At 40.1% G+C, this 57,671-nt stretch carries 54 protein-coding genes (1 of these 54 running past the window's edge); 35 read left to right on the top strand and 19 right to left on the bottom strand.

The window, feature by feature from the left end:
* Together G5B00_RS09995 and G5B00_RS09990 are read right to left on the bottom strand one after the other, a co-directional pair.
* Positions 1-236, bottom strand: the 5' end (the start) of a protein-coding gene (locus G5B00_RS09995; RefSeq protein WP_163874376.1) for an alpha/beta hydrolase. The gene continues 691 nt to the left of window position 1, outside the view; 236 of the gene's 927 nt are visible here — the first part of the coding sequence; it begins with the start codon at positions 234-236; its stop codon lies off the left edge, out of view.
* Between the two features lie 31 nt (positions 237-267).
* The gene (locus tag G5B00_RS09990) at positions 268-1,869 is read right to left on the bottom strand and encodes a hypothetical protein (protein ID WP_163874371.1); all 1,602 of its coding nucleotides are present in this window, start codon (positions 1,867-1,869) and stop codon (positions 268-270) included.
* A gap of 447 nt (positions 1,870-2,316) precedes the next feature.
* Between G5B00_RS09990 and G5B00_RS09985 the strand changes: the two genes are divergently transcribed.
* From G5B00_RS09985 to G5B00_RS09945, 9 genes are all read left to right on the top strand, one after another.
* Positions 2,317-2,550, top strand: a complete 234-nt coding sequence (locus G5B00_RS09985; RefSeq protein WP_163874368.1) for a glutaredoxin family protein — start codon at positions 2,317-2,319, stop codon at positions 2,548-2,550.
* A 30-nt stretch (positions 2,551-2,580) separates the two neighbouring features.
* Positions 2,581-2,988: a class Ib ribonucleoside-diphosphate reductase assembly flavoprotein NrdI gene (nrdI, locus tag G5B00_RS09980; protein ID WP_163874365.1), complete on the top strand. Its 408-nt coding sequence runs from the start codon at positions 2,581-2,583 to the stop codon at positions 2,986-2,988.
* Entirely contained in the window at positions 2,948-5,053 is a 2,106-nt protein-coding gene (gene nrdE, locus G5B00_RS09975) for a class 1b ribonucleoside-diphosphate reductase subunit alpha (RefSeq protein ID WP_163874362.1), read from the top strand. The genes nrdI and nrdE overlap by 41 nt, the downstream gene beginning before the upstream one ends.
* 114 nt (positions 5,054-5,167) lie before the next feature.
* Positions 5,168-6,151, top strand: a complete 984-nt coding sequence (nrdF, locus tag G5B00_RS09970; RefSeq protein ID WP_163874320.1) for a class 1b ribonucleoside-diphosphate reductase subunit beta — start codon at positions 5,168-5,170, stop codon at positions 6,149-6,151.
* Positions 6,152-6,308: 157 nt separating this feature from the next.
* Positions 6,309-7,613 (top strand): ribosome biogenesis GTPase Der, encoded by a 1,305-nt coding sequence (gene der, locus G5B00_RS09965; protein ID WP_163874317.1) that lies wholly within the window; start codon positions 6,309-6,311, stop codon positions 7,611-7,613.
* Between the two features lie 102 nt (positions 7,614-7,715).
* On the top strand, positions 7,716-9,188 hold the full coding sequence (cysS, locus tag G5B00_RS09960; RefSeq protein WP_163874314.1) for a cysteine--tRNA ligase: 1,473 nt from the start codon (positions 7,716-7,718) through the stop codon (positions 9,186-9,188).
* A 24-nt stretch (positions 9,189-9,212) separates the two neighbouring features.
* Entirely contained in the window at positions 9,213-10,082 is an 870-nt protein-coding gene (locus tag G5B00_RS09955) for a DUF4440 domain-containing protein (protein WP_163874311.1), read from the top strand.
* 395 nt (positions 10,083-10,477) lie between these two features.
* On the top strand, positions 10,478-16,246 hold the full coding sequence (locus G5B00_RS09950) for a choice-of-anchor Q domain-containing protein (protein WP_163874308.1): 5,769 nt from the start codon (positions 10,478-10,480) through the stop codon (positions 16,244-16,246).
* A 50-nt stretch (positions 16,247-16,296) separates the two neighbouring features.
* Complete coding sequence (locus G5B00_RS09945; RefSeq protein ID WP_163874306.1) at positions 16,297-17,190, top strand: PorP/SprF family type IX secretion system membrane protein; 894 nt, start codon at positions 16,297-16,299, stop codon at positions 17,188-17,190.
* 77 nt (positions 17,191-17,267) lie between these two features.
* Here G5B00_RS09945 and G5B00_RS09940 read toward each other — a convergent pair whose 3' ends face one another.
* Entirely contained in the window at positions 17,268-18,641 is a 1,374-nt protein-coding gene (locus tag G5B00_RS09940) for a peptidylprolyl isomerase (protein ID WP_163874303.1), read from the bottom strand.
* A gap of 317 nt (positions 18,642-18,958) precedes the next feature.
* Between G5B00_RS09940 and G5B00_RS09935 the strand changes: the two genes are divergently transcribed.
* The 3 genes from G5B00_RS09935 to G5B00_RS09925 all read left to right on the top strand — a co-directional run bounded on the left by G5B00_RS09935 (position 18,959) and on the right by G5B00_RS09925 (position 21,874).
* Entirely contained in the window at positions 18,959-19,498 is a 540-nt protein-coding gene (locus G5B00_RS09935) for an RNA polymerase sigma-70 factor (RefSeq protein WP_163874301.1), read from the top strand.
* Positions 19,499-19,670: 172 nt separating this feature from the next.
* Positions 19,671-20,840 (top strand): FecR family protein, encoded by a 1,170-nt coding sequence (locus tag G5B00_RS09930; protein WP_163874297.1) that lies wholly within the window; start codon positions 19,671-19,673, stop codon positions 20,838-20,840.
* A 179-nt stretch (positions 20,841-21,019) separates the two neighbouring features.
* The gene (locus G5B00_RS09925) at positions 21,020-21,874 is read left to right on the top strand and encodes an STN domain-containing protein (protein WP_163874294.1); all 855 of its coding nucleotides are present in this window, start codon (positions 21,020-21,022) and stop codon (positions 21,872-21,874) included.
* Here G5B00_RS09925 and mtgA read toward each other — a convergent pair.
* From mtgA to G5B00_RS09910, 3 genes are read right to left on the bottom strand one after another with little or no spacing between them, the layout of a single operon-like run.
* The gene (gene mtgA / locus G5B00_RS09920) at positions 21,819-22,511 is read right to left on the bottom strand and encodes a monofunctional biosynthetic peptidoglycan transglycosylase (RefSeq protein WP_240894448.1); all 693 of its coding nucleotides are present in this window, start codon (positions 22,509-22,511) and stop codon (positions 21,819-21,821) included. The genes G5B00_RS09925 and mtgA overlap by 56 nt on opposite strands.
* A 36-nt stretch (positions 22,512-22,547) precedes the next feature.
* Complete coding sequence (locus tag G5B00_RS09915) at positions 22,548-22,946, bottom strand: type II toxin-antitoxin system VapC family toxin (protein WP_163874288.1); 399 nt, start codon at positions 22,944-22,946, stop codon at positions 22,548-22,550.
* Positions 22,943-23,176 carry a type II toxin-antitoxin system Phd/YefM family antitoxin gene (locus G5B00_RS09910; RefSeq protein WP_240894447.1) on the bottom strand — a complete coding sequence of 78 codons (234 nt, stop codon included), beginning with the start codon at positions 23,174-23,176 and terminating at the stop codon, positions 22,943-22,945. Before G5B00_RS09910 ends, G5B00_RS09915 begins: the two co-directional genes overlap by 4 nt.
* Before the next feature lie 117 nt (positions 23,177-23,293).
* Here G5B00_RS09910 and mutS point away from each other — a divergent pair, with 117 nt between their 5' ends.
* Complete coding sequence (gene mutS / locus G5B00_RS09905; protein ID WP_163874285.1) at positions 23,294-25,900, top strand: DNA mismatch repair protein MutS; 2,607 nt, start codon at positions 23,294-23,296, stop codon at positions 25,898-25,900.
* A gap of 142 nt (positions 25,901-26,042) precedes the next feature.
* Here the strand turns inward: mutS and G5B00_RS09900 are convergent, their stop codons facing one another.
* From G5B00_RS09900 to G5B00_RS09890, 3 genes are all read right to left on the bottom strand, one after another.
* Positions 26,043-26,495: an RrF2 family transcriptional regulator gene (locus G5B00_RS09900; protein ID WP_163874282.1), complete on the bottom strand. Its 453-nt coding sequence runs from the start codon at positions 26,493-26,495 to the stop codon at positions 26,043-26,045.
* A 148-nt stretch (positions 26,496-26,643) separates the two neighbouring features.
* Positions 26,644-26,832, bottom strand: a complete 189-nt coding sequence (locus G5B00_RS09895) for a hypothetical protein (RefSeq protein ID WP_163874279.1) — start codon at positions 26,830-26,832, stop codon at positions 26,644-26,646.
* A gap of 105 nt (positions 26,833-26,937) precedes the next feature.
* The gene (locus G5B00_RS09890) at positions 26,938-28,317 is read right to left on the bottom strand and encodes an MBL fold metallo-hydrolase (protein WP_163874276.1); all 1,380 of its coding nucleotides are present in this window, start codon (positions 28,315-28,317) and stop codon (positions 26,938-26,940) included.
* A 303-nt stretch (positions 28,318-28,620) separates the two neighbouring features.
* On the opposite strand from G5B00_RS09890, the gene G5B00_RS09885 reads away from it, so the two are divergent.
* Positions 28,621-30,132, top strand: coding sequence for a catalase (locus G5B00_RS09885; RefSeq protein ID WP_163874273.1), 1,512 nt, complete (start codon positions 28,621-28,623; stop codon positions 30,130-30,132).
* Between the two features lie 408 nt (positions 30,133-30,540).
* Here the strand turns inward: G5B00_RS09885 and G5B00_RS09880 are convergent, their stop codons facing one another.
* From G5B00_RS09880 to G5B00_RS09870, 3 genes are read right to left on the bottom strand one after another with little or no spacing between them, the layout of a single operon-like run.
* Positions 30,541-31,290, bottom strand: coding sequence for a DUF6273 domain-containing protein (locus tag G5B00_RS09880; protein WP_205966385.1), 750 nt, complete (start codon positions 31,288-31,290; stop codon positions 30,541-30,543).
* Positions 31,287-31,664 (bottom strand): hypothetical protein, encoded by a 378-nt coding sequence (locus G5B00_RS09875; protein WP_090975234.1) that lies wholly within the window; start codon positions 31,662-31,664, stop codon positions 31,287-31,289. The genes G5B00_RS09880 and G5B00_RS09875 overlap by 4 nt, the downstream gene beginning before the upstream one ends.
* A gap of 13 nt (positions 31,665-31,677) precedes the next feature.
* Positions 31,678-32,586: a GyrI-like domain-containing protein gene (locus G5B00_RS09870; RefSeq protein ID WP_090975233.1), complete on the bottom strand. Its 909-nt coding sequence runs from the start codon at positions 32,584-32,586 to the stop codon at positions 31,678-31,680.
* A 452-nt stretch (positions 32,587-33,038) separates the two neighbouring features.
* Between G5B00_RS09870 and G5B00_RS09865 the strand changes: the two genes are divergently transcribed.
* From G5B00_RS09865 to G5B00_RS09770, 20 genes are all read left to right on the top strand, one after another.
* Complete coding sequence (locus G5B00_RS09865; RefSeq protein WP_163874271.1) at positions 33,039-34,256, top strand: site-specific integrase; 1,218 nt, start codon at positions 33,039-33,041, stop codon at positions 34,254-34,256.
* Between the two features lie 81 nt (positions 34,257-34,337).
* On the top strand, positions 34,338-34,928 hold the full coding sequence (locus G5B00_RS09860; RefSeq protein ID WP_163874268.1) for a TetR/AcrR family transcriptional regulator: 591 nt from the start codon (positions 34,338-34,340) through the stop codon (positions 34,926-34,928).
* Between the two features lie 154 nt (positions 34,929-35,082).
* A complete protein-coding gene (locus G5B00_RS09855; RefSeq protein ID WP_163874265.1) occupies positions 35,083-36,060 on the top strand; it encodes a GNAT family N-acetyltransferase in 978 nt (325 codons plus the stop codon).
* 16 nt (positions 36,061-36,076) lie between these two features.
* Positions 36,077-37,006 carry an EamA family transporter gene (locus tag G5B00_RS09850; protein WP_163874263.1) on the top strand — a complete coding sequence of 310 codons (930 nt, stop codon included), beginning with the start codon at positions 36,077-36,079 and terminating at the stop codon, positions 37,004-37,006.
* Between the two features lie 28 nt (positions 37,007-37,034).
* A complete protein-coding gene (locus tag G5B00_RS09845; RefSeq protein ID WP_163874261.1) occupies positions 37,035-37,478 on the top strand; it encodes a PaaI family thioesterase in 444 nt (147 codons plus the stop codon).
* A 19-nt stretch (positions 37,479-37,497) separates the two neighbouring features.
* Entirely contained in the window at positions 37,498-38,004 is a 507-nt protein-coding gene (locus G5B00_RS09840; RefSeq protein WP_163874258.1) for a DinB family protein, read from the top strand.
* Between the two features lie 11 nt (positions 38,005-38,015).
* A complete protein-coding gene (locus tag G5B00_RS09835; protein WP_163874255.1) occupies positions 38,016-38,567 on the top strand; it encodes a DUF1572 family protein in 552 nt (183 codons plus the stop codon).
* Positions 38,568-38,583: 16 nt separating this feature from the next.
* Positions 38,584-39,111: a YfiT family bacillithiol transferase gene (locus G5B00_RS09830; protein ID WP_163874252.1), complete on the top strand. Its 528-nt coding sequence runs from the start codon at positions 38,584-38,586 to the stop codon at positions 39,109-39,111.
* An 11-nt stretch (positions 39,112-39,122) separates the two neighbouring features.
* Complete coding sequence (locus G5B00_RS09825) at positions 39,123-39,515, top strand: glyoxalase (protein ID WP_163874249.1); 393 nt, start codon at positions 39,123-39,125, stop codon at positions 39,513-39,515.
* A complete protein-coding gene (locus G5B00_RS09820) occupies positions 39,512-40,255 on the top strand; it encodes an SDR family oxidoreductase (protein WP_163874246.1) in 744 nt (247 codons plus the stop codon). Before G5B00_RS09825 ends, G5B00_RS09820 begins: the two co-directional genes overlap by 4 nt.
* Positions 40,256-40,294: 39 nt before the next feature.
* On the top strand, positions 40,295-40,861 hold the full coding sequence (locus G5B00_RS09815; RefSeq protein ID WP_163874243.1) for a hypothetical protein: 567 nt from the start codon (positions 40,295-40,297) through the stop codon (positions 40,859-40,861).
* A gap of 81 nt (positions 40,862-40,942) precedes the next feature.
* A complete protein-coding gene (locus tag G5B00_RS09810; protein WP_163874240.1) occupies positions 40,943-41,851 on the top strand; it encodes a hypothetical protein in 909 nt (302 codons plus the stop codon).
* Positions 41,852-41,870: 19 nt separating this feature from the next.
* Positions 41,871-42,515, top strand: coding sequence for a hexitol phosphatase HxpB (hxpB, locus tag G5B00_RS09805; protein ID WP_163874239.1), 645 nt, complete (start codon positions 41,871-41,873; stop codon positions 42,513-42,515).
* Positions 42,516-42,731: 216 nt separating this feature from the next.
* The gene (locus tag G5B00_RS09800) at positions 42,732-43,013 is read left to right on the top strand and encodes a helix-turn-helix domain-containing protein (RefSeq protein ID WP_163874237.1); all 282 of its coding nucleotides are present in this window, start codon (positions 42,732-42,734) and stop codon (positions 43,011-43,013) included.
* A 39-nt stretch (positions 43,014-43,052) separates the two neighbouring features.
* Positions 43,053-45,227 (top strand): VapE domain-containing protein, encoded by a 2,175-nt coding sequence (locus G5B00_RS09795; protein ID WP_163874235.1) that lies wholly within the window; start codon positions 43,053-43,055, stop codon positions 45,225-45,227.
* Between the two features lie 433 nt (positions 45,228-45,660).
* On the top strand, positions 45,661-45,870 hold the full coding sequence (locus G5B00_RS09790; RefSeq protein ID WP_163874232.1) for a helix-turn-helix transcriptional regulator: 210 nt from the start codon (positions 45,661-45,663) through the stop codon (positions 45,868-45,870).
* Positions 45,871-45,872: 2 nt separating this feature from the next.
* A complete protein-coding gene (locus G5B00_RS09785) occupies positions 45,873-48,179 on the top strand; it encodes an ATP-binding protein (protein ID WP_163874229.1) in 2,307 nt (768 codons plus the stop codon).
* A 12-nt stretch (positions 48,180-48,191) separates the two neighbouring features.
* Positions 48,192-49,298, top strand: a complete 1,107-nt coding sequence (locus tag G5B00_RS09780; RefSeq protein WP_163874226.1) for a hypothetical protein — start codon at positions 48,192-48,194, stop codon at positions 49,296-49,298.
* Between the two features lies 1 nt (position 49,299).
* On the top strand, positions 49,300-50,058 hold the full coding sequence (locus G5B00_RS09775) for a hypothetical protein (protein ID WP_163874224.1): 759 nt from the start codon (positions 49,300-49,302) through the stop codon (positions 50,056-50,058).
* Positions 50,055-51,911, top strand: a complete 1,857-nt coding sequence (locus G5B00_RS09770) for a class I SAM-dependent DNA methyltransferase (RefSeq protein ID WP_163874221.1) — start codon at positions 50,055-50,057, stop codon at positions 51,909-51,911. Before G5B00_RS09775 ends, G5B00_RS09770 begins: the two co-directional genes overlap by 4 nt.
* Here G5B00_RS09770 and G5B00_RS09765 read toward each other — a convergent pair.
* The 3 genes from G5B00_RS09765 to G5B00_RS09755 form a co-directional block, all read right to left on the bottom strand.
* The gene (locus G5B00_RS09765; protein WP_163874217.1) at positions 51,908-53,713 is read right to left on the bottom strand and encodes a restriction endonuclease; all 1,806 of its coding nucleotides are present in this window, start codon (positions 53,711-53,713) and stop codon (positions 51,908-51,910) included. The genes G5B00_RS09770 and G5B00_RS09765 overlap by 4 nt on opposite strands.
* A 396-nt stretch (positions 53,714-54,109) precedes the next feature.
* Entirely contained in the window at positions 54,110-54,286 is a 177-nt protein-coding gene (locus G5B00_RS09760; protein WP_163874215.1) for a hypothetical protein, read from the bottom strand.
* Between the two features lie 362 nt (positions 54,287-54,648).
* Positions 54,649-54,819, bottom strand: a complete 171-nt coding sequence (locus G5B00_RS09755) for a hypothetical protein (protein ID WP_163874212.1) — start codon at positions 54,817-54,819, stop codon at positions 54,649-54,651.
* 41 nt (positions 54,820-54,860) lie between these two features.
* Between G5B00_RS09755 and G5B00_RS09750 the strand changes: the two genes are divergently transcribed.
* Positions 54,861-55,283: a DUF6943 family protein gene (locus G5B00_RS09750; RefSeq protein WP_163874209.1), complete on the top strand. Its 423-nt coding sequence runs from the start codon at positions 54,861-54,863 to the stop codon at positions 55,281-55,283.
* A gap of 187 nt (positions 55,284-55,470) precedes the next feature.
* Here the strand turns inward: G5B00_RS09750 and G5B00_RS09745 are convergent, their stop codons facing one another.
* The 4 genes from G5B00_RS09745 to G5B00_RS09730 form a co-directional block, all read right to left on the bottom strand.
* A complete protein-coding gene (locus G5B00_RS09745; RefSeq protein WP_163874205.1) occupies positions 55,471-55,743 on the bottom strand; it encodes a hypothetical protein in 273 nt (90 codons plus the stop codon).
* Complete coding sequence (locus G5B00_RS09740) at positions 55,730-55,996, bottom strand: hypothetical protein (protein WP_163874202.1); 267 nt, start codon at positions 55,994-55,996, stop codon at positions 55,730-55,732. The genes G5B00_RS09745 and G5B00_RS09740 overlap by 14 nt, the downstream gene beginning before the upstream one ends.
* 12 nt (positions 55,997-56,008) lie before the next feature.
* Positions 56,009-56,461 carry a DUF5675 family protein gene (locus G5B00_RS09735; protein WP_163874198.1) on the bottom strand — a complete coding sequence of 151 codons (453 nt, stop codon included), beginning with the start codon at positions 56,459-56,461 and terminating at the stop codon, positions 56,009-56,011.
* 64 nt (positions 56,462-56,525) lie between these two features.
* Positions 56,526-57,329 (bottom strand): hypothetical protein, encoded by an 804-nt coding sequence (locus tag G5B00_RS09730; protein WP_163874196.1) that lies wholly within the window; start codon positions 57,327-57,329, stop codon positions 56,526-56,528.
* Positions 57,330-57,671 lie beyond the last annotated feature (342 nt).

Genomic DNA, 57,671 nt, shown 5'->3' with positions numbered 1-57,671 from the left:
ATAATAAACAGGATAGGTACATCCTTGGGGGCATCCCGTGGTGTGTAAAACCATACTTTGATTGGGCGGGAATTTAAGGGTTCATATACGTAGGTAAACGAACCGCCCCCTGCATCGTTAAGGTCATTGGTGGCCAATATACCCAGATCCGGTAAGATTGTGCGATCTTTTTGACAAGCAGTAAACATCCAAGTGCCTACTACGGCGATAATCAATAAATATATTCTTTTGTACATTATCTCTTTTCTAAAATTTGTGCTATTTAATTTAATTCCACCAACCTGTCCAGTCATTTCCAGGATCTACCGCACCAATATAGGGTGCAGGGCTAAACCAAGAATCTAATGTGACAGGATCTAGCGCACCATTCGTGTCTACACCCTTATAGCCTTCCGTAATAGTGACAGGAGTAGTATTATTAAAATAAGGTGATGCGGATGAATTATAGCTGGAAGCGCTGCTATGGAAGTTCTGATTACCACTACCGTTGCCCCAAATCCGACTATGAGCAACGAGGACATCATTGGTAGCATCGGTACGCAATCCGGGATTACCTGTACCGTTTATCCAACAGTTGTAGATACGCACCTTTGCTCCTCCTGTATAAACACCGCTACTCTCATCACGAATACGTATACCCCGTGTATTTGTCTGACCTCCTCCTTGGATGCTTACATTACTAAACACAGGGAAACCCAAAGCCCCTACATTTCCATATCCGTCGATAGCTGTGTAAGCACCTCCAGGATCATCACTATAGGTAGCTACAAAAAACTGGATCAACCCACTATAACCGGCCTTCCACAACAAGGCTCGGCCTTGAGGGCTGTCCACAAACAAATACTTAATCTTAACAGTACCTCCTGAGATTGAAACCCCTGTTCTACTTGTTCCAGACCTGTTCACATAAATATGTTCAAGTTGGGTACCACTACCCACCGCATTCAAGTTGAGCGCACCATTCACAAGAGCAGCTGCAGTGCTCGTTCCCGAGGTCACTTGTGCTCCGGCATAGGCGATCTCTACATACTTCAAACTGCCTGAATCATCAGCCTCATCTGCCCCTCCATATTGACCATAATCGGAAATAATAGTAGGATGAGTAGTGGTGACTGGAGCCAACCCATGAATAAAAAGGCCAAGCCACTGTCCTCCCGCGCCGCTTCCGGTTCGAGCCGCTAAGCTAGTGAATACAATAGGCTCTGCTGCTGTTCCTTCGGCCATGATTTTTGTACCTGTAGTAATCAGCAGTGCCGCGTCAGCTCCATCAGCATAAATAGTTGTCCCTTCCTCAATAGTCAGGACAGCTCCCTGAATAACAGCAACTTTGCCACGTAGCAAGTAATCGTGATCGTTAGATAAGGTCACATCTCTGTTGATATCGAGATTGATCAGTTTATAGTTATTACCACCAATCGTGATATCCTCAAACTCAAAATCGGGAATTGGCGGTGCATCAATAATCTGTATCGTAAGACTCTGCTCCGTACGCCTGCCCTGTTTGTCTTCCAATACAAACAGATAGACAATTTTATCTCCGCTGATCGCTCCCTCTGGAACAAGATACTGAATGGCGTATATTCTTCCTACCTGCCCGGAGGTACCTTCGATGGTTTCTAAAAGCTGTCCACCTCTGCTCACCCGGATAGCGGCAATACCAGCTTGCGCTTCCAGCGAAATCGTCACATTGACCATCTGACCTTCGTAAGCCTCTACCACATTACTTTCCGTAGACAACATGATCCCAGGTGCAGGACGCTCATTGTTTGTTGTGTTGAACGTATCTTTTTTACAACCCGTAAAAAAAGAGAGAATAAAAAAACAAAAAGCATAATAATAGCATGCCTTGGGTTTTGTTAAATTCATCATATCATTTATCTCTAATGTTAATATTTAGTAGCTGTATTGATGAGAATTATAGCCGGCAACGGTCGTGTGCCCAACACATCATAATAGATCTACGTCAGTTATTTAAAGACATAGAGCACAAACATACCGTTTGATACTCATCGGATTAAAATTTTCCACAAAAAAAAGTTATCTTTGTAATAGAGGAGATCGTTCATAAAAAACTCTTTTTCAAAGTTATCCACATACGTTAATTGCTGTTACACAGATTTTTATTGAAAAACACAAGCTACCAGACGGCTTTTCTCCTCAGCCTTGTGGACAATGTGGAAAAGTATGGCTACCGCTCCCCCGTAAAATATAGGATATTTGTTCTTGTTGAGATTGACACTATCTCAGTTCAGCGTTATTTTATAATCACAGACGATTACCCTGTAGAGGGTAGCCGGTTCAAAAACATAACAAGACATGGCTAGAATCATTAAATTTGAAAAAAACGATTGTGCGCCTTGCGCACAGGTGTCCGCCTACTTGGACAACAAAGGTATTTCTTATGAGACGGTAAATCCATTCGATGCACCGGAGCTTGCCGTCAGATTTAAGGTTCGTACAGTGCCTACTGTCATTGTGTTGGAGAATGATGAAATAAAGCACCGTGTCATCGGTTTCAAACCCGAAGAATTGGAAGCTATTGCAAAATAAATCGTTGGTCTGTAAAAATTGGAGGGAAAAATGATCCATCTATATTACGATAGTAAAACCGGTAATGTTCGACGCTTTGTCGAAAAGGTGATACAGGTTACCGGTTGGTCTGCTCAATGTATCCAAGAGGATATGGAGGTAGACACGCCTGGCCATTTGGTTACGTTCACGACAAACTTTGGCAAGGTTCCCCCTTTGACCGAAGAGTTTATGAAAAACCACAATGACAAGATCTTTTCGGTAAGTTCCAGTGGAAACCGCAATTGGGGAAGAAATTTTGCGATCGCAGCAGACAAGATCTCAGCCATATACGACACATCATTGGCATTCAAATTCGAGCTTTCGGGCACCATGGAGGATATTAATCAATTTATCGATATAATAAAGAATCAATACTATGATAGCAAACGAGGTAGCAAAAAACTGGATATTGCTTAATAACGAAATCATGATCAAACATGATGACGAGTACAGCCTCCACAAAGATAAGGAGGCTGTTCGTGCCTATTTCTTAGAGTATGTCAACAAGAACACAGTGTTCTTTTACACGCTCAAAGAAAAAGTCGATTATCTGATTGAGCATGACTATTACATCAATTTCTACGAATGGTTCACATTTGAGGAAATGGAGGAGGTGTATAATTTTGTCTTCGCCAAAAAGTTCCGTTTCCAGTCATTTATGGCTGCCTTCAAGTTTTTCCAAAGCTATGCCCTGCGTGATGACTCCGGGGAGAAATTTTTGGAAAGATACGAAGACCGTGTCGTAGCTGTGGCCTTGTTTCTCGCTCGTGAGGAAGGGGTACAGAAAGCTATCGAATACGCCGAGATCATGATCAATCAAGAATATCAACCTGCTACCCCGACATTCTTGAACGCCGGAAAAAAACGTTCGGGAGAATTGGTCTCCTGTTTTCTGGATGAGATCGGTGACAATCTCAACGGTATCGGTTATGCCGTCGATTCGGCAATGAAATTATCTTCCATTGGCGGAGGTGTATCCTTCAATATCTCCAAGATCCGTGCCCGTGGCGAAGCTATCAAGGGCGTAGACGGCCGTGCCGGAGGAGTCCTTCCCATTATGAAAATCATGGAAGACACATTCTCCTATGCCAATCAGCTCGGTCAGCGTCCCGGAGCAGGAGCGGTGTATCTGAATATCTTCCACTCGGATATCGAAGAGTTTTTGGATTGTAAAAAGATCAACGTAGACGAGAAAGTCCGTATCAAGTCTCTATCGATCGGTATCATCATCCCGGACAAATTCATGGAACTGGCCGAAAAAGACGAGCCTTGTTATCTGATCTATCCACATACGGTCATGCAAGAATATGGTCAGTTTTTGGATGAAATGGATATGGATGTGATGTACGATGAGCTGATCACCAATCCAAACGTCAAGAAAAAGAAAATCAATGCCCGCCACCTCTTGGTCAAGATTGCACAGACACAGAAAGAGTCTGGCTATCCATACATCTTCTTCAAAGAGAACACCAATCGTGCGCACGCATTGAACGGTATAGGAAAAGTCAAGTTTTCCAATCTTTGTACCGAGATCATGCAGGTTTCCGAAGTATCTGATATCGAGATATATGGCAAGGAAGACACGATCCGCTACGGCATATCCTGCAACCTTGGCTCACTGAATATCGCCACCGTCATGGACAACAAACGTATCAGAGAAACTGTCAAAACGGCGATGCGTGCGTTGACTGTCGTGACCGACGTGACCAATATCGAAATGGTCCCTTCCATTGCCAAAGCCAACAGAGAATTGCACTCGGTAGGTTTGGGTGCGATGAATCTCCACGGCTATCTGGCCAAAAGCTTCATCATGTACGAATCACATGAGGCCCTGGATTTTGCCAATACCTTCTTCATGATGATGAATTATTATTCTTTGGAGGCTTCTATGGAAATCGCCAAAGAAAGAGGACGGACATTCGTTGGTTTCGAAAAATCTGCTTATGCGGATGGTACATATTTCGACAAATACTTAAACCGAGACTATCTCCCACAAACGGACAAAGTCAAAGAACTGTTCGAAGGTATCCATGTACCGACTATCGAAGATTGGGCCAATCTAAAGGCTCAGGTACAGGAGCACGGTATCTACCATGCTTACCGTTTGGCGATTGCACCGAATCAATCTACTTCATACATCATGAATGCCACAGCTTCGGTCATGCCTATCGTGGACATCATCGAGGTGCGTGAATACGGAGACAGTACGACGTATTACCCTATGCCGTACCTGACCAATGACAATTATTTCTACTTCAAATCGGCCTACGATATGGATCAGATGAAAGTATTGAAACTGATATCTGTCATCCAACGTCATATTGATCAAGGGGTATCGACCATCCTGCATACCAATTCAAAAGATTCCACACGTGATCTGGCGAAGTATTATATCTATGCGCATAAACTTGGCCTGAAATCCCTGTACTATACACGTACACGCAAGTCGACTATTGAAGAGTGTATCTCTTGCTCAGCTTAATAATAGATTTGGAAATGAGCTAATTTGAAGATTTGGAAATGAGATAGTCTAACGACAAGACATTTCCAAATCGTCTCATTTTCAAATTATCTCATTATATTTTTTAATTTTTCAATGAAACAATTCACTGCCGTAAACTGGAATACCCCGGACAACGATTATGCGTTGATGTTCTGGGAGCAAAATATCAGACAATTCTGGATCGATACAGAATATATCCCTTCGAAAGATATCGACAGCTGGAAAGGGCTAAGCTGGGATATGAAAGAGTGCTATAAAAAAGCCTTGGGTGGCTTGACATTGCTGGATACATTGCAAAGCCATACGGGCATGCCCAAAATCATCGATCACATCGACTCGCTTCAAAACAAAGCGGTACTGTCTTACATGTGTATGATGGAAGCTATCCATGCCAAATCCTACTCGACGATCTTCACCACCGTATCTACGACCAATGAGATCAACGATGTATTTGGCTGGGTCGCACAAAACAAATTCCTACAATTCAAAGCAGCCACTATTGATCAGTATTATCGTGCCATAGACAAAGAAAACCCGACAGACGAAGAATTGTTCATGGCTTTGGGCGCATCCGTATTGTTAGAATCTTTCTTATTCTATTCAGGCTTTTTCTTGCCTTTGTGGTTGTGTGGTCAGGGACAGATGGTCGCCTCGGCAGATATCATCAAGAAAATCGTTGCTGACGAGTCTATCCATGGTGTTTTTGTCGGTTTGATCGCACAGGAAGTTTTTGCCAAACTTCCTAACAAAGAAGAAGTCAAACAACGTTTCTTGGCACTATTGAACGAGCTTTACGAAAACGAAATCAAGTATACCGAAGAACTGTACACCGTAGTAGGACTTACTGCTGAGGTAAAAGAATACGTACGCTACAACGGCAACAAAGCCTTGATGAACCTGGGTTTTGATCCTATTTTCGAAGTGAAGCAGGTCAACCCTATCGTGTTGAACGGTCTGAACACCGAGACTACACAACACGATTTCTTCTCCAAGAAATCGACCAACTACGAAAAAGCAACCGAGATCGTGCATCTGATGCATGAGGATTTTGCCATGGATGCCACGGTAGAGATTTAATACAAATGCCAAAGGAGGTTAAAGACACCTCCTTTGGCATTTGTAGCTTGCCCTATCCCAGTTAAAAATTTTCCAACTTTATTCCGTAACTTTGTAGGCTTTAACAAGCAGGGGTGCCGTGAGGTGATCCTTCGCAAAACTAATAGAGAAAGAAAACATGGCAAATATTGTAGCGATTGTAGGTCGTCCAAACGTAGGAAAATCCACCTTGTTCAACAGGTTGACAGAAAGCCGGAAGGCCATCGTAGACAATTTCAGTGGAGTAACACGGGATCGCCATTACGAGATCGCAGATTGGATCGGAAAGAAATTTACGGTCATCGATACAGGTGGTTTTGTCCATGGTTCGGATGATGTCTTTGAAGAGGCTATCCGGGATCAGGTACATATTGCCATTGAAGAAGCTTCCGTGATCCTATTTATGGTAGATGTGACTACAGGTATCACTGATCTGGACGACGATATTGCCGATATTTTGCGGCGCAGTTCCAAACCTGTATATGTCGTGGCCAACAAGGTAGACCATGCGAAATTGCACCACGCTTCGGCCGAATTTTATGCCTTCGGGTTAGGAGAAGTCTTCAATATATCTTCCGCATCCGGATCCGGTACAGGCGAGCTTTTGGATGCAGTAGTATCCCATTTTCCCGAACCGGAAGAAGAGGAAGAAACCCCTTTGCCCAAGATTGCTATTGTGGGACGCCCCAACGTTGGTAAATCTTCCCTGACAAACGCTTTGCTTGGTGTGGATCGAAATATCGTCACTTCTATTGCCGGCACCACGCGGGATTCCATACGTATCCATTACAACCAATTCGGACATGAATTTTTGCTGATCGACACAGCTGGTCTAAGGCGCAAAGCCAAAGTCAATGAGGATATCGAATTTTATTCTGTCTTGCGAACCATCAAGGCTCTGGAAGACTCGGATGTGGTGGTCTTGATGTTGGATGCCAACGACGGTATCGAAGCACAGGATATCAACATCTTCCATTTGGCAGAGAAAAACAAGAAAGGTATCGTGATCGTAGTCAATAAATGGGATACTATCGAGAAAGACCATAAGACCATGAAAGAGTTTACGGCACGCATACACGAGAAGATAGCTCCTTTTACGGATGTGCCTATCATCTTCACCTCCGTGACGGAAAAGCAACGTATTTTCAAGGTCGTCGAAACAGCGATGGAGGTCTACCAAAACAAAACCAAACGCGTTCCTACTTCCCAATTGAATGACGTCATGCTTGAAATCATCGAAAACTATCCTCCCCCAGCCATTAAAGGAAAGTATGTCAAGATCAAATATATTACCCAATTACCAGGAAGATCACCGATGTTTGCTTTTTTCTGTAACCTTCCACAGTACATTAAGGATCCATACAAACGTTTTGTCGAGAACAAATTGCGTGAAAACTTTGATTTCAACGGAGTACCTATCCAGATATTCTTCAGACAAAAGTAGATTTGTAGTGGTCAGTGATCAGCAGTCAGTGTTCAGTGATAGTTACTGATAACCGACAACTGATAACTGACAACTGATAACTGACAACTGATAACTAAAAAAATGCAGCACAATCTGACCATTTACAACACACTAACACGAACAAAAGAAAAATTCGAGCCCATACATCCCAATCTCGTCGGAATGTATGTATGTGGGCCTACCGTTTATAGTGATGTACATCTTGGCAATTGCAGGACGTTTGTGTCTTTCGATCTGATATTCCGCTACTTGTTGCATTTGGGTTATAAGGTTCGTTATGTACGTAACATCACCGATGCAGGACATTTGGAAGGTGACAACGATGAAGGTGATGACAAATTTGCCAAAAAAGCAAAGCTTGAGCAATTAGAGCCGATGGAAATCGTGCAAAAATACACATTGGGTTTCCATGAAGTGCTTCGATTGTTCAACACCCTGCCTCCAAGCATAGAGCCTACCGCCACTGGCCACATCTCGGAGCAGATCGAGATGATCAAGAAAATCCTTGACAACGGTTACGCATACGAGGTCAACGGTACCGTATATTTTGACGTGGACAAATATGTGAAAGAACACAACTATACAATCCTGACCAACAGAAAACTGGAAGATTTGCTGAACAATACCCGTGAACTCGGTGGTCAGGATGAAAAAAGGGGACGTTTAGACTTTGCCCTATGGATCAAAGCCAAACCGGAGCACATCATGCGTTGGCCTTCCCCTTGGGGCATAGGATTTCCCGGCTGGCATATCGAATGTTCGGCCATGAGCCGCAAATATCTAGGAGATCAGTTTGATATCCACGGGGGTGGAATGGACCTGGCAGCCACGCACCACACCAACGAAATCGCACAATCCGAAGCTTGCAACCATGTACAACCTGCCAAGTATTGGATGCACACGAATATGCTTACCGTCAATGGTGCCCGCATGTCCAAATCCGCGGGCAATGGTTTTTTGCCCTACGAATTGTTTACCGGCAGTCATCCGCTTCTGAAGCGTGGCTACTCCCCTATGGCTGTCCGTTTCTTTATGTTGCAGGCGCATTACAGAAGTACCTTGGATTTTTCCAACGAGGCTTTGGATGCTGCGGAGAAAGGGTATAAGCGACTAATGACAGCCATCGGACTACTGGACAAAATCGTGCCTGCTTCTCAGAACAAGTTCGATCTCGACATCCAAGCCTTGCGTCAGCGATGCTATGCCGCTATGGACGATGATTTCAACAGTCCGGTGTTGATTGCCGAACTATTCGAATTGGTACGTCTGATCAATTCCGTCTACGACGGGATCCAGCGGATAGATGAGGCTACTCTCATGGAGATCAAAGAAACCATACAGTATTTTATATTCGACATCCTCGGATTGAAAGATGAACAATCGGACGGAGATAACGGCACCACCGAAAAATTGATGGAACTCATTATCCAAATCCGCAACGAAGCAAAGAAAAACAAAGATTTTGCGACATCGGACAGTATCCGCAACGAACTTGCTACTATGGGTATCCAACTCAAGGATAGCAAGGATGGAACACTTTGGAATAAGATTTGATCATGCAAGGACAAAATAGATAAAATGAACTTGAAAAAATCCAGCTATATTTTATTTCTTATCTTTTACATAGCATGCGTTTATCCCGCTTATGCACAGTTGCCCAATAAGGTGGGTGGACTGATATCTGCGGACCGTAATGCAGCTGTGTTGTCCAAAAAAGAAAGTCCACACGCAGCCTTCATGTCGATCGTCGACAAACAATCCGTGTTTTATGTACCTTCACCTGTAAATGCCCTTAATTATCTGAACAATAGGCCTAATATCGCCGATGTCATGTCTTGGGATCCCAATTTTGCCGTAGTTTCCAAAAGCTTGGATTGGGGGGTGACATCTGGAAAGATGGAATTCCAAAAAGTAGGAGCTATCAAACGATACGGGCAGTACCTCACGGTCTGGAAACGTGGAAAAAAAGGCGTCTGGACGGTGGTCTTGCGAGCAGAAGTAGAAAATTTTGGCAAAAAAAAACCTGCCGATCTTGTCTATTTCGAACCGGACGATTCCTGGTATCTTAAGCATCGCTCGCAAGTACGCCTAAAGCAACGTGAGGATGTGGTCTTTTCGACGGACGAACTCTTTTCCACTATTCTAAAAGCAGATAACGCAGCCGGTTATAGAGAATTTTTGACAGACGATTCTCGCTTTTATTACCCTTGGCAAGAGGAAATCATAGGCAAGAACAATGTATTGGCGTTTATCAAGAAACAACGGATCGATATCATCACCGAACCTGCCTCCGTGGGTAGGGCATATAGTGGTGAATTCGCTTATACCCAAGGTACAGCAACGGTACATACCAAAGAAAAAGCCATCAAATTCAATTATATTCGTATTTGGCAACTCACCGAGGAGTATAAATGGAAAGTAATGTTGGAAATGCTATTTGAAAGATAATCCCCCCCCTTTATGGACCATTATCAACAATAAACAGGGCCAAACCAAACCTACCTCTCCCCCCTAAAAACCCCTTTCTTAAAAAATCTATTTTTTTTGAGTACTTTTTACGATCGGTGTCGTTTTTACTAATGAACTGACAAATTATGCCTTTTTTAGACTAATCAGTTTTTATTAACATACCTAAAAACCAAATACCGTATGAATGGATACCTGGTAATCTATAAACGAACGGGCACAAAATCTTGTGTGCACTACGGCTACATAGCTGATCTGATGTATTATCCGAGAAAATTCCATAGGAGACGCAAGGTAATATTGATAAATATTTAAACAGTTTTTTTAAACTTTACCCCAAATCAGCAATACGAACCAAATACTGAAGAATACAAACCATGACTAACTTTTACAAGCTATCTCTATTGTTTGTCCTGACCCTGATAAGTATGGGTACATGGGCGCAGAATCCTGTGTATGTCAATCATGCAGCCACCGGAAACAACGACGGCAGCACTTGGGCAGATGCCTATACCGACCTGCAAGCGGCCATCAATGCCACTACGACAGGAGAAATCTGGGTGGCGACAGGGAAATATCTCCCTACGAACAACCCGGCTGACCGTGATGCTACTTTTCAGCTAAAAAATGATGTAGCCATCTATGGCGGTTTTGCAGGAGGGGAGAATGACCGCTCTCAGCGAAACTGGGAAACCAATGTCACTGTTCTCTCCGGAGATATAGACGGCGATGACCTTGTAGACATCATTACCGACCCGATAAATCAGATTAATGGCAACAATAGCCATGCCGTAGTAACCGTTTCGGGTGTAAACAATACCGCTATACTCGATGGCGTTACCATCACGGCAGGCCGGTCAGGCAGCACCCTCGGTGGTGCCGGCATCTTCAGCGACGGCGGCAGCCCCACATTGACCAACTTGGACATTACCGGCAATTGGGCCGATGCCAATGGCGGAGCAATGCACAACCGTGGAGCATCAAGCCCCATCATCAGCAACACAAAGATCCGGCACAACAGAGCTGATGGAACCTACGCTGGCGGAATATATAATTTTGGTAGCGGGGTAAAACCAACGCTTACCAATGTGGAGATTTATAATAACCAGGGTGGTAACGGTGGAGGGATGCATAACCGTTCCAGCGCGAGTCCTACACTCACCAACGTCCGGATTATTGGTAATACGGCTACTTCCGGAGGGGGAATAGGTAATACTACCGGAGCAAGCCCTATCCTGACAAACGTAACGATCAGTGGCAATAACGCTACTACTGGTAGTGGTGGTGGTATACACAATAACTCCAGCTTACCCACACTGACCAATGTAGCCATCACCGGAAATGTATCCGGAGCCAGTGGAGGCGGCATATATACTATTGCCGGAGACCTTAACCCTGTCTTAACCAATTGTATTATTAGTGGAAACTATGCCGCTACCAATGCAGGGGCAGTATTCCAGGGGAATACAAGTGGTGTCTGGTCCAGAGTCATTCTACGCAACACTATCGTATGGGGGAACAGTTCCCCTATAGACCCCTCTGTACGTAATGATATAGCATCTGGTAGCAACAACCTGATCGAGGCTCCATCAAATCCAGAGTGGACAACTCAGATAAACAGCAATATTCCCGGTGATCATTCCAGTCTTGCTGTGACAGATATTTTTGTAAATCCTATTGCAGCCACCGCAACTACGCCTACCTTCGATGGTGATTACAAATTGAAAGAAAATAGCCCTGCCATCAATGCAGGCGACAATGTCTTATACACCGATGCCGGTGGAAACCTGGCAGACGACCTCGACCTGGCAGGCGGAAACCGCTTAGTCGGGGATGACATCGACCTCGGTGCGTACGAATACCAAGGCACAACAACACCTGCCGGAGATATTATCTTCGTCAACCATGCCGCTACCGGAAGCAACAACGGAAGCTCCTGGACAGATGCCTATACCGATCTGCAGACAGCACTAAGTACAGCTATCGCAGGTAAGCAGATCTGGGTAGCCAGAGGAGTGTACAAACCTGTATCTCCTGTAAATCCTACAAGTGTCACCGATACCGAACGGGAGGCGACTTTCACACTGATCAATGGTGTAGAAATATACGGAGGGTTTGCAGGAAACGAAGACCCGGCAACCTTTGATCTCAAAGATCGTGATTTCGAAACAAATGAAACTATTCTAAGTGGAGATATCGATTCGGCAGATCCGAACGGTAAGGATGACGTGACGGTCATCACCGCGCCTGCTACACAGATTAAGGGACGCAACAGCTACAACGTAGTGACCGCTTCGAGCGTGGACAATACCGCGGTGCTTGACGGCTTTACCGTCACAGGTGGCTTAGCGGATCGTACGACTGCTGATCTTAGCGACCGGTTTGGGAGCGGAGGAGGTATCTTCAACAGTGGTGGAAGTCCTGTATTAGCTAACCTGAATATTACCGGAAATAAAACCAATCGTCGTGGTGGAGGTATGTTTAATACTGGTGGAGGAGCAACACCGGCTATGACCCATATCCGGATCACCAACAACGAGACCGGGCATCGGGGCGGTGGTATGGCCAACCAAAATAATTCCTCCCCTAAGCTAAACTATGCTGTCATCAGCGGCAACAAAGTAACCGGTTGGGGCGGCGGTATATTTAATTGGAACAGCACTACCCATCTGACCAATGCGCAGATCACCGGGAATGTCGCGGTAGACGGCACTAGCACCGGTCAAGGCGGAGCATTGAACAACAATAATAGCGGCCGTCCTGTCCTGACCAATGTGGTCATCAGTGGCAACTATGCGCAAAGTGACGGTGGAGCCATATACACCAGCCACGCAAACGCCAGACCAATATTGATCAATAGTATTGTATGGGGGAATGGTACAGAAGGAAATAACCCTTCGATATTTGACGATATACATGAAAGCAGCAACAACCTGATCTATATCGCGACACAGACCATTGCCAACAACAATCCCCAACAAGTCGGCAGCAATATTATCGCGGTGCCTAATCCGTACCCATCTACTATTCTTGCAGAGGAGATCTTTGAGGCACCTGTAGCCCCTTCGACTACACCTACCACAGATGGTGATTACAGCCTCAAAGCAGGAAGTGTCGCTATCAACGGGGGCGACAATGCGAAGTACACCGCGGCAGACAAAGACCCGGCCGATGCCCTTGACCTAGCAGGCCTGCCACGTCTTGTCAGCACCAACATAGACCTTGGGCCGTACGAATACCAAGGCATAACGACACCTGCCGGAGATATTATCTACGTAAACCATGCCGCTACCGGTAGCAACAACGGTACTTCATGGACAGATGCCTTCACCAGCTTACAAGCGGCAATTAATTCCGCTTCGGCCGGAGATGAAATTTGGGTAGCCAAAGGAACTTATCTCCCGACAGACAATCTTCAGGGAACAACAACGGACAGGGATAAAACCTTTACTCTGCGTGAAGGTGTCAAGGTTTACGGAGGCTTTGCAGGTTCCGAGCTGGCAGACTTTGATCGGAGCACCCGCAATTTCGAAACAAACGAAACCATCCTCAGCGGTGACTTTGACGGCAATGATGCGGTATTTACAGATGTGAACAGTACTGTCGAAAGTATTAACGGCAATGAGGAAAATGCTTACCACGTGGTCATGTCTTGGAACAATTCACCAGCGACCGTACTGGACGGATTTACCATCAAAGGAGGTAATGCAAACCAAACAGGAGCAGCCCATACACCGGAAGCGGGGTTCTCATTCAATAGAAGCCAGGGAGGCGGAATCTACACCAATAGCAGTAGTCCTACCTTGCACAACCTGGTCGTTGAGCACAACTATGCCACTGCCACAGGCTCGAATCCGGGCGCTGCAGGCATCTACCTAAATGGGGGAAAAGACAATTACGACATCAGCCTTTTCAATGTGAGCGTGAAGGAGAATTTGGCTGTTGCTCGCGGAGCAGGTCTCTATATTACCGGAGCAGGAACTAGCATAGTGGTTGAAGACAGCCGTTTTATCGGGAATAAGAGTACAACACAACTTGGAGGCGGGCTATATGTAGCAAACGGTACGGTTTCCATCGCCCGAAGCGAGTTTATAAGCAACATGGCGGAAACTAGCGGCGGTGCTGTATACAAAGCAGCAGCCGGTGCCGTAGCTTCTATCACGCACTCTACCTTTAGGAATAATGTTGCCGGTGGTCTCGGGGCAGCACTCTATCTGAATAATGATAATAACGGCGGAACAGGAGGTCCCGGCCCTGAAATCAACCAGTCTTTGTTCAGTGGTAACAGTACTATCGGTGGTGCCGCTGGTAATGGCAATGGCGGAGCGGTTGTTCTAGCCAATTCTGCCACTGCCACCTTCAGAGGAACCACTTTCTACAACAATACAGCTGGAGGTACCGGATTGGGTGGAGCTATTCGGACAGCAGGAAACAGCGCAAGGATAGATCTATACAACTCCATTTTGTTCGGAAATAGTGCATCTACTACTGCCACGGCCGATATATCCTACCAGGGTACACTAAATATAAACCACTCCATCACCCAAGTGGCAGGAACGCCTGGAGTCGATGGCGTACTGGTCGGTGCAGATCCGCTGTTTGTGAGTGTGGTCGATACGGATCCGGACTTCTTACGGCTTTCTGCAGGCAGTCCCGCAGTCAATAGCGGAAATAACGATAGCAATACAGACACCGAAGATCTGGCGGGCAATACCCGTGTACAAGGTGGCCGCGTGGATATGGGGGCTTATGAATCGTCTTACGAGAACATTGCGGCGATAAGCAGTGTCCCGGGGATCAGTGTACCCGGTGGCACGGAATTGGCAGATCTTACCCTGCCCGCAAACAGCACTACGGTGACGCTGAGCAATGGCAGCACCGTGACACTGCCCTTGGAAGGCGATCCGTCCAACTGGGAACTGTCTGACGGGGGCACCTACAATCCGGCGGCAGGTGGGACCTATACCTTCCTGGTACCGGTCGAGTTGTTGTCTACATCCGATCCCGATTGGTTCTCCAATGGTGATGACCTCAAAGCAACCTTTGCGGTCATTGTACAAGGAGCTCCAACTTTGGAAGTACTATGGAACGGCCAGGCTATTCCAACAAGTGGGCTCCGGCTTGCCCCTAACGAAGTGGGCGAATTGACCGTCACCACGAGCAGCGATGCTGTGCCGGAGATCACGGCAAATCCGGGTGCACCGGTAAGCCTGTCATCAACAAGCAGCCCGACCACGGTCACCGCCACAGCGATCGGCAACGGACAAATTACGGTGACATTGCCGGCAACTGCTAATTTTGAGAGTATGTCGTTGACCGTAGACGTAGAAGTTGACCGTATTGTGCCTACTGTACAGGTACGTTGGAACGGGGCTGCTATCCCGACAAGTGGATTGCAACTGACTTTGGGCGATCCGCAGGGCGTATTGACTGTCGTCACCAATAGTGATGCCATAGCAAATATCGCAGCCGATGCCTTGTTGAGCTTGTCGTCAAGCACCAGTCCGAGCAACGTAACCCCAGTCTCTGCCGGAAGTGGCCAAATGACTATCACTTTGGTCCAGACCACTCGTTTTGAAGCACTTACCATGACAGTAGAGGTACAGGTCAATAAAATGGCACAGCAGATCCGCTTGTACGCACCACAAGGTGTATTGCTCAGTGCCGGGACAGCCTCACTAATGGAAGTTTCTTCCACCAGCGGCCTTCCGGTCACATTATCCATAGATGACCCATCTGTAGCCAGCCTTTCGGGTACTGACCTGATCCTGCATAAACGAGGCAAGGTATCTGTGACTGCGACACAAGAGGGCAACGATGAGTACATGCCGGCCGAACCGGTCACAGTAGAGATATACGTGATCGGTGATGGTGATGGATTGCGCGTACACCCGGCTTTATCTCCGAATGGCGATGGCATCAACGAGTACCTACGTATAGACGGTATTCACAATTATCCGGACAATACCTTGATCATCTTTGATAGAAGCGGTACCGTGATTACAAAAATAGACGGTTATGACAACGATACCAAGATATTTACCGGAGAAAATGTACATGATGGTACATACTTCTATAGACTGAACTATACGACCCAAAATGGGGAACGCAAACATTTGCAGGGATATTTTGAGATCAAGAGATAACACTTAAAGGATGGCCCTCCAATTGGAGGGCCAAAAAAAGAAGATAAACAATGAAAAACACGACAATAAAATCCTATCTATCGGCAATAGTATTTCTGCTACTGACTGTCAGCGTACAGGCACAACACGGTCTAAGCTACAACCAGTTCGGTCAGATACGCAATGCATTCAACGGATCACTCAGCATCATGGATCCCGATGGAGGGGCGACCATGTTGGGGCGCCTGCAATGGATCGGCATGGATGGTGCACCACGGGCTTACTGGGCGAGTGGCCACCTAGGTCTCGGTGGGCTCGTGACGATGGGTGTAGATCTCAAACATGCCAGCCTAGGCGCATCCAGGGATCAGGAAATGAGCGCTTATCTGGCGAGTGGCATCCGGTTGTCCGAAGACGAATACCTGGCGCTCTCCTTAGGTGGCGGCTTATTGCACTACAACGGTAAATTCTCACAATTGGATCCACTGGATCCCTCATTTCGAGAGGATACCCGTCGTACCCAAGGAATGATGAACATCGGGACATCCTACTTTCGGGAAAACAAGTTTTATTTTGGTGTGTCAATTCCCCGACTGATTCTATCCAAACCAGATCCTAATCAGGATTACAATTTCAGACGTGTGTATTACATCACAGCCGGTGCTCTGTTGCGAGTAGATGACGCCTTTCATATCCGTCCGTCCTTTATCGTGAGCCACATGGCTGATATGCCAGCCCGGTACGATGTAAATGCATTGGCTTTCTTTGCGCAGAAATTTGGGCTAGGCCTAGGTGTACAGAACCAAGGTGACCTGTCTGGCCTCATGCAATTTAATATCGGAAGCTTTGGAATCGGCTACAGCTATCAATTTAATACAAGTAGCAGTACATCGAACAAACATATTTCGAACAATACACACGAGATCGGCCTGCGGTACAGGGTTGGGGGAATGAAGATGTTATAATTTGGAATCCAGATGATTTGATTTAAAAAACAAAAAAACCACCTGATCAGGTGGTTTTTTTGTTAAAATAATTTGCATTAATCTGCTGCTATATCCTTTTGCGAAGTCCAGATCTTAAGCTCACCGCAGGATAAGAAATCCGGATTGATATCGATATACGTGCTCTCTCTCCTACTTTCGAACCATTCGCTCAAAGTTCTATTTATTTTATCCTGACGAGCCGCCTCTTTGATCTTGGCAAAGTCCTGATCCAAATTGGCTTTATGTGGCGGTATACGTGATTTGAGATAATAAATCCTATAGGTGACATCTCCACTCCCCTTTTCGGTATACAATATAGGTTTAGAAACCTCGCCCGGCTGCAAAGGGTCTATAGCGTTGAATACAGATACATCCTCCAATTGACTAACAGGTATCAAGGTCGAACGGTCCTCCATATTGGTCACTACACCTCCGTTGTACTTGGTATTGTTATCGTCCGAATAGAGAGAAGCTGCCGTATTGAAATTGATTTTCTTTTCTGCAATTCTATTGGCTATGCTGTCTATCCTTAACTTAGTACGTTCTAGCGAAGCCTGTGTCGGTTTTATTCGGACCAAAATATGCCTTACCTTCACCTCTTCACCCCTTCTGTCCAATACCTGTAAAAAATGATATCCAAATTGTGTTTCGAATACTGGAGAAATTTCACCTTCTTTCAATTTGAATGCCTGGGCAGAGAATTCCTTCACCCAAGTATCGCGTGTAGCGTAATCCATTTCACCTCCGAATGGGGCGGAGCCATCTTCGGAATAAAGACGGGCAATGGTTCCAAAATCCGACCCATTCATGACTTGCTTACGGTAGCCTTCCGCTTTCTGGCGAAACTGCTCTTTCTCTTCTTTGGTCAGAATAGGCTTTAAGACCAATTGTGAATATTCGATTTCCGTATCAAAATAAGGTAAAGAATCTGCATTGAGACCTTCAAAATAATTCTTCACTTCCTGTGGTGTCACATCTATATTAGACACAAGCTGTTGCTGCATTTTATTTCCCTTCAGCTGTTCTGCAACCATAGGACGCATTTCTTCCTTGTGCTGTAGGATAGATCTATTCAGGAATTCTTCCAAACGTTCTCTACCACCGGCCCGTTGTATCATGACTCGAATACGTTGGTTCAGGTTGTCGTCTATTTCATTTTCGGACACCTCGATGGAGTCAATGGCCGCTTGCTGCGAAAGAAGCTTGGACGTCAGCAATTGTTGAACGATATAGCATTTTACCTGCTCACTGGGGGCATTTCCGCTGGCGAGATACTGGGTATATTCCATCTCCAGGTCTGACTGCAGGATAAAGCTTGTTCCTACGGTGGCAATAATCCGATCAACCAGTTGAGGTGATGAAGATGATTGACCAAAGGAAAAGGTAAAGGCACCCAATACCAAAAATACAACCGTAATATATCTTTTCATGAAAATGCTGTTCAAAAAATTTGTTACAAAAATATCAGAATAATTTGTAAATACTTGAATTTTTATGTAAATATCCTCGTTTTACGAAGATAGGATTTTATCCACGAGGCATCGTGCTGTTTAACGATTTTTAACGGATAGAACAGAGAAATCGAGGGAAGGCTTCATATTCGGATACTCGGCACAAATTTTGCGACAAACAATCATCAACCGGACTCTCAACGAAAGTGTACTATTGATACTTTGCTAATTTTTAATGATTTTTGTCTTATTCAGTTTATGTGTGCGAAAAAACGTACTACCTAAATTATAGCTAAATGGATGTGGTATATGGGTTAGCGGAAAAAGGTCTTTTTGACAAATACTATAAAGGTATGTGTTACTTTGCATACACACTCATTAGAGATTATAGCCTAGCCGAAGACTTCGTACAGGATGCTTTCATCGCTTATTTTGGGAAAAAAGAACAAATCCCATCTCAAGAGTCTGTCGTTAAATCTTATTTATACACATCTGTAAAAAACAGTATCCTGAACTGGCAACGACGAAACAAAGTACAGGAAAAATATTGGGAAAAGACTAATTTTACCGAATTCGATGATGTAGATATTGATAATGCCATCATTGAAACCGAAGTGATGGAAGAAATCAATAGAATCATCAAGGAATTACCCGATGCATGTAGGACAATCTTCCAACTGAGTTATTTAGAAGGATTAAGCAACCAAGAAATTGCAGATGAACTGAATTTAAGCATCAATACCATTAAAACACAAAAAAGACGAGGACTCAATCATGTAAGATCCCGATTGAATCCTGAATATTTTTTGATATTAATTTCTTTTTTCCGCTTTTAGGAAAGCGTCTAAAAGTAGACTATACGGTTATTTTGATCCGATGAATCGTATTTAGCAAACCTTACCGCCATTGCAACGGAGAACGATTTGTCATACCTTTATAGACAGATGCTAAAAAAAATTTAAAAAACTTGTCACCCCATTTCTATATTTAGGTTTCTTAGGTTTAAGTATGAGCCTAAAGACTAACAACATTGCCGAAATAATCGTCAAACACATTCAAGGAAAGTGCACGGCCTCAGAGAACGAAATACTGCGTCGTTGGTCAGAAATTGATCCAAGGAATATGGATTTGCTCCATAAAATGATGCAAACAAAAAGTGTGGAGCAAAGCTTAAGTATATTCAACAAATTTGATACAGACACAGCTTGGCTGAATATTGTCTCAAAAAGTCCGGTGAAACACTTCATGTCATATAGGCTATGGGCAACCATAGCGGCCAGTATAATATTGGTACTGGGAGCAAGTATATTCGTGTACAAAAATTTTCGGTCCGGCCAGCAAGATCCGCTCTCGTCAAGGATAGTGGCTTCGGCCAATCCTAAATACAAAAACGATATACTGCCCGCTATAGAAGGAGCTACCCTCCTATTGGCAAATGGAGAAAAAGTAGCTTTGTCTGGAGAAGTGACAATAGAGGAAAATGGACATATACTCAACGCAGACAACAACACAATAGTCGAATTGTCAGAATCCACAGAAGTGATCTACCATGAGCTTATCGTGCCCCAGACCCATTTCTTTTCTTTCAAACTGGCAGATGGTTCCAAGGTATGGGTCAATGCAAACTCTAAATTGAGATTTCCATCCCGCTTCATAGGCGATTCTCGACATGTGTATCTAATCGAAGGCGAAGCCTATTTCGAAGTCGAAAAGAATGAAAACCAACCCTTCATTGTCGAAACAGCCAAAGCCAACATCAAAGTATTAGGAACACGATTCAATGTCAGAAATTACCAAGACGACTTCACCACGACCCTAGCAGAAGGTAAAGTTCAAGTCTACAACGACGACAACAGCTTAGATCTGAAGCCTCGACAGAAGTCTATCAACAGAGATGGCAAGCTACTCATCAGGGATGCCGATCTGACAAAAGATCTCGCATGGAAAAACAATATTTTTTACTTCAGGAATGATAATCTGAAAAACGTCATGCAACAGATCGAAAACTGGTACGGTGTACAGGTTGTCGTAGACAGAAGCTTGCAAAACAACGCTACATACTCCGGAGAAATAGGCAGAGACGTTCCGTTGTCCGAAATCCTCAACATGTTAGAGTTTACGTCCGGATTGAACTTTTCCTTGGAAGGAACAAAACTATATATTAACTCTAAAAGATGAAAGACAGTATGACATAAAAGACAAGAAAGAAAAAAACAGGAGTGTTGCAGCACCCCTGTATAATCCGATTAATCTAGTTACTAATTTAATTAACCCAATTACTCAAATGTATGAATAACTTTTTAGTTGTAAAAGAATTTCGTGCCCGATATTCTTTGTTGCTTAGATGCATCCGAATTATGAAAGTATCTATTTTTATTCTGTTCGTGAGTATGTCTGTAGCCCTTGCAGAAAGTAAAGCACAACATATTTCGCTCAATTTGACAAATGCCAAGCTGGAAGACATTTTTTCTTCTATATCATCACAGAGTCCCTACAAGTTTTTTTACAATGATGATATCCTAAAAGGAGCACCCAAGGTTTCTGTCAAAGTCAAAAATGCACCTATCAAAGAGGTGATGGATAAAGTACTGAGTGGCCAGAAGCTGACTTATAAGGTATTGTCCGAGACGGTCACGGTCACTATCAATAGCTCTTCGACAGCTGAAGAGACAAAAGTACTTCAGCACCAAGTTTCCGGAACTGTGCGTGATGCTCAAGGCAAGCCTGTTGCCGGTGCATCGATTGTCGTGAAAGGCTCATCAACAGGCACGACAACCGACGGTATGGGTAGATTCCGGATCACGGTAGAACCTAACTCTACTTTGGAGATACGGTACATAGGATATAAAGAGCAGGAAGTAAATGTCAACTCTCGCAAAGAGATTACGGTCATTCTTACAGAGGACGAAACCTCTATCGAAGCTGTCGATGTCGTAGCTACCGGATACCAGAATATTGATAGAAAACTTTTTACAGGATCCACTGCTAAAATAGATGCTAAAGACGCCGAACGAGCTGGTGTACCCGATATTTCCAGAATGCTTGAAGGGCAGGCGGCAGGAGTATCTGTACAAAATGTATCAGGTACATTTGGAGCAGCTCCAAAAATCAGAGTAAGGGGGGCAACTGTAGAGACATCAAATCTGATATCTCTGCCTATGGTATACTATAATGCCCCATATACCGCACGATGTTATTCGCCCGACTATTGACATAGACTGACGGTCTGCGGGCGTCCCATTTTCGGGGATTGGGCAAGATCGCGATGATGAGTGCTGCCTGTTTTTTAGATAGGCTTCTGGCCGACTTCTCAAAGTAGTATTGGGCTGCAGCCTCGGCTCCATATACCCCCTGCCCCATTTCGATGACATTGAGATAAATCTCCAAGATGCGTTTTTTGCTCCAAAAAGTCTCGATCAGAAAAGTAAAGTATGTTTCCAGTCCTTTTCTGATCCAGGAACGTTCGGGCCATAGAAATACATTTTTAGCGACCTGCTGGCTGATCGTGCTTCCTCCACGCAACCTTTTGCCCTCCCTGTTTTTTTCGATGGCTTCCATAATCGCTTTGGTATCAAAACCACTGTGAGACAAAAAATGGGCATCTTCGCCAGCTATTGCTGCCTTTTTCAAATTGTCCGAGAGCTCGTCATAGCTCAGCCATTCTTTTTCTATCTTGAATCCTTTACCAACAGCTTTCCACTCAAAGCCCCGCTTGATCATCAGATAGGTTATGGGGGGATTGATAAATTTCAATGTCAATACCCAAAATAAGGTTACGGCGAAAAAACCTACAACTATTGCAAGGAAGAATCTTTTCAATACAGACTTCCAAGGTGCAACTTTTTTCATCTTTCGTTTATTTGCCTTTCTGCGAATAGCCATTTCTTACCACAATAGTTTTAAGCCTAAAGACTGATATTGACGGATCGTTTTGTCTTTGCTCAACAGGGTCAGATCATGCATAATAGCTTGTCCTATCAGCATTCGGTCAAAAGGATCCCGATGCCAGTCAGCGTCCAATAAATGATATCCCGCAGCTTCTGATGCTACAAGCGGAAGAAGATCGAACCCACTTTCTTGTGCCAAAGCCGGCAGTTGTTCGGGAGAAACACCTGCTAAATCAAGCTTGCCCAAACGAAATTTTAACGAAATCTCCCAAAAACTAACAGCGCTAACAAATACATCGTGGCTAGCATCCTGCAATAGGCCCAAAACCTTGGGAGATAGCTTTTTTCGGTCCAACAATGCCCAAAGAAATGTATGCGTATCCAGCAAATACCTCATCCCAAAAGTTCTTCTTCAGTCATTTTAAAATCAGGTTTGAACGTAACTTTTGCTTTGCCTTCCAATAAGCCGAGCTTACGCACAGGTTTGTTCACCTGGGCCTCCGGCAAAAAGTACCCCACAATTTCCTTTTTGCGACCGTATGTCACCGCAAAGCCAATACCGGCTTTTACTTGTTCCAGCACTTCGGAAAATCGTGTTTTAAACTCACCTACAGTCATTGTTTTCATAAATATAAAGATAGAATATTCTTGTCAAGTTGTCAAGTAAAACATAAAAAATATATAACCTTGTCAAATCCTTTCAATTATCTTATTTTTACCGCTTAACTAAAAAATTGATTTCCATTGGCTAAAGCGAAGAAAGAAACTCCGTTAATGCAGCAATACAACAGCATCAAAGCGAAATATCCGGGTGCATTATTGCTGTTTCGTGTAGGTGATTTTTACGAGACATTCGGTGAAGATGCGATCAAAGCTGCGAGTATCTTGGGAATCGTACAGACCAAACGTGGAAACGGTTCTGAGTCAGAGACCGCACTGGCCGGCTTTCCACATCACTCTTTAGAGACATACCTGCCGAAGCTGGTACGTGCCGGACAGCGTGTCGCGATCTGTGACCAATTGGAGGATCCAAAGCAAACGAAGACCATCGTCAAGAGAGGCGTGACCGAACTGGTCACACCCGGTGTCTCGTACAATGACAATATCGTACAGCAAAAGTCCAACAACTATCTGGCATCCTTGTTTTTTGACAAGAGCACAGTGGGTATTTCTTTTCTGGACATCTCCACCGGAGAATTCTTAGTCGCACAAGGTAGCATCAGCTATATCGATAAGCTGTTGCAAGGTTTCAAACCTACGGAAATCATTATGCCCCGCAAACAGGCCAAGGAATTCAACGAACATTTTGGAAGTCAATATTATACCTATTCTCTGGACGAATGGCCATATACAGGCGACTATGCCGAAGAAACACTGTTGAAACATTTTGAAGTCAATTCGTTAAAAGGCTTCGGTATCGACCGTATGCCTATAGGCATTGTGGCGGCAGGTGTCGCATTGCATTACCTCAACGAAACCGAACATCGCAATCTACAGCACATATCCCACATTGCCCGGATAGAAGAAGACCGCTATATGTGGTTGGATCGCTTCACTATCCGCAATCTGGAATTGATCGGCTCAGCCAATGAGAATGCCATCACCCTCGCGGACGTGCTGGACGAAACCTCCTCCCCTATGGGCGCACGATTGCTGAAACGCTGGATCGTGATGCCGTTGAAAGACAAAAAACTGATCGAAGAGCGTCTCAATGTCGTGGATTACTTCTATCAGCACAAGGATCTGAGGGATGAGCTCATCCGGGAAATTAAGCATGTAGGCGACCTGGAACGCCTTATCAGTAAAATAGGCCTACAAAAAGCCAACCCTCGTGAAATCACGCAGCTCAAGCGCTCACTGTACGCGATAGAAAAGCTCAAAGAGTTGACGAATGCGGTAGATTCCGAATCGCTTCGCATGATTGCTGAACAACTCAATCCCTGCACGATCATTCGGGACAAGATAGAAAAAACAGTGCAGGCCGAACCTCCGGTAGCCCTCAACAAAGGAAACGTCATCGCCGAGGGCGTAGACGAAGAGCTGGACAAGTTGCGAAAGGTCGCTTTTGGCGGAAAGGATTACCTCTTGGAAATCCAACGCCGTGAGTCCGAAACCACAGGAATTCCATCACTGAAAATAGCCTTCAACAACGTATTTGGCTATTATCTTGAGGTCACCAATACCCACCGGGACAAAGTGCCGGAGGGTTGGATCCGCAAGCAGACCCTGGTCAATGCCGAACGCTACATTACCGAAGAGCTAAAGGAATACGAAGACCAGATATTGGGAGCCGAGGAAAAGATACAGGTTATCGAGAATCGTATCTATGCCGAACTCCTATTGGCGATTGCAGAATATATCAAGCCCATACAGCTCAATGCACAACTCATTGCCAAACTGGACGTTCTGCTCAATTTTGCCGTCATTGCCGAGAAAAACTACTATGTCAAACCAGAAGTTTCGGACAGCAAAACACTGGATATCAAGGGTGGACGCCACCCCGTGATCGAAAAGAACCTGCCCATCGGCGAAGACTATATCACCAACGACACATTTCTCGATCCCGAAAACCAACAGATCATCATCATCACAGGTCCCAATATGGCGGGTAAATCGGCCTTATTGAGACAAACCGGGTTGATCGTGCTCATGGCACAGATCGGGTCATTTGTCCCGGCCAAGGAGGCTTACATCGGATTGGTCGACAAAATATTCACACGTGTAGGCGCTTCGGACAATCTGTCTTCGGGCGAATCGACGTTTATGGTGGAAATGAATGAAACGGCCAGCATCATGAACAACCTGTCTGACCGTAGCCTAATCCTATTGGATGAGATTGGCCGTGGTACGAGCACCTACGATGGTATTTCCATCGCTTGGGCCATTGCAGAGTTTTTACACAACCACCCTACCGCTCGGGCTAAGACGCTGTTTGCGACGCATTACCATGAGTTGAACGAATTGAGCAATTCCATGTCAAGGATCAAGAACTTCAACGTAACCGTGAAAGAGGTCAACAATAAGGTCATCTTCCTGCGTAAACTAATGCCGGGAGGTTCTGAACACAGCTTCGGTATCCACGTTGCCAAATTGGCCGGGATGCCTCCTAAATTGATCGGACGAGCTTCGGAGATCTTGAAACGTCTGGAACAGGAACGCACAGGTGGGGAAAAAATCAAGGATAGCATGCGTAAGATACAAAAACAAGCCTATCAATTGCAAATGTTTGCCATCGACGATCCTATTCTGGAAAAAATACGGGATATGCTAAATAATCTGGATGTCAACACTTTGACTCCTGTAGAGGCACTGATGAAACTGGATGAGATTCAGCGGCTGTTGAAAAATTGAAACTCTCTATAAAACACAGTAACTGTCCGTAGACTTCCGCAGGGTGTCCACGGATTTTATAAATATTTAGGGAGTCTGAGACACCCTCCTTATTACTGATCCTTAGTGTGCTACATTGAACACTAAGGATAGCGAGAGAAGTCTATTCCAAAGAAGTCCGCTTGTAAAGTGACAGCTTTCCCAACAAGAGTTCCTGATTAAACTGCCCAATACTGGTTTCTTTGAGCATAACCGAAATCTTATTACGTATCAACTTGAATTCATGATGCAAAGGACAAGGTTCCTTTTCCGAACAATGATCCAATCCCAGTCCACACCCAATAAAGATATCCTTGCCATCTATGGCTTCTACGACATCTGCTAAAGGACGCTTAAGTCCTACTCCATCCATAAAAAAGCCACCATTCGGCCCCTTAGCAGACAAGATAATCCCCTCCCGACTAAGTTGTTGAAGTATCTTTCCCAAAAATGCCTGGGGTGACTTGATCTTCTCCGCAATCTCTATAATGCCTACGCGCCTACCCTCGTGCGAACTTTGGGCAATATAAAATACAGCCCGCAATGCATACTCACAAGTCTTGGAAAATATTCCCATACCGAAGATTATTTGCAATCAAACCATAAAGATAGCGGTTGCTTTATTTTATGGGAATTATTTTTCGAAAATAATTTTGGTTGCCTGCTTACTTTCAAAAATTTGGATGAAGGGTGCCCCCTCGATACGCAAATTATATTATACGGTCTTATGTCTTCTGACCCGGCAAATAAAAAAAGACGACGTAAATAATCAACAAGATGAGCACCGCAATAAATATTGTCCAACGTAATGTCTTTGCAGCGGGCTTATCATCCGGTTCCTTTTTTACAATTTCCGGAGCTTTCTCCTCCTGTACTTCCTGTTGCCAACCTTCTTTTTTATTTTCCTCTTCCATAATGTCCTCCATTTTATATGAGCTTGGATTTGATCAAACAGCCAAGAGGACTGCATACTTTTTCAAACCAAGCTATATCATAAACAAATAAAGAGGGCATTTGGTTTAGGATTTGTTTTTACCCCACTCCGCATATCCACCCGAATAGTTTTTTACATTGGTGAATCCGTGTCTTCTCAAGACGGAATAAGCAATGGCCGAACGGTCTCCAGACTGACAGTGGATGACTACTTGCTTATCCTTACTGATCTTATCCAGATTGTCGGGAAGTGTCCCCACAAACACATTATCCGCCCCCTCTACGTGCCCGGCTTTATATTCGCTTGCACCACGCACATCGACAACCTGTACTCCCTCTTGACCAATATACGCTTTGAACTCGTCCAGCGAGATAACATCCGCTATTTGCAGCTCGGTGCCCAGCTCCTCGATATTCGAAATGTAGCCATACACATTGTCCAGGCCGATACGCATCAGCTTACGGGTCAGGTCTTCTATTTGATCATCCTTAGCCACCAACATAAACTGTTCTTCATAATTCAACAACCAACCGCACCATGTAGAAAAAGAGTTATTGCCTTGGATATTCAAACTTCCCGGAAGAAATCCCCGGGCAAAATCTGCCTTCTTTCGGGTATCAATGACTTTTACACCCTTCTTGTGAGCGGCAAGGAATTGTTCGTTGGACAATTTCGGGTGTTTCGGAATTTCGATCAGCAACGGACGATTTACCTTGTTCAAGTGCTTCATCATCGCGAAATATCGGGGTGGTTCGGGCTGATCTGTAAAAAGATAATCGGTAAAACCTTTTTCGTCCTCTCCGTATTGAAATGCCCAATTACGGATTTTCTCATACCCTACAGTAGAGCTAGGGACTGCTCCCAAAGCTTTTCCGCAGGCAGAACCCGCTCCGTGCGCTGACCACACTTGAATGTACTCAGGCAATGCCGCAAATTTCTTCAAGGATTGAAACATCTGTTGCGCCCCGATTTCTTTGGCCCCCTGTATTCCTGCCGCCTTTTCCAACAAATCTGGACGACCGATATCTCCCACAAACACAAAATCCCCGGTAAATATCATGACGGGCTTGTCTGTAGCAGGATGATCCGTCAACAAGAAACAGATACTTTCGGGTGTGTGTCCAGGCGTATGCAACACCTCCAACGATAGGTTGCCCACCCTGATCACATATCCGTCTTTGAGGCCAACATGTGGAAATGCATACTGCCAATCTTCACCCCCTTCGTCAGAGAGGTACATGCTGGCACCGGTCACTGCCGCAAGCTCTCTCGACCCACAAAGAAAATCCGCATGGATATGTGTCTCTGCAATGTGCGTGATACGAAGATTGTTTTGCCGGGCAATGTCAAGATAGGTGTCAATATCCCGTTTGGCATCGATGACGATAGCTTCACCTGTGGCTTGACAGCCCACTATATAGCTTCCTTGTGCAAGACTGGTATCATAAACGTGTTGGAAAAACATGATTCTATTATTTTAATGGTCCACTATTCAACAGAACAAATTTCCGTTGATTATTTTCACCATACAGTGACTTTGGTTACATCTGTTCAAAAAAAATCTGATCGAACTCCCTCGTATTATAAAGTTTATTACAATATAAAAATAATAATTGACAATGTAAGATAGAACATCCCAGATTATGGGATGTAAACTCTAGCAGTTAATGTATATAATCTATTAACCATAGAAAACATCTATATGAAATTGCTACATAAACACATTTTATCTATGTATATTTAACAAAACATTTTAAAATATATAGACATGGAAGAGAAAAAAGAAAAACTAACACGTCAAACAGGGGCACCTGTCCCCGATAATCAGAATGTACAAACTGCCGGTCCCCGAGGTCCATTGCTTATGCAGGATTATTGGTTTCTGGAAAAAATGGCCAATTTTGACAGAGAGGTCATTCCCGAACGTAGAATGCATGCCAAAGGTTCTGGGGCATTCGGGACATTTACCGTCACACACGATATCACGCCTTATACCAAAGCGGAAATATTCAGCGAAATCGGGAAGCAGACAGAGATGTTTGCCCGGTTTTCTACGGTAGCAGGAGAAAGAGGAGCTGCTGATGCGGAAAGGGACATTCGGGGTTTTGCCTTGAAGTTTTACACCAACGAAGGGATTTGGGACCTGGTCGGAAACAACACACCTGTTTTCTTTTTCCGGGATCCGATGAAGTTTCCAGATCTGAACCATGCCGTAAAACGTGACCCACGGACCAATATGCGGAGCGCCAACAACAACTGGGATTTTTGGACACTTTTGCCCGAAGCATTGCATCAGGTCACCATCGTGATGAGCGACCGGGGAATTCCGAAAGGATACAGACACATGCATGGCTTCGGAAGCCATACCTACAGTTTTATCAATAGCCAAAACGTACGGCATTGGGTAAAATTCCATTTTGTAAGTCAACAGGGCATTGAAAATCTTTCGGATGAAGAGGCGGCAAAGGTAGTGGGAATGGACAGAGAGTCTTCGCAACGTGACCTGTACGAAGCTATAGAAAGAGGAGAATTTCCAAAATGGAAAATGTTTGTACAGATTATGTCCGAGGAAGAGGCCAAAACTTACCGCTTCCATCCGTTTGATCTGACAAAAGTCTGGTCAAAAAAAGATTTCCCATTAATTCCGGTAGGCGAATTTGAACTGAACAGGAACCCAGACAATTATTTTCAGGATGTAGAGCAAGCAGCATTCAATCCGACCAATATCGTACCCGGAATCGGTTTTTCACCGGACAAAATGCTACAGGGAAGACTCTTCTCTTATGGCGATGCACAGCGTTACAGATTAGGGGTCAACCATTACCAGATTCCGGTCAATAAACCACGCTGTCCTTACCATGCATATCATAGAGATGGCGCTATGCGGGTAGACGGCAATTATGGTTCTACCATCCATTACGAACCCAATAGTTTTGGGGAATGGCAAGAGGATCCTTCGGCAAAGGAACCACCTTTGGAATTGGAGGGAACAGCTTATGCGCACAATTTCCGGGATTATGATGAGGATTATTATACACAGCCGGGAGATTTATTCCGCATTATCAAAGCCGATGGTAAGGCTGAACTATTGTTCAAAAACACCGCAGCTCAAGTAGGGGGAGCGAAAAAGTTTATTCAGATACGACACATAAAGAATTGTTATAAAGCTGATCCCGAATATGGAGAAGGTGTCGCCAGAGCATTGGGAATGACCATGGATGAGGTGAATAATTTTGATATGGCACCTTTTGATCGGTGGGCACCGAGGGCAGGTAGATAGTGGATCTAAAAATTTAAGCACACGCGTGGTCGCGGGCGCTAGCATAAATCTGGCGCACGCGTACCGCGTGTACAAGTTTGTCGTATAATTCTGTTCCTGATAATTTCATTCGTTCAAGTTCGTTAAAATAACTGCAAATTTATTAAAAAAATCCGAAGTCTTATTTTGTTGTTGCGTTTTTCTAAAATATCGCCTAACGTTTTGGCGCTTGGCGCAGTGGCGGATTTCGGAGCACAAAACTGTCAATACACCACAGAAGTTGATGCGAGGTAGAATGTTCAATTAACCACTTCACCCGCCATTGAGCCAAATATGCTGAATTTCAACCGTTCAGCCCGCATTACGCTTATACAATGTTGGCGGGTCGTTGTTTTCTTTTGATTTTATTCATCTATCCCTTTGAGCTTACTATTCTAGTTTCAACCATAAAGCTGGTCGGACACCACCACCGTCTTTTGGTCTGCCATATACTCCATTCCCACGGACATAGACGTTGCCCCTGGAATTAATGCTGGCAGAAGTCCGTCCGTAGTAACCTGGAGAACGAAGTCGCCACCAATGGTATTCTCCATTATATCTTGCTTGTCTTTTTTGGTTGTTTTCATCATCTATCAACCATTTTTGATTTCCTTTATTCAGCAAAGTTTCAATGCTGTCTCCAAAATATTTGCAAACCTCTTCAAGACTAAGTAAAAATATGCTGTCAATAGTGTCTGTTCCTCCTTTTGTCTTGAACCAAGGGTTGTCGGGGTTGCAATTTGTCACAGCAGCAATTTTCGCTTTTTCGTCTTGATTAAAAGTATTGTAAAATTCATTATTAAGGTATTTTCTCAATTCACATTCTGCCCAAGTTACATCAACGAAATGATCATTATACCAACGCAGTTCTGTTATTCCTTCGGTAATAATAAGTGCCTTGCTGTTCTTAATGTCAAGCACTTGCCATTTAAAGGCACCGAAATTTATTATGTCGTCTTTTATCATTAATTGATTTGGTGTCTCTACAATGCCCGCCAACGGCCAAGTATAAGCGTAGTGCGGGATTTCGGAGCGATTTACTGTCCGCCCACCGTAAAGTTTCTTAGGCGCAAAGATACTCAGTTTTAGCCATACAGTCCGCATTACGCTTATACAATGTTGGCAACTGGCTTTTTTCAAAATTCAATAAGATATGTCTGTATAGATTTTAGGAGTGTCCCCTTAAAGCCTTTAAACTTATACACATTACAAAACGCAAATTTTAAATCATCTGATGTAACCACAGTTCCATTTGCAGAAGCTTCGTTTCCATGGGTTATAATGGCATCTATGACAAGTTCTTTCACATTCCACAACGGGCTATCCAATATTCTTTTTTCAAATTCCTCCTTATTGGTAATCGTATGGTTCCCAACAATTTCCCAATGGATATTGTCTGTGATGTTTTCTATTACAAAGGTGCTATCGCTATTAGCTAAAGCAATGTGAAACTGTTTTAGAAATTCCTTCCTTGGGGCATTACCGCAATCTGCTTCTACTGTGACTTTTACCATAATCTATTTTGTTTTAATTCTTTTTCACAGGTATACAGAAAACTATGGTGAGTATCCCTTCTTTAGGTGGTTCGGGATAAACTTGATAAGGAATTTTATCAATTGGATGATATCCAATTGAAGGAATTCCCTCCCCGTAAATCCAATTCCAGGCCATTGGAATCTCTTGAGGTTTCAGCTTAAATTTGGCCACATAATATTTGCCATAAGGTATCGTGGTTTTCCCTATGCTACCGTTTACTTCGGTATCTTCAGGAACAGTAATGCATACATTCATTCGCTGCTTGTCCTCCGGTGTTAACTCGGGGTCATCGTAATGGATGACAATGGATTCAGGATGGTGTTTAAGTAAGCTGTTCTTTCCTGCCCAATCATAGAGTTGGTTAAACAGCTTTTCGTAAATATCTGCATTTTGCCTATATGAACCGATATGCTTGATATAAGCGATAGTTTTTTCAGGTAATGATCGAATGTTTGCTTCAACTAACTGTTCCATATCTCTATAAATTTTAAGTTCGGAACAAAAGTATTTGGCTTTGAAAGAAGAAGTTTGATGAATATTGCTCTGTTGTATGTTTTGTTTTTTAAATGCGGTGGGTGAGATGTTGAAGTGCAAAGTAAACTGGCGTGAAAAAACAGCTAAATCGTTAAAACCGCATTCGAATGCAATTTCAGTAATCTTAGCTTTTGGCTTTAGTCGCAATAGATAATTTGCGCGCTCTAATCTGATTCTTTGAATAAATTTAAAAGGTGTTTCGCCCACCAAGGCACTAAATATTCTTGAAAAATGAAATTTTGAGAAATGGGATACCTTAGCCAAGTCGTCAAGGTTTAATTGAGCATCAATGTTTTCGTCTATATAATCAAAAACTTTATTGAGCCGTTCTATATAATGGATTTTATTTTTTTCATTAGGATTCATTTTAGTTGAGCTTTTTTAGCTTGTTGCCAACGTTTCGGGTATTGCCGAAGGCGGGGAAATAGAAGCACAAAAGTTCAATTTAGTACCACAGTTAGCAAAACCATTATTTTATTTGCTAATTTACATTTTTAAAGCAAATAAAAAATGGTTTTTGCGGAATAGAAGTACAAATGTTGAGTTTTAGATTTCAGCCCCGCTTTTGGCAATACCTTGTTATTAAAAGTATTAAATCGTATGCCGCCTTTTGCACTCAAATACATATTTATCAATAAGTTATAAAATAAGAAAGAACAGAATAACGCAGAAAAAAGCAACGAAAAGTTAGGTTTGTTGTACCAAATGTTGTACCTTTGTATCAGGTTGCACTGCTTTGAAATAGCTGATTTACAAAGGGTTTCATCGTTTTGCACTCGATTGTTTTTTTAGTACAACAAATATAATACTTTTTTTTTATGGCTTCGATAAAATTAGTGCTTCGGACAAATCAGGAAGATAAAACAGGTCATAGCCCTTTATACATAAGGGTTATAAAGGATAGGAAAGCCAAATTTGTAGCAACAGGCGTAAAGCTGAAACGTACCGAATGGGACGATGATAAGCAGAAAATAAAGAAGAACCACGCCAACAGTGCAAGAATGAACGCCTTTCTTGCCCAGAAGATTGCCGATGCAGAGGGAACAGTTGCAGACCACGAACGCAAAAGAAAATCCGTATCAGCCCGAAAGCTCAAAGAAGCAATAAAGGGTAAGGATATGGCAAACTTCTTTGAATATGCTTACAATCGTTGTGAGCGTATCAAAGGAACGGTATCGGTTGCTACTTATAGAAATTACAAACAGTATGTAGCCAAGTTTGAAAAATTCATTGGACACAGGGATATTTATTTCGATGATATTACCGTTACGATGCTGAAAGATTATATCAATTATATGTCCAACAATTTGAAAAATGGAGCAACTACGGTGCACTATTCTTTATTGATTTTATCCGTAATGTTTCGTGATGCTCAAAGGGAAGATGTAATTGAAGAAAACATTTATCCGTTCTCAAAAGTTCGTGTAAAACGTGATAAAGGCAAACGATTATTTTTGAGCAAAGAACAGGTAGAAAAGCTACGCAATTTTAAAATCGAATACACAGGCAAGGACGAAGTATTTAGAGATATGTTCATTTTTTCGGTGTATGCAGGTGGTTTGCGGTTTAGTGATGTAGTGAGTTTGAAATGGGAAAACTATAACGAGAAAGAACAACGCATTACAAAGACCATTCGCAAAACAGGAAGAAACCACAATTTTAAAATCGGACAAACGGCAATAGATATTCTGAACCAATACAAAACAGGAATATCACAGCCAAGCGATTTTGTTTTCCCGATATTAGAAGATGTAGAAAGGTTTGATGCCGATACCGATTATCAGGCGTATATCATCAATGCAAAAAATATCCTATGCGGTCAGAAATTACGCAGGTTAGGTAAGGATATGGAATTGCCTTTTAGCTTATCATTCCATTTAAGCCGTCATACATTCGCTACAAACGCTTTAAATAATGGTATGCGGATAGAATATGTTTCAAAGCTGTTAGACCATTCAGATATTGGTATTACGCAGATTTACGCCAAAGTAATTAGTGAGGAGTTGGATAATGCGGTGGAGCAATACATTAATTAAAATTTTTTATCTAAAAATAGACCGTTCGGTTTATTTTTTATTTATCTTTGCATTGTATTGCATCAATATGCTTTTATGAAAATGTCTAAATCAGAAAATACGAAACAATTCATTGTTGAAAAAACCGCTCCTGTATTCAACACAAAGGGTTATGCCGGTACTTCAATGAATGATATTATGAGTGCGACAGGGCTTTCAAAGGGTTGTATATATGGCAATTTTGAAAATAAAGATGAAGTTGCTTTGGCAGCGTTCGACTACAATCACAATAAAGTAAACGAGCATATGAAAGTACGGATATTGGCAACCGATAATTCCATTGAGCGATTATTGGTTTATCCCAATACCTATAAGAATTATTTCAGGTATCCTTATTTATTGGCAGGTTGCCCCATCTTAAATACATCTACAGAGGCAGATGATACGCATCCGCAATTGAGAGAACGTGCGGAAAAAGCACTTGATTTCTGGAAAACGTCCATTGAGAACCAAATTAAGCGGGGTATTGCAAGAAAAGAAATTAAGGAAGATACCAACCCGACGGAAATAGCAGTAGTAATGATTTCGATGATTGAAGGTGCTTTTATGCAGGCAAAAGTTACGAACAGAACAAAAGAACTTAAAATAGCAATGGAGTTTTTAGAAAAAATGATTATCGGGTTAAAAGCATAATTTTTTTGTCTTAAAAAAGACCGATTGGTCTATTTTAATAATCGGTTATGAAGAAATTAAAAATATTATGGAAACACATTCTAAAGAAAATAATAGCCATTATCAATAAGGCTTACGACAGAGATTTTTATGGTCATTTATAAATTTTTGAAAAATGAGAATAGTAAAATATACACCAGAATATCAAAAATATTTTGAGCAGTTAAACAGGGCTTGGGTAGAAAAATATTTTAAAATGGAGCCTATGGATGAAGCTTTGCTCTCAAACCCTGAAAAGAATATCCTAAAAAACGGAGGTCAAATATATTTTGTTGAATATCAAAATAAAATTATCGGAACGGTCGCTTTAGTGTTCGTTAGTAATGGCGTTTATGAAATGGCTAAAATGGCAGTTGATGAAGCGTTTCAAGGCATAGGTGCAGGAAAGTTTCTTTGCAAAACTGCTATTGAAGAAGCTAAAAAAATAAATGCGGATAAGTTGATATTGTTTACCAACTCAAGATTAAAAACAGCCATCGAGATTTATCACAAATTTGGTTTCAAAGAGGTTCTATTGAATGGACAGGAATATAGCAGAGCCGATACCAAGATGGAATTTTTATTAAAACCGCAACCTGTTATTAAGTGGTTCGACAGGCAATTCGATTTCAATTTTGGGATAGAACAGTTCCCGGATTTATTAAAACGTCTGGAAAAAACTGCTGCCCAAATTCTTGAAATAACAAACGGAATACCTGAACAGGATTTGAGTTTTAAACCAGACGGAAAATGGTCGGTAAAAGAGCACATAGGGCATTTATGGATATTAGAACCGTTGTGGCAAAAAAGGTTTCTGGAAATTAAAGAACATCAAGCCGGAATGTCGCCTGCCGATTTGAATAACACAGCAACAGATAATGCATCATTTAACCAATATAACATTGAAAAAATAACAAACGATTTTCAGCAGGAAAGAAAACATACCATCAGGCTTTTGGAAAGCTTCAACAAGAAAGATTTATCTAATAGCCTGTATCATCCAAGATTAAATCAACCAATGCGGATTATCGACCTGATGTATTTCGTTGCCGAACACGATGAACATCACTTAAATACCTTGTTGAAAATTCTGAACAATCAAGCTCACTTTTAACCATCATCAGTCCTATATGCAAACTGAAAAAAATATTCTTGCCTATTTAGCTCTTGTCGTGGTTTGTGTCGTATGGGGTACAACCTATTTTGCTCTTAGAGTTGGGGTTGAAACTTTTCCGCCATTTCTTTTTTCTGCCATTAGACAAGTTCTTGCAGGCGGTATTTTGTTGATAGTATTACAACTTTCAGGGGAATTAAAAATTGACAGGAGCCTGCTTTTCAAGCAATTTATTTTAGGCATATTACTGATTGCTTTCGGGAATGGTACAGTAGGTTGGAGCGAAAGGTATATACCAAGCGGATTGGCAGCGTTAATCGTTTCCATATTGCCTGTTTATATTGTTGCTATCAACTATTTCTCCGGAATTGATAAACGAAAACTCAATAAATACATTATTTCCGGTCTTGTATCAGGAAGTGCCGGTATAGTCCTGATTTTTAAAGATAACTTGAAGGATTTTGCAAACCCGAATTACCTTATCGGGATGTTGGTCGCATTCGGAGCTTGCTTATCCTGGGCAACCGGAAGTGTTTATACCAAACATAAAGTTCCGAAAGGAAATGTAATGACAAATGCTGCATTGCAAATGCTTTTCGGAGGAATTGTCCTCTTTGTGATGAGTTTATTAATGGATGATTATTCAGAGTTGAAAACTATAAATACAGAAGCCATCTGGGCTCTCGGGTATCTTGTTCTTGTCGGTTCTGTATTGGCTTATCCCTGCTACGTATATGCCTTAGGAAAACTTCCGATAGGCATCGTTTCATTGTATGCTTACATCAATCCTTTTATAGCATTGATACTTGGTTACGTTCTATTAAATGAAACAATTACAGAGGTAACTGTTCTGGCTCTCGGGTGTGTATTAAGTGCTATTTATTTCATCAACAAAGGATATAAAAATAAAGTAGTTGAACCCCGTTTGCATAGGTACAAAAAATAAGTACTGAAAAAATATAAAATAAAAATTGATGAACACAGAAAGAAAGATACAGTTACAGCAAAGCTTTGAACGTTCGGAAATAATGAAATTATTTCGTGCCGAAGCCAATATAATTTCAGAAGGGCATTTTGAAATTACCGTATCAAAACAAAGTTTTATGATACGTCCGGCAGGAATGTTCAACGGAAGCACTATAGCATCATTGGTAGATGTTTCAGCGGGTTATGCGGCCGCTTCTGCCACACTTTCAGATAGCTATTTTACGACAGTAGAACTGAAAATAAATTACTTAAATCCTGCAATGGGCGAAAAACTCATCGCCAAAGCACAAGTGATAAAAAACGGCAAAAGACTTTCGGTAGTAAGGTCAGATATTTTTGCCGTTCAAGGCAATGAAGAAATATTAGCTGCTACATCACTGGTTACATTAATGCAGCTTCAAAACAATCATAACGAAACACAAATTGATTAACTCCGAAAAATGAAATACAATGGAAAACACTGACATCAATTCATTTTTAAATTATTATAAAAAACTGAGAGAACGGACTAATAAACTGATTGCCGTAATCCCTGAAGAATATATGGATTGGGCATACAAACCCGGCAAGTTTACCATTGCCGACCAGATACGTCACATTTCAGCCATTGAGCGGTATATGTATGCAGAAACAGTACAGGGCAAACCGTGTAAATATTCCGGATGTGGTAAAGAGCTGGCAGACGGCTATGAAAATGTTTTGAAATTTTTCAATGAAAAGCATCAGGAAAGTATAGAAATATTCAGCCGTTTGACGGATGATGATTTACAGCGAAAATGCCTGACACCCGGAAACGCATCCATCTCAATATGGAAATGGTTAAGAACACTGACAGAACACGAAATACACCACCGGGCACAACTGTACATTTATCTGAATATGCTTGGTGTTGATACTCCGCCAATGTTCGGATTGAGTTCAGAAGAAGTCATTCAAAGAAGTAGTAACAATTTTTAAAATCAAACAATATGGAAAGTTATTTAAACAGCGTAGTAAAACAATTCAAGTATTACAAAATGCTTGGAGAAAAAGCAATGGAGCAACTGCAGGATGAACAATTATTCTGGCAATACAACGAAGAAAGCAACAGCATTGCCATTCTGGTCAATCACATTGCCGGAAATATGTTGTCACGATTTACTGATTTCCTGACCGCTGATGGAGAAAAACCTTGGCGAAACAGGGATGCGGAATTTACAAATCCATTCAATAGCAAAGACGAATTAATGAACCGATGGAACGAAGGTTGGGAATGTCTTTTAAAAACATTGGAACAGCTTTTTGATGCGGATTTGGAGCGTATTGTGTATATCCGAAATGACGGTCATACAGTTATAGAAGCCATTAACAGGCAGTTGGCTCATTATCCTTACCATATCGGACAAATGGTATTTATTGCCAAAATGCTAAAAAATGGGGATTGGCAAACGTTATCCATAACCCGAAACAAATCAGCAGACTACAATAGTAGGAAGTTTTCGCAGGATAAAGACAGACGGCATTTTACAGATGATTTATAATCAAAATGACGATAAAATGAAAGACCAAAATTTAAAATATCCAATCGGGAAATTTGTAAAACCGTTGGTTATTTCCAAAGAGGAATTAGAAAAATGGATAGAAATCATTGGAACATTTCCTGAAGCATTGCGAAATGAAATAGAACCAATGGCAGATAATCTTCTTGATACGCCATACAGGGAAGGTGGGTGGACAGCAAGACAGGTAATTCATCATTGTGCTGACAGTCATATCAACGCATTTATCCGTTTCAAACTTGCTTTAACAGAGGACAATCCTGTTATCAAACCCTATAACGAAGCTTTATGGGCAGAACTCATTGATAGTAAATTTTTACCTGTAAAATTTTCATTGTCCATATTAAAAGGATTGCATCACAGGTGGTATGTTGTTTTGAAAAATATGGATGATGAAATGCTTAAAAGGAAATATATCCATCCCGAACACGGTACGAAATTTACTTTGGAAGAAGCTATCGGGATGTATGCCAGGCATTGCAATCATCATTTGGCACATATAAAATTAGTAAATCAAAATTCTTAAATCTTATAGTTATGGCGAATGAAAAACTAAATATAGATGCTGTTTCATTAAAACCTTTTGTACCAGCACTTGACTTCGAACTGTCTAAAAAGTTTTATCAGGATATAGGCTTTCAGCTTGAATGGTCTGACAGTAATCTTGCACATTTACAAACAGGAACTTGTGGTTTCTTATTGCAGAACTATTTTATTGAAGACTTTGCCAATAATATGGTTTTGCATCTTACTGTAAATCATTGCGAGGACCTGCATAAAATCTTAAAAGCTACAATATCGAAATATTCATTCCTAGTTTACTTAGAGGAAATTACTATGAAAGAATGGGGAGTGCGAGATTTTGTATTTAAAGACCCATCAGGTGTAATGTGGAGAGTTGCAGAAATTAAAAAAGAAAGTACGATATGAAAACAATATTGATAACAGGAGCAAGTCGTGGGATTGGTGCAGCTACGGCTTTGCTTGCTGCTGAAAGGGGATTTTCGGTAGCAGTAAATTATAACAAAAGTAAAGAGGATGCAGAAAAAGTAGTAGAAGCCATCAAGCAAAAAGGAGGTTTGGCTAAAGCATTTCAGGCAGATGTTTCCAAAGAAGAAGAAATAGTCCGGTTGTTTGAAGAAGTTGATACAGCCTTAGGCAACCTCACATCATTAGTCAATAATGCTGGAATATTAGAGCATCAATCCCGATTAGAAGATATTACTTGGCAAAGGTTGCAACGAATATTTGAAGCCAACACATCGGGTACGTTTCTATGTTGCAGGGAAGCAATCAAAAGGATGTCGCCTAAATATGGAGGAAACGGAGGGACAATTGTCAATGTTTCTTCCATCGCTTCGAGAACCGGAGCACCGTTTGAGTATATTGATTATGCTGCATCAAAAGGAGCTGTTGATTCGTTGACCATCGGATTAGCAAAGGAACTGGCAGACGAAAATATTCGTGTAAATGCCGTTCGTCCTGCATTTATTCATACCGACATCCACGCTTCAGGCGGAGAACCCAACCGGATTGAGCGGATAAAAGAAACAATTCCTTTGAAAAGAGGTGGATTGGCAAGTGAAGTGGCGGAAGCTATTCTGTGGCTTGCTACGGAACAATCGTCCTATTCAACCGGAATATTTATTGATGTAACCGGAGGTCGATAATTAAGATTAATTCTATTTCAAGTCATAAAATAAAATCTAATGAATACAGTAAATAAAACAATTAACATACCGAAATCGCTTTGGAAACTTCACGGTAAAGAAGCTTATAAAAGCGATTTGATTCTGACATATCTGTTAGCAATCATAGTGATGATTTTCAATATGCTGAATATAAAAGACCTTGCATTATGGGAGATAATTGTCGTAGCGGTTTTGTCGGTCGATATTGGCGGTGGTGTAATAAGTAATTTTACCAAGGGCACAATTAATTATTATCGGAAGTCTGGTTTGTCTCCACATCTTTTTATATGGTTTCACGCTCTGCAAACACTGGCTTTGATGTTTGTTTACAATGCGTTTTATATCCCGGCAGCAGCGATAATGGCAGTTGCAATGACAGGTGCAAGCATTGCTGTGATTTTCAGGAAAACCGAATTCCAATTACAGATAAGTGTATTCTTCTTTGCCTTGGTGGTATTGCTGACAAGCTTTTACCCCGAATTACCTATACCGCTAAAAACATTGTTATTGCTTATGTCATTCAAATTGATGGTTGGTTTTGCAGGGCATTATGGTAAACAAGGATTGCCTTTTAACCAAAAATAATGCAATAATGCTTCTGAACACTAAAAGGACAATACTGATGAAAAATTTGGATTAGTTTAAATATTACTCTACAGATTGCTTATGTCATACATCAACAGGATAAAAGATAATGTCTGTTTCCCCGAAAAAACAGCAGTTACCGGAGATGAGATAGAAAACCCGTTATTTGATATTTCTGATGATGAAATAAGCGAGGGTCTTTCCTATTGCAAAGTCTTAATCAATAAAATACTGAATCTGCCTTATGCTCAGTTGCCGGACTTTTTGAATCATCACTGCAATATTGTATCTGACCAAATCAAATGGCTTAATAAACTGGAAAAACTGATTTCAGAAAATGAAGAATTATTTGCTTCTACGACTAACAGAGGCAGGATGATGAAATGTTATACCATTATAGAAAGTAAGCGAAAAGAGATTGAGTTCTCAGGATATAAACACACCGTTGCAAACCTTCCTATGCAATACGTCAATGCGGAATGTGAGAAAAGGTATTTTTCATTCAAAGAAACTAAAAACAGAGTGGACGAGCTGAAAGATTATACACATAAAATTATGTTTCTAACCAAAGAAAAATTTGATTATGAACAGGCAAGCATTGACTTTATTAACCCAAAATTACCGGATTACTCAAGCCAGTGTCAGAAAGAAATAGACCAGATACAGCATTTAAATCGTCTAACAAATGAATTTTCTATTGAGCAGATGAACAGAAATAAAAATGGATTACCATTTAACAAGCTCAAAATAAATTGCAACATCAATCAGTTGGTAGATATATTTTATCAGTTGCATAGGGAATTGTTCACAGACGGCAAACCAATCATTGACGGCAATATAAATGATTTTGTTGCTGTTATTGTAAATTCATTCACAGATAAAGACGGTAGGGAGTTAAGTCCCGATAGCATTGCTACAATGTTCAGACCGTCTAAAACCGATAAACGCCCCAAACCCCACAAAAGAATAGATATTGATAAAATGCTGTAAGCAATAATGACATTGAATTATGAAAAGAATACTTTCAAATAAAAAAGCCGTAATTTTTGATATGGATGGTGTGATTGTAGATAGTGAGAAGTTTTGGGCAAAATCTGAATATGACGTTTTTACCAGTCTTGGTGTAAAGGGAATGGACGAATTTAGTAATCAGACAAAGTTTATGACTACTAAAGAGGTTGCCGAATTTTGGTACGGTAAACACCCTTGGAATAACACATCCATTAGTGATGTAGAACAAATGGTAATTGACAAAGTGATAGAGCTAATAACAACAGAAGATTGTGCTATATCGGGGATTAAAGAATTTATACAAAATCTTAGAAATGCAAATTTCAAAATAGGTTTAGCGACCAATTCGCCTTCAAGAATTATCCCGAAAGTTTTACAAAAAACAAAAATGCTTCACTTATTTGATGCTGTTGCTTCTGCGGATTTTGAAGTTCAGGGGAAGCCACATCCCGGTGTCTATTTTAGCATAGCAGGCAAACTAAAAGTAAGCCCATCTGATTGTGTTGCCATTGAAGATTCTACCAACGGAATGCTGTCAGCACACAGTGCAGGAATGTCTGTGATTGCGTTTACCAATGGGAATAAGAATTTGAGTTTTGAAATTGCCGATTATACCTTACATAGCTTTGAAAATATTTTATAAAAAGTTTAAAAGGGCATTTTGATAGTAAAAGTTTAAAGTCCCGAAATTGATAAAAATGTTCAAGAAATCTAAGGCAATAAAGGAGTACATAATCTAACAAAGAGCAGGGGTTGATGAATCACTGTAGAACTTTTTAGTTCCGATAGACCATTTCGGAACTTTCGGACTTTTTTATGTTGCTGTCCTTTGCTTCCATAATCATAAAATTATTTGAAAATGGAAGCAATTATTTTAAGCAAAGACCAATACACAGAATTGGTAGCAAGGTTGGACGAAATTACCCAACGACTTAACGCAAAGAACGAACCTAAAAAGGACACGTTTTTAGACAATCAGGAGTTTTTACAACTGATGAAAATTTCCAAACGAACCGCTCAAACTTGGAGGGACGAGGGGCGTATTTCATTCTCACAGGTAGGCAACAAAATTTATTACAAGCTGTCAGACGTTGAAAAACTGTTACAAGAACATTACAACAAAGCATTTGCTAAAAAGTAATGCAGGTAAGAATTTCAGAACAAGTAAAAACGTTTGACTATGGTAGTAAGTATTTTTAAAAACTTCAATGAAGTGGTGCAAAACCAAAAAATCATTGAGACACTAAACGACATCAAAACAGGCAAGTATATCAATGTGATTACTTACCTGCGAAAATCACTGAAAGAAAGCAAAATGGAGGCTTATGAAAGGGCAAAGAAATCTTTGCCCGCTTTCACGCCTTCGGCTTCCTTTAAAGGCGGCAGGAAATTAGAATTTGTTACTGCATATACTCAAATCGTAGTATTAGACATTGATAAGCTCACAAAGGAACAACTGAATACAGCAAAGCAATTATCAAAAGAAACGCCTTATACTTTTGCTTCGTTTAGCAGTCCATCGGGAAACGGTTTAAAAATCTTTGTTCGTGTTAATTCATCGCAGGAAAATCACAAAGAAGCATTTATAACACTTCAAAAATTCTATGAAGATTTTTTAGGATTGTCCATTGACAAATCAGGCAAAGACGTTACACGCCTTTGCTTCGTGTCTTACGATACCGATTTGTATTTGAATGAAAATGCAACCGTTTATCCTGTAATTTCAACCGAAGATTTAAGCCCATACTTTAACCAAGAGCAGGGAGCAGAACCCGAACCGCCAACCATTGCAAGCAATGGTTTTTCTACCGAAAAATTTAGTAATGATTATTTGGCAACGTATGAGCATTGCGTAAGATTTACAGAGAAAAAAGAAAGCTATGTAAATGGCAATAGAAACAACTTTGTGCATTTATTGGCTTGCAATCTTAATCGTAAAGGAGTGCCATTGCCTATGGCAATGGGCTATATCCTTTCTGATTATAATTATGATGCAAAGGAAGTCGCAACAACGGTAAACAGTGCTTACAACAACACCCACGAACATAACAAAAGCACCTTATCCATTTCGCCAAATGGCGAAATTTCCGAGCAATCCAAAAGCATAAAATCATCTGAAGAAGAAACGGACGAGGAAGAAGAAAAACCGAGTTTCATTGACCGATTGGAAACGTTTTTAAACTACCGTTATAGCTTTCGCTATAACGTAGTTTCGGGAAAATTGGAGTACAAGGCTACCAAAGCTACGCTTTGGAAACCTGTAACGGATTTCGTTGAAAACTCAATCTTGCGTGAGATTTTAAAGGCAAAAGTAAAATGCAACATCAATACACTACGCAACCTGTTACGTTCCGATTACTGCCAACAGTTTGACCCATTCAAAGATTATTTTGATAACCTTTTACAAAATGAAGATGAAACGGACTACATCACAGAGCTTGCCAATACCATTACGACTACAAAGCAGGGTTTGTGGATTGAATGTTTTAAGAAATGGTTTGTCGCAATGGTGGCTTGTGTAACCAATGAAAAAGAAACAAATCAGACCGTAATTGTATTTAGCGGTAAACAGGGTTTGGGAAAAACCACGTGGATAGAAAAGCTGATACCAAAGCCTTTAAAGGATTATATGTTTTCGGGGACAATCAACCCAAACAATAAAGACACTTTAATTCATTTGGCTGAATGTATGCTTATCAATTTGGACGAACTCGAAAACCTTAACCGTACCGAAATCGGTACGTTAAAAGAACTAATCACGAAAACCCATATCCGTATGCGTAAAGCATACGGACACAACAATGAAACCCTGCCCCGCAGGGCTTCATTTGCAGGCAGTGTAAACACCGCCCAATTTTTAAACGACACAACAGGCTCACGTAGATTTTTATGTTTTGAAGTAGAGCATATCGAGTACACACATAATATTGATATAAACTTGGCTTATGCCCAAGCAAAACAGCTTTACAAAAACGGTTTCCGTTTTTGGTTCAATCAGGAAGAAATAAAAGAGATTAACCAAAACAACGAACAGTACCAGGCAAGAAGCCCAGAAGAAGAATTGCTTTTAACGTGGTTTGAAATAGCCGACAGGGAAACTGCCAACAACTTCATAAACACTACACAGATAGCAGCCAAATTAGCCGAAAAAGCAAAGTTGAATATTACGGACGGTACAGTAATGAAATTAGGCAAAGCATTGAAGAAACACGGTTATTTGCGTTTATCAAAAAAGAACGGCTACGTTTATGCAGTCCGTGAACTAAGTTGGGAAGAAGTGGACAATCAAAACAAAGAGAAAGAACTGCCACCCGAACAACCAAAACCGCCGGAGCAAACAGGCTTACCGTTCTGAATTTCTCAAAGGTGCATTTTGCACCTTTTTTCATTCGTTGGAGTGGATAAGTAAGATAAGCAGAAAAAGACAAAAACAATGTTGTGTTTTTTATCTACGATAAAAAATAAGCCAAAACCCACCAAAATAAAGTAAACGGCACATCGGCTTCATTCCTTTGCTTCCTATAATCCCGATAAATCGGTTTTTGTTTTTTCCAGAATTAGTAATATTTGTTTTTAAGAAAGGTTACTTATCCTACTTACTGTTTTAATCAGGTGTAATTCGGAGCAACAAGAAGAATTAAGTTTTTGATTGCAAAAAGAGAGGGAATTAGGGGGTTAATGTAAATGGAAACTCTAAGAAATATGGATTTCTAAACGATGAAAATTAATTTTGTAACAAGGTCTTTGAGACTAAAAAAATCAATATCTTTACACCATATGCAATTTTTATGAGTAAAAAGGCAATTAATAGGTTGAAAGTAGTACTGGCAGAGAAGAATGTGAGTAGCAAATGGCTCGCAGAACAACTAGGGAAAAATGAAGCTACTATTTCAAGATGGTGTACTAATGATGTTCAACCCAGTTTGAAAACATTGATAGAAATAGCAAATATTTTAAAAGTTAAACCGGCTGACTTAATCAATAATATTGAATTATAATCATGGATAATGTAAATAAGTTATTGGAGCTAAAACAAAGATTATCAGAAGAAATCAATAAAGAAAATTCTGATAATAATATCATTATTACTTTATCAAATGAAATAGCCAAGTTAGACGACAATGAAGTTAGATTTTCTGTTGACGCCGGTATAATTAATAGACTTGGGAAAGAGTTAGTAGGAAGGCATGAAACTGCCGTTTCGGAATTAGTTAAAAATTCATACGATGCCGATGCTACAGAAGTTAATCTGATCTTTGAGAATGCATGGAGTTTAGGAGGAATTTTAATTATTGAAGATAATGGGCATGGAATGGATAAGGAACAACTTGTTAATGGTTTCATGCGTTTGTCATCTTCTGATAAGATACATAATCCTATTTCAAATAAATATAAAAGACAAAGAGCAGGCAAAAAAGGTATTGGTAGGTTTGCAACTCAGCGGCTGGGTGATAAACTTACAATTATTACTCAAACCGAAAATTCTCAGGAAGCTCTGAAAGTTGTAATTAATTGGGACGAATTTCAAACAGATAAAGATTTACTCACTATATCTAGTAGGATTGAATTTATTCCCAAGGAAAAGGAAGAAGGTACAACTTTAGTTATAGAAGGGCTTAGAGAAGGATGGTCTGATGCAATGATAAAAAGAGTTTATAGATATACTTCTGAACTCCTGCAACCTTTCCCTTTATCTAAAAAGAAGAAAAAGGAAAATAAATCATCTGATGATCCAGGGTTTAAAAGTAATTACTTTCGGAAAGACGAAGATGAACTAATTCCAATCATAGACGAAGAAAAAGCAATTTTCCAACATGCTTTGGCAGAAATAGAGGGTTATGTATTAGATGATGGACAAGGTTGTTGGGCATTAAAGAGCGATAAGTTAAACTTTTCACAAGAAGTATATGCTATAGGCAATAATGAAAAGGATAAAGAAGACACTAGCACTCCTTTTAATTTAATCAAGGGAGTTCATTTTAAAGCATATTATTTCGTATATGATCCATCACTTTTTGCTCCAGGAACATTTACTTTTATTCGTGATTTAGGATATGAAAAGGGCGGTTTAAAGTTATATAGAAATGGTTTCCGAGTGTTACCTTACGGAGAACAGGGAGATGATTGGTTAGGATTAGATAAGTCAAATAATAGAAATATTATTTTGGCTCAACATCCGAATAGAAACTTTTTTGGTTTTGTCGAACTTGAGGATAAAAGTGGTGATTTTGAAGAAACTTCAAGTAGAGAAGGTTTAATTGAAAATGAGTATTTAAAGGAATTGGTAAACTTTGTCTATCGTTCATTGACAAGTGCTGTCATGAAGGTTTCAGAATTGAGAGGAAGAAAAGTGACAGCATCTCAAAAGGGATTTACCAAACGAGAAGAAGATCCTTCAGAAAAAGTAGACAGAGGTCTTGAAAAAATTCAGGATTTTTTTGAATCAGAAGATGATTCCAATGAAGAAGACAGCAGTCATTCCTCAAATTATGAGAAAAAGGAAAGGGCTAAGCAAATTTTTGAAGAATTAAAACAAGCAAGAAATGAAGAAAAGCAAAAGACACAGTCTTTAATTGATGAAAACAATATGCTAAGAATATTAGCTGGTTTAGGACTGGTAATTGGAGAATTTGTGCATGAAGTTCAAAGATTTTTACCAGGCTTCGATGCTGACATAAGGTTTCTTAAAAATGCTGTTAAAGATTACAAGGAGATATATGAACGTACTGAATTGTTAGAAACAAATGTTAAATCATTTACTGCATATACTTCTTACTTTGATAAAGCCATTTCAAGAAATGTGCATAGAGAATTAGAGCCCATAGAATTAAGAGATGTTGTAAGAAGCTTTGAAACTGTAATAAAGAATGATCTAAAAAGAGCAGGAACTCAATTTGTTCCACCAGTATTTGACGGATATGATTTGTTTACAGTTCCCATGCATCCATCTGAATGGGCATCTATTTTATTTAATTTGTATACAAATTCAAAAAAGGCAATAAAAAGAGCTAAATCCGATGGAAAAATTTTTATTAAATGTGGAAGGGATGAAAATATTGTTTTTTTAGAATTTTCCGATAATGGAGATGGTATAACTAAAGAAAATGAGGAAAATATTTTCAATGCATTTTATACTACTTCCACAGTAGCAAATCATACAGTGGATGATGCAACAGCACTTACCGGAACTGGTTTAGGTTTGAAAATCGTAAAAGATATAATTGAGTTTTATAATGGGGAGATATATGTGACGACTCCATATGAAGATTATAAAACAACAATTAGAATTGAAATTCCTAAAAATTAAAATATGATAAGCATGGATACTCCAAAGTACATATATATCGATGATGAGAATGATAGTTCAATTGAATCTTTAATAAATGGATTTAATGATACTAAATTGATAGCAGTCGAAAGATTACCACTTTCAAAAGGTATGGATTTTTCTACTTTAAAAAACCTCATTATTCAAAAGATTGAAAAAGATAGTTATTCTGGTCTTTTGATTGATTTAAGATTAGATGGAGAAGGCCCCGACAGCCTAGATTATAGTGCAATATCTATAAGTTCTGAATTAAGAGCATTAAGTGCGAGAGAAGAAATTCCCTCTTTCCCAATAGTTTTATGTTCAACGATAGATAAGATAAAGGAAACTTACAAATCGGATAAGACAAGTCATGATTTATTTGATTATACATTTAAGAAAGCAGAAGAACCTAATTATGAAAAATTTTCTAAAAAATTATGTTCATTAGCTAAAGGCTACAAAGATTTGCCATATAAAGATTTTAGCTTAGAAACAATTTTTAATCGCCCAGATTTAAATACTCTTGACCAACGAATATTTGAACGTTTTTTTAATCAAGATATAATAGTACCATATGATTTTGCATACTTTGCTGTAAAAACACTTTTCCATTGTACCAATCCCCTAATTAAAGAAACCACTCTAGCCGCAAGACTAGGAGTTGATATTGCTAAAAGTGGTGATTCTTGGTTAACACTTTTAAGCAAGTTTGAAAACTGTAAATATTCTGGGTTATTTTCAGATGGTTGGAATAGGTGGTGGGCAGATATTCTGAATATTCAATTAAAAGAAATTTCGGGTAAAAATTTCTCTTTTTTAAAAGCAGAGGAGCGAGTGGAAATCTTATCTCAAACTTTTGGTATAGATGATTTAGTTCCGGCTGTTCCAATTACGAATAATGCAAGCAGTGAATTTTGGACTATATGTGAAGCATTAAAACTGCCTCTTGATCCATTAGAAGGTGTAAAAATAAGACTATCACATGAACTGAAGCCATGGCAAGAACCAAAATACATCTCTCTATATGCAGCAGCAGAAAGAATAGGTGTTGATAAGGGTATAGAACCTCATTACACCGAATTGGAAAGAATTGAAGAATTCAAAAAAGGTTCATGACATGGCGGTAAATTCTAAGTACATGAGCTTCCGAAATGCAAGAGCTCAAGAAATGAGGCAAATGGCTGATTTGTTAGAAAACCAAATTGGCAATATATCTACATTCCCAATTCATAATGCCATAGCAGACCTCAGCAACCCAGAAAGAATACCTTTGTTGAAAAACGGAGATGCAAAGGAAAATATTTGGGGATATGACATTGAAAATTTTGTTTTGCCACTAGACACTTTGAAACATGTTACACCTAACGATATAAAGAAGGGAGAGATTGTTTTAAATATGAAATTAAGAGGGAATATTGAAAACTGGGAATCCTTTAATGATCCATTTGTTGAGTTAGCTTTTAAAGTGTTAATAAAAGGTGTGGGTAATGATAGGACATATCACTTTGGATTTCATATTGATAAACATACTGGGGGTAATTCTGATGAATCTCATCCAGTATATCATTTACAATATGATTTCAATCCAACGGATTCAGCCGAACCAAATTTAGGAGATTTATTCTATGTTGATACTCCAAGAATAATGCATAAACCAATGGATTTTATCCTAGGGGTTGGTTTTCTAACTTCAAATTTTTTTCCAACAGGATTTCAGGTTCTTTGTGAGAAAAGAGAATTTATCAAGTTAAATACTACCTATCAACAATCTGTATGGCGACCTTATTTTCATACTTTAGCTAATAAGTGGAAACCTTTTGATGAAAAAAATATCATTTGGAATCCGATTAACGAAATTTGCCCAATATTTATATGAGAAATATATTCAGATATTTAGAGTCTTATTCACAGCTTCCGCTAGAAGTGGATAGACTTATTGTATCTGCTTTTTTAGAACTCAATGAGTTGAAAGTTATAAATAATCGATTATTACAAGACTATTCAATTCAAGAAAATCAAGAACAAGAATGGAAAAGTTTGTTGAAATTTATTGGAGTTATTCAAAATGAAATTGAAACTTTTGATATCGAAAAACTAATCGAACTATTTGAATTTGTTATTTCTCCTTCTGACAGGATAATAAACGGAGCCATATATACACCTTCCAAAATCAGAGAATACATTATCGCCCAATCCTTTCGGAGAGAGGGAAACAGAATTGAAAACGTCAAAATAGCCGATATTGCTTGTGGTTGCTCTGGTTTTTTATACACAGCAGCTAAAGAATTAAGAAAAAGAACAGGTTATAGCTACCAATTCATTTTTCAAAATCAAATTTTTGGATTAGACATACAAGAATACTCCGTTACTCGTAGTAAATTATTGTTGAGTTTATTAGCATTGTCTGAAGGGGAAGATATAGAAGAGTTCCATTTCAATTTACATCAAGGTGATGCTTTAATTTTTAAATGGAAAGACCATTATGAAAACTTTGAAGGTTTCCAAATCATAGCTGGAAATCCGCCCTATGTATGTGCAAGGAACTTGGAAGATACCATAAAAGAGAACTTGCAAAACTGGTCTGTATGTAAATCAGGGAACCCTGACCTTTATATCCCTTTCTTCCAAATAGGTTATGAAAATCTTGCAGAAAATGGTATTCTTGGTTTCATTACAATGAATACCTTTTTCAAGAGCTTAAACGGTAGAGCATTAAGAAAATATTTTGAAGACAATAATACGAGCATAAGGATTATTGACTTTGGCACACTTCAGATATTTAAGTCTAAAAGCACTTATACATGTATTTGTTTTTTGGAGAAAACAGAACAAAACTATATTGAATATTATAAATCGGCTGAAAAAGAATTGCCAACCAATAGAAACCAATATAGCAGAATCAATTATAAAAATCTTGATGCAAAGAAAGGTTGGAATCTGAATGATAATGAAATTATATCCCGGATTGAAGCAACAGGAACTCCATTTGGAGAGAAGTATAAGACAAGACACGGTATTGCTACATTAAGAAATGATGTTTATATTTTTAAGCCTGTAAAGGAAGATAATGAGTTTTATTATCTTCAAAATGGAAGTTTGTATGCGATAGAAAAAGGCATTTGTAAAGATATATTGAACTCAAATAAATTGAGTAGAGATATTAATTTTGATGAGGTAAAAGAAAAGGTGCTGTTTCCATACAATGATGAAACAAAGCCTAAAGCCCTTGAAGAAAAGGTTCTGAAAGATAATTTTCCTAATGCTTATAAATATCTGAAGAAGAAAAAGGAAGAATTAGCCAAACGAGATAAAGGCAAAGGTAAATATGAAAAATGGTTTGCCTTTGGAAGAACTCAGTCCTTGGAGAAAGTTGGGAACAAACTGTTTTTTCCAAAATTCTCAGATAAAATCCCAAGTTACTTAATCAGTAATGATGATGATTTACTTTTTTACAATGGTCAGGCAATTGTAGGTCATTCAGATGAAGAAATGCAATTAGTTAAGAAAATTTTGGAATCACGTTTGTTCTGGTACTATATAAAAACAACGAGCAAGCCCTACTCATCAGCATATTATTCATTAAACGGAACGTATATTAAAAACTTTGGCATTCCTGATTTTACTGAAGATGACATTGATTTTCTAATTAATGAACCTAATCAAAATATAATTGATGCTTTTTTGGAAGATTATTATAATGTTCAGTTGAGTGAGGAGTTGGTGTATTAATCTCTTTTGAGAAATACACCTAATTCTTCAAACCAGTAATTGTTAGTGTATCGATTTCCCTTAGGAAAAATTTTCTTTACCTTTCTTTCGATGTTATCAAAAGACTGTTGAGCATCTTTACTAAGTATTTTTAAATTTTCAAGAGTAGATAAGTGTAGTTTATATGCAGGATTATACACAACTCTTAGAAAAATGGAATTAGTAGTTTGATTATCAATTGTGAAATTATAATAATCTACATTCCCTATTTCATCAAATAATTCTCCTAATGAATCAATTCTTTCTTTTAATAACTGATCATTATGCTCGGATACAAAGAAAACACATTCAAAAATAAATGAGCGACTTTCAGGGTTTATAGGTGAAGGTATTGTACTAAATTCTTCAAAAATATCTACCAACCTATAAGTTGTTTTTGGATTTAAAGGAAAAGGGTCATCATTATCGATTGCAATAATTTTACTTGCCTTTTGCCAATCAATAATTTCTAAATTATTGTGATGGGCAACATTAATAATTAATGTTTTTGAACTTTCAAAGTTATCATCTTTTAAAGAGTTTTCAAATTCGATGACATCAGCAGGATATATCATAGGTGTTGGGTGAATCCAACACAATAGCTTATAATTATCTGTGTATTTATACGATTCACTAGGTGGATAATTAGTGAATAATTCATCAGAATTATTGTTAACAATTATAAAAAGAGATTTTGACCAAATGACTTTTTCAATTTCTATTTGTCTCACAATATGCGGATGCAAATCTTTGTTAACCTCACAAGTGTACTCTAAGTAAAATACGAAATCTTGCTCCCGATTATAATAGCATAAATTATCTAATTGAGACATATGTATTCTATCTGGTAATTTCCAATCCTCGTTCACATCTATTAAGAAATCATATTCATCTATAAAGGTGTCTTTGTAAACCACATATGTTTCGCTGTTTACAGGTAAATTAAACTTCTCAGCTTTAAAATTACGGTACGATTCTTCTTGCTCTGGAAAATATGGTATTCCAAAGCGAACACTAACATATGAATCCTCAAATTGAATATTTGTATCATTAACAAGTGCATTCAGAATTTCTTCTTTAACATCATTTATTGAATTGAAATTCACATTCTTTTCTATCGTAGCACAATAACCTATCGCATTTCCAAATGCATTTATAGATTTTCTAATATCAAGATGATTTAATGGATATAATTGTCTGGGATTTATAAGCTCTTTTTGCTTTATTTTCAAATGCACTCCATTTTGAAGAGCCAAAGACTCTGGAAAATTATATTCAAATAAAACACCCTCAGGTAATTTTCTTAAAATAAAAGGTATCGAAATTCTATTATCAATTAGATGGATTTTTTCATTTTCAAACCATATTCTTCTCAAAGTGGGATTTTCTAACACAATATCAACCATCTCGTGCCCTTCTATCCAATTAAGATTAAAGTTTTTATAATTATCTGAATATTCTCTTTTACTTTGGGGAGATAATTTACCCGAAGTACAGAAAAAACCGTGATTATGTCCAAATTTATTTAATGCAATTACTATTTCATCAGTTTCGCTACTACCTGAAGTTTTATTAAAATCATAATGAAATTTACATTGAGTAATTACATTATTGCCTCTTTGATCTACAGAAAATATATCTCTTTTGCCATCACCAGTTCCATCCATTATCTTAATGTTACTGTGATTAAAATGCACACTTAATATATCAGCGATTAAAAATGGAAAATCTTTTTCATTAAGACCATTTAAATATTTCAGCTTGTCTTTTGGACGTCCAGGCATAGTAATTCTGTATTAGGGTAGTACAAACAAAAATACAAATTAAATTCCCCACGCTCTGCCCACGCACAGAAAAAATGCGGCTTTAGCCAGACCCAACCACACAAAGCCAACGCTTCGTCTGTCTTCTATGGCATTGCCGCCGTTTGCAACTGTCATACTTTTTGCGTTGTTTTTTGCCAACGCACAACAGCACATCGCAATCCTCGTTCCTGCGGTTGCAAAGAGCTGTACCAATGCGAAAAAAACAAAGCAAAAAGACACTTCACTCCAACCACCACCGTTCCGTTTATGCCAGTATGCAAATCGGCGGAAGCTAAGTTACATAATGTGGCATTATGGTACTTTTCCCCACGCTTATAGGCGACTATGCCAACGCAGAAAAGTCCCATAATAACATTATGTAAAATAGCCAATGCCATAGCCGCTACCCGAAAAAATATCCCCACGCACAATATCCAACGCTGATATTTTTCGGGTATCGGAAGCCGTATTTTTTTCCCACCACACTTGCCAACGCTTCTTTCCCACACGCCCCACCACCCATTTCAGCGGTGCAGTAAAAAAATAAAGCATTGATTGGTTGTTTTGCCGATGTGCTGAAATAAAGTGTTTGGGATTTTCACTTCATTGCATTTCGGTAGGCGAAAGCCAAATTTACCTGCATTTATTCCGTTCCATTCCCTGCACACCTTATTTCAGCACCGCACAGCAAGCGTATTTCGTACCTCATACCCTTGTTTTTTTCCAACGCTTCAGATAATGGTATGCTTTATTTTTTACTACGAAGTGTTTGCCCCATTGCCAACGCTTAAAGACGATTTTTCAAAGGAATAAAAGGAAGTCAATAGACATTTTCCAAAAGAAAAAAGAATAAAAAGGAAAGCAAAGGTAGGTGGCTACGCACAAGTCCACCGCACCAAAAAAAATCCAAAAGACTACGGCATAATGGCAAGACAAATAAGGTGCTTCGCAAAATAATTTTCATTGCCTTGCCACCCTTCGGGACTTATTCCGTTTCCTTTTGGATTTTTTGCCACGCCACCTGATGAATGGCTTTCTTTTTTTTCTGTTTTTTTCTTTGTAAAAAAGTTTTGGTTTTCAGCCACAGCAACGAAAAAAGCGGAGCAAATCTCAAAAATAGTGCGATATGAAAGCCGTTAAAATCTTTACTTACAACCTGAAAAATCAAAAATCGGAATTTGAATTTTACGCCTTATCCAAAGGCTTAAACAGTGGTAAGCCCTTAGATAGCCCTTGCCCAAATTGTTTTGTTATTTCCTGCCGTAATGTGGAAGAATTGGACGTTTATCGTAGCTTATTATTTGGCTTATGGCAAACAAAATCATTTCATCAGTTTTTAATTGGTTCGGTCATTCCTTATATCCGCATTTCGGATTTTAAAAACTTCGTTTTTGAACAGGCAACCCATTTGAAAGGAAAAGAAAAGGTGTTTAAAAATGATATTCGCAGGGTTAAGACATTGGAGCAACGAGAAAGGCACATATACGAACAGTTGCTTTTGATTTCAGAATTGAAACGCATTTACATTGCAAGGCATTTAAAGCGGTAGCCCGCAGGGCTACGCTCTTTTGCCTTTACAGTTCCCACCGCTTGCCCGATACTTGCACCATTAGCCACATATAAAGGCAATATAAAAGCACCGTTTTATAAATAGAGTGCAAACAAAAGCAAGCAATAAAAAATCCTGCCCAAAGGACAGGATTTTAAAATACAGGTTTGAATGAAACCTTTACCGACTACGGATTTTCGGAAGTTGGTATATCTTCTTTCGTTTCCTTTTTGTCGATATCTTCGGTCTGCATTGCGGTTTGAGCAATGGCAGTCGCCACAGTTCCGCCCAACAATACATAACCGGCTACGGTTACAATGGTGGTAGGCAACGCCACCGGAGCGGTTAAGATTGCACCGCCTACGGCAGTTAATGCAATACCGACAGTCCGAATGATTTTAAACCATTTCGGGGTTGGAGCTGTTACACGCTCGACTAAGTTTAGACTATTGCTTTTCATTGTTGAAATTTTTTAAAATGATTTTTTCTAAATTGTTTACTCGGTGTTCCAGATAATCTACTTTATGGTTTAGTAAATCATAGCTGTTTTTGAACTCTGTTTTTATCAGCAAAGCCATTGTTTTGACCTCTGTTAAATCCTTTTCCATTTTCTTAAAATCGGAATGGAGTTGTTTAATGAAGTAAGCCACAATAGCCAACAGCATACTAATCAGAGAGCCGAACACGATATTTAATGTGATTGCATTTTCCATTGACATACGTTTTTAAAATTGGAAATTGTTTTCAATGCTGATACCGTTTTCTTTGCCCTGTATTATGGCTAACAACTTCGGGTAAATCATTTGGTAAGCATCTTTGCTTCTTAGCACTTGATAATCGCCATTCACAAGCTCGAAACCGAAACCGCACAACGGACAGCCTGCCGTATGGGTGTAAGTGTTCCCGATGTGGATATATACAAAACTGAAATTCGGTAAGCCGTTAATCTCAATCATACCTTTGTGGAGCTTTGGGAATTTCTGCCGATAGTCGGCATTCTTTCCGCCCCACGTATTCAGCCTTAATGTATATTGTCCTGTTGGGATTGCGGTTTGCTTTGGTATCTTAACAGTTCTGATTTTATCTTCCAATAAATAGCATTGGAAAATACCGTCAATATACAAATGGCTTAATGTGCTTTGTTTGCCTTCGGCAACTCTTACGATTTTTGTTCTCATTGAAGATTGATTTTAAGGGTTAAATAAAAAAGCCCTCAAAGCAGAGGGCTTTGATTTCAGTTGCTTAAAAAGCATCTTCAATTTTCAAACAGTTACCGGAAGAAAACGCATAATGATTGCCGTTTACCTCTTGGAAAAACTCAATCCCGATGCACTGAATAACGGTTACATTGGTATCGAGCGTAGGAGTACCCGGAAGCGTTGCCGTTAATGTAGAGCCTGCAAATGCTGTATTCAACGGAATGTAGGGCGAGTATTCAATAATACTCAATTCGTTGTTTACCATATCATCAGGTTCATACGTTCCGGTAGTCGCATTGTACACAAAGTCAGCAACTACCGCCAAAGCGTTAATCAATCTGAAATGCGTTGCTCCAGACGGTGCAGAAACTAAATCGGCAGGGTTAAACGGTGCTACCGTAAAATCTGCACTATCCCTTGCAGGCGTATGGGTTACATCGTAAGGGGCGTTAAAAACGCCATTCAGAGAAAGTTTTTTATCAAACTCAAATCCCAATAAATAATTTCTTTGGGTAGAGATTTCAACTTTCCTGTAACCCCTTGCCTCTGTACCATCTTCCAGATTGATTTTTTTCATTACGGACGTTAAACGTCCTGTAACTTGGCTGTCTGCCATTTTTGACATCAACGCTGATAAAGCGGTGCGAATGGATTTGCCAGCTCTTGCACAGCCCCCAAATTCATTCATATTCTCACGAGTACGTTCAAATTCAGGGGCGGTCTTTACCTGTTCTGCGGTAGGACCGCCCACCATACCCGCAAAAAATCCCTGTTGTCCTTTGATTTTGAAGTGCCGAACATCGCCAATCGTTCCGACATACTTCATAAGTCCTTTTTGTCTTGCCATTTTTTTAAATTTTTTGAGTTAATAAATACGTTGCGTACGCATTTACAAAGTTCACTCTATACAATTTTATAGACAATACACAACATATTGAAATACAACGCAATACAGTGCTAACGCACCGAAAATAGGAAAATGTAAAGGGCAGAACTGCAATCGGTATGGTAGAACGGACGAAAAATTGACAGGAAAACAAATAAAAAAAGCAAGGATTTTCATTATAAAAATCCTTGCTTTGAAAGGTGTAAAATATATCTCTCTAAAAGTTGTACTTATGTTGTACCTACGATTTGAAAAAGTATGTAAATAACCTGAAAATCAATGTACTATAATAAGACTTTTATT

Origin of the sequence: Parapedobacter sp. SGR-10, assembly GCF_011030405.1 — a bacterium.
Classification (GTDB): Bacteria; Bacteroidota; Bacteroidia; order Sphingobacteriales; family Sphingobacteriaceae; genus Sphingobacterium.
Note: the sequence above shows the minus strand (reverse complement) of the source record. Positions and strands in the feature narration are given on the sequence as shown.

Bases quoted from the DNA above. Each gene is read 5' to 3' on its own strand.
- G5B00_RS09790 (WP_163874232.1), top strand. From the start codon at position 45,661: ATGAGTAAAAAGGCAATTAATAGGTTGAAAGTAGTACTGGCAGAGAAG.
- G5B00_RS09760 (WP_163874215.1), bottom strand. From the start codon at position 54,286: ATGCTTTATTTTTTTACTGCACCGCTGAAATGGGTGGTGGGGCGTGTG.
- G5B00_RS09935 (WP_163874301.1), top strand. From the start codon at position 18,959: ATGGATGTGGTATATGGGTTAGCGGAAAAAGGTCTTTTTGACAAATAC.
- cysS (WP_163874314.1), top strand. From the start codon at position 7,716: ATGCAGCACAATCTGACCATTTACAACACACTAACACGAACAAAAGAA.
- G5B00_RS09820 (WP_163874246.1), top strand. From the start codon at position 39,512: ATGAAAACAATATTGATAACAGGAGCAAGTCGTGGGATTGGTGCAGCT.
- G5B00_RS09795 (WP_163874235.1), top strand. From the start codon at position 43,053: ATGGTAGTAAGTATTTTTAAAAACTTCAATGAAGTGGTGCAAAACCAA.
- G5B00_RS09845 (WP_163874261.1), top strand. From the start codon at position 37,035: ATGAACACAGAAAGAAAGATACAGTTACAGCAAAGCTTTGAACGTTCG.
- G5B00_RS09780 (WP_163874226.1), top strand. From the start codon at position 48,192: ATGGATACTCCAAAGTACATATATATCGATGATGAGAATGATAGTTCA.
- nrdF (WP_163874320.1), top strand. From the start codon at position 5,168: ATGAAACAATTCACTGCCGTAAACTGGAATACCCCGGACAACGATTAT.
- nrdE (WP_163874362.1), top strand. From the start codon at position 2,948: ATGATAGCAAACGAGGTAGCAAAAAACTGGATATTGCTTAATAACGAA.
- G5B00_RS09930 (WP_163874297.1), top strand. From the start codon at position 19,671: ATGAGCCTAAAGACTAACAACATTGCCGAAATAATCGTCAAACACATT.
- G5B00_RS09785 (WP_163874229.1), top strand. From the start codon at position 45,873: ATGGATAATGTAAATAAGTTATTGGAGCTAAAACAAAGATTATCAGAA.
- G5B00_RS09810 (WP_163874240.1), top strand. From the start codon at position 40,943: ATGTCATACATCAACAGGATAAAAGATAATGTCTGTTTCCCCGAAAAA.
- hxpB (WP_163874239.1), top strand. From the start codon at position 41,871: ATGAAAAGAATACTTTCAAATAAAAAAGCCGTAATTTTTGATATGGAT.
- G5B00_RS09840 (WP_163874258.1), top strand. From the start codon at position 37,498: ATGGAAAACACTGACATCAATTCATTTTTAAATTATTATAAAAAACTG.
- G5B00_RS09985 (WP_163874368.1), top strand. From the start codon at position 2,317: ATGGCTAGAATCATTAAATTTGAAAAAAACGATTGTGCGCCTTGCGCA.
- der (WP_163874317.1), top strand. From the start codon at position 6,309: ATGGCAAATATTGTAGCGATTGTAGGTCGTCCAAACGTAGGAAAATCC.
- G5B00_RS09910 (WP_240894447.1), bottom strand. From the start codon at position 23,176: ATGAAAACAATGACTGTAGGTGAGTTTAAAACACGATTTTCCGAAGTG.
- G5B00_RS09900 (WP_163874282.1), bottom strand. From the start codon at position 26,495: ATGGGAATATTTTCCAAGACTTGTGAGTATGCATTGCGGGCTGTATTT.
- G5B00_RS09750 (WP_163874209.1), top strand. From the start codon at position 54,861: ATGAAAGCCGTTAAAATCTTTACTTACAACCTGAAAAATCAAAAATCG.
- G5B00_RS09915 (WP_163874288.1), bottom strand. From the start codon at position 22,946: ATGAGGTATTTGCTGGATACGCATACATTTCTTTGGGCATTGTTGGAC.
- G5B00_RS09950 (WP_163874308.1), top strand. From the start codon at position 10,478: ATGACTAACTTTTACAAGCTATCTCTATTGTTTGTCCTGACCCTGATA.
- G5B00_RS09850 (WP_163874263.1), top strand. From the start codon at position 36,077: ATGCAAACTGAAAAAAATATTCTTGCCTATTTAGCTCTTGTCGTGGTT.
- G5B00_RS09955 (WP_163874311.1), top strand. From the start codon at position 9,213: ATGAACTTGAAAAAATCCAGCTATATTTTATTTCTTATCTTTTACATA.
- G5B00_RS09815 (WP_163874243.1), top strand. From the start codon at position 40,295: ATGAATACAGTAAATAAAACAATTAACATACCGAAATCGCTTTGGAAA.
- G5B00_RS09925 (WP_163874294.1), top strand. From the start codon at position 21,020: ATGAAAGTATCTATTTTTATTCTGTTCGTGAGTATGTCTGTAGCCCTT.
- G5B00_RS09940 (WP_163874303.1), bottom strand. From the start codon at position 18,641: ATGAAAAGATATATTACGGTTGTATTTTTGGTATTGGGTGCCTTTACC.
- G5B00_RS09800 (WP_163874237.1), top strand. From the start codon at position 42,732: ATGGAAGCAATTATTTTAAGCAAAGACCAATACACAGAATTGGTAGCA.
- G5B00_RS09890 (WP_163874276.1), bottom strand. From the start codon at position 28,317: ATGTTTTTCCAACACGTTTATGATACCAGTCTTGCACAAGGAAGCTAT.
- G5B00_RS09830 (WP_163874252.1), top strand. From the start codon at position 38,584: ATGAAAGACCAAAATTTAAAATATCCAATCGGGAAATTTGTAAAACCG.
- nrdI (WP_163874365.1), top strand. From the start codon at position 2,581: ATGATCCATCTATATTACGATAGTAAAACCGGTAATGTTCGACGCTTT.
- G5B00_RS09770 (WP_163874221.1), top strand. From the start codon at position 50,055: ATGAGAAATATATTCAGATATTTAGAGTCTTATTCACAGCTTCCGCTA.
- G5B00_RS09895 (WP_163874279.1), bottom strand. From the start codon at position 26,832: ATGGAAGAGGAAAATAAAAAAGAAGGTTGGCAACAGGAAGTACAGGAG.
- G5B00_RS09730 (WP_163874196.1), bottom strand. From the start codon at position 57,329: ATGGCAAGACAAAAAGGACTTATGAAGTATGTCGGAACGATTGGCGAT.
- G5B00_RS09740 (WP_163874202.1), bottom strand. From the start codon at position 55,996: ATGGAAAATGCAATCACATTAAATATCGTGTTCGGCTCTCTGATTAGT.
- G5B00_RS09870 (WP_090975233.1), bottom strand. From the start codon at position 32,586: ATGAATCCTAATGAAAAAAATAAAATCCATTATATAGAACGGCTCAAT.
- mtgA (WP_240894448.1), bottom strand. From the start codon at position 22,511: ATGAAAAAAGTTGCACCTTGGAAGTCTGTATTGAAAAGATTCTTCCTT.
- G5B00_RS09835 (WP_163874255.1), top strand. From the start codon at position 38,016: ATGGAAAGTTATTTAAACAGCGTAGTAAAACAATTCAAGTATTACAAA.
- G5B00_RS09855 (WP_163874265.1), top strand. From the start codon at position 35,083: ATGAGAATAGTAAAATATACACCAGAATATCAAAAATATTTTGAGCAG.
- G5B00_RS09860 (WP_163874268.1), top strand. From the start codon at position 34,338: ATGTCTAAATCAGAAAATACGAAACAATTCATTGTTGAAAAAACCGCT.
- G5B00_RS09865 (WP_163874271.1), top strand. From the start codon at position 33,039: ATGGCTTCGATAAAATTAGTGCTTCGGACAAATCAGGAAGATAAAACA.
- G5B00_RS09775 (WP_163874224.1), top strand. From the start codon at position 49,300: ATGGCGGTAAATTCTAAGTACATGAGCTTCCGAAATGCAAGAGCTCAA.
- G5B00_RS09745 (WP_163874205.1), bottom strand. From the start codon at position 55,743: ATGAAAAGCAATAGTCTAAACTTAGTCGAGCGTGTAACAGCTCCAACC.
- G5B00_RS09875 (WP_090975234.1), bottom strand. From the start codon at position 31,664: ATGGTAAAAGTCACAGTAGAAGCAGATTGCGGTAATGCCCCAAGGAAG.
- G5B00_RS09765 (WP_163874217.1), bottom strand. From the start codon at position 53,713: ATGCCTGGACGTCCAAAAGACAAGCTGAAATATTTAAATGGTCTTAAT.
- G5B00_RS09735 (WP_163874198.1), bottom strand. From the start codon at position 56,461: ATGAGAACAAAAATCGTAAGAGTTGCCGAAGGCAAACAAAGCACATTA.
- G5B00_RS09885 (WP_163874273.1), top strand. From the start codon at position 28,621: ATGGAAGAGAAAAAAGAAAAACTAACACGTCAAACAGGGGCACCTGTC.
- G5B00_RS09945 (WP_163874306.1), top strand. From the start codon at position 16,297: ATGAAAAACACGACAATAAAATCCTATCTATCGGCAATAGTATTTCTG.
- G5B00_RS09825 (WP_163874249.1), top strand. From the start codon at position 39,123: ATGGCGAATGAAAAACTAAATATAGATGCTGTTTCATTAAAACCTTTT.
- G5B00_RS09990 (WP_163874371.1), bottom strand. From the start codon at position 1,869: ATGATGAATTTAACAAAACCCAAGGCATGCTATTATTATGCTTTTTGT.